Annotated in this window: 50 protein-coding genes and 4 tRNA genes (2 of these 54 cut by a window edge); 21 read left to right on the forward strand and 33 right to left on the reverse strand. The window is 41.2% G+C overall.

Annotation, left to right across the window (positions count from 1 at the left end):
* The 3 genes from ACRWP9_RS00145 to rimO all read left to right on the forward strand — a co-directional run.
* Positions 1–1,022 carry the final stretch of a TonB-dependent siderophore receptor gene (locus ACRWP9_RS00145; protein ID WP_434927331.1) on the forward strand. Its footprint begins 1,135 nt before the window's first position, so 1,022 of the gene's 2,157 nt are visible here — the last part of the coding sequence; its start codon lies off the left edge, out of view; the stop codon is at positions 1,020–1,022.
* A 111-nt stretch (positions 1,023–1,133) separates the two neighbouring features.
* Positions 1,134–2,249: a PepSY-associated TM helix domain-containing protein gene (locus ACRWP9_RS00150; RefSeq protein ID WP_434927332.1), complete on the forward strand. Its 1,116-nt coding sequence runs from the start codon at positions 1,134–1,136 to the stop codon at positions 2,247–2,249.
* Between the two features lie 187 nt (positions 2,250–2,436).
* Positions 2,437–3,864, forward strand: a complete 1,428-nt coding sequence (rimO, locus tag ACRWP9_RS00155; RefSeq protein ID WP_434927333.1) for a 30S ribosomal protein S12 methylthiotransferase RimO — start codon at positions 2,437–2,439, stop codon at positions 3,862–3,864.
* Between the two features lie 193 nt (positions 3,865–4,057).
* Here the strand turns inward: rimO and ACRWP9_RS00160 are convergent.
* From ACRWP9_RS00160 to ACRWP9_RS00175, 4 genes are all read right to left on the reverse strand, one after another.
* Positions 4,058–4,134 (reverse strand) — tRNA-Pro (locus ACRWP9_RS00160).
* Positions 4,135–4,207: 73 nt separating this feature from the next.
* Positions 4,208–4,284 (reverse strand) — tRNA-Pro (locus tag ACRWP9_RS00165).
* 26 nt (positions 4,285–4,310) lie between these two features.
* Positions 4,311–4,386, reverse strand: a tRNA-His gene (locus ACRWP9_RS00170).
* 49 nt (positions 4,387–4,435) lie between these two features.
* Positions 4,436–4,512 (reverse strand) — tRNA-Arg (locus tag ACRWP9_RS00175).
* Between the two features lie 219 nt (positions 4,513–4,731).
* On the opposite strand from ACRWP9_RS00175, the gene ACRWP9_RS00180 reads away from it, so the two are divergent.
* On the forward strand, positions 4,732–7,326 hold the full coding sequence (locus tag ACRWP9_RS00180; RefSeq protein WP_434927334.1) for a diguanylate cyclase domain-containing protein: 2,595 nt from the start codon (positions 4,732–4,734) through the stop codon (positions 7,324–7,326).
* 99 nt (positions 7,327–7,425) lie between these two features.
* Here ACRWP9_RS00180 and rep read toward each other — a convergent pair whose 3' ends face one another.
* A complete protein-coding gene (rep, locus tag ACRWP9_RS00185; protein WP_434927335.1) occupies positions 7,426–9,438 on the reverse strand; it encodes a DNA helicase Rep in 2,013 nt (670 codons plus the stop codon).
* A 142-nt stretch (positions 9,439–9,580) separates the two neighbouring features.
* Here rep and ubiK point away from each other — a divergent pair, with 142 nt between their 5' ends.
* A complete protein-coding gene (ubiK, locus tag ACRWP9_RS00190) occupies positions 9,581–9,829 on the forward strand; it encodes a ubiquinone biosynthesis accessory factor UbiK (protein ID WP_226412923.1) in 249 nt (82 codons plus the stop codon).
* A 90-nt stretch (positions 9,830–9,919) separates the two neighbouring features.
* On the opposite strand, the gene ACRWP9_RS00195 is transcribed toward ubiK, so the two are convergent.
* The 7 genes from ACRWP9_RS00195 to ACRWP9_RS00225 all read right to left on the reverse strand — a co-directional run bounded on the left by ACRWP9_RS00195 (position 9,920) and on the right by ACRWP9_RS00225 (position 20,016).
* The gene (locus ACRWP9_RS00195) at positions 9,920–11,578 is read right to left on the reverse strand and encodes an amidohydrolase (protein ID WP_434927336.1); all 1,659 of its coding nucleotides are present in this window, start codon (positions 11,576–11,578) and stop codon (positions 9,920–9,922) included.
* A gap of 184 nt (positions 11,579–11,762) precedes the next feature.
* Positions 11,763–13,382 carry a methyl-accepting chemotaxis protein gene (locus tag ACRWP9_RS00200; protein ID WP_434927337.1) on the reverse strand — a complete coding sequence of 540 codons (1,620 nt, stop codon included), beginning with the start codon at positions 13,380–13,382 and terminating at the stop codon, positions 11,763–11,765.
* Positions 13,383–13,707: 325 nt separating this feature from the next.
* Complete coding sequence (locus ACRWP9_RS00205) at positions 13,708–15,285, reverse strand: FG-GAP repeat domain-containing protein (protein ID WP_434927338.1); 1,578 nt, start codon at positions 15,283–15,285, stop codon at positions 13,708–13,710.
* Between the two features lie 123 nt (positions 15,286–15,408).
* Positions 15,409–16,200 carry an EcsC family protein gene (locus tag ACRWP9_RS00210; protein ID WP_434927339.1) on the reverse strand — a complete coding sequence of 264 codons (792 nt, stop codon included), beginning with the start codon at positions 16,198–16,200 and terminating at the stop codon, positions 15,409–15,411.
* Between the two features lie 296 nt (positions 16,201–16,496).
* A complete protein-coding gene (locus tag ACRWP9_RS00215) occupies positions 16,497–16,994 on the reverse strand; it encodes a peptidylprolyl isomerase (protein WP_434927340.1) in 498 nt (165 codons plus the stop codon).
* A gap of 99 nt (positions 16,995–17,093) precedes the next feature.
* On the reverse strand, positions 17,094–18,449 hold the full coding sequence (locus ACRWP9_RS00220) for a M20 metallopeptidase family protein (protein WP_434927341.1): 1,356 nt from the start codon (positions 18,447–18,449) through the stop codon (positions 17,094–17,096).
* 124 nt (positions 18,450–18,573) lie between these two features.
* Positions 18,574–20,016 (reverse strand): MBL fold metallo-hydrolase RNA specificity domain-containing protein, encoded by a 1,443-nt coding sequence (locus ACRWP9_RS00225; protein WP_434927342.1) that lies wholly within the window; start codon positions 20,014–20,016, stop codon positions 18,574–18,576.
* Between the two features lie 128 nt (positions 20,017–20,144).
* Here ACRWP9_RS00225 and ACRWP9_RS00230 point away from each other — a divergent pair, with 128 nt between their 5' ends.
* A complete protein-coding gene (locus ACRWP9_RS00230; RefSeq protein ID WP_226412907.1) occupies positions 20,145–20,780 on the forward strand; it encodes a flavin reductase family protein in 636 nt (211 codons plus the stop codon).
* 1 nt (position 20,781) lies between these two features.
* On the forward strand, positions 20,782–21,789 hold the full coding sequence (locus tag ACRWP9_RS00235; protein ID WP_434927343.1) for a phosphotransferase: 1,008 nt from the start codon (positions 20,782–20,784) through the stop codon (positions 21,787–21,789).
* A 26-nt stretch (positions 21,790–21,815) separates the two neighbouring features.
* Here the strand turns inward: ACRWP9_RS00235 and ACRWP9_RS00240 are convergent, their stop codons facing one another.
* Positions 21,816–22,724: an AraC family transcriptional regulator gene (locus tag ACRWP9_RS00240; RefSeq protein WP_434927344.1), complete on the reverse strand. Its 909-nt coding sequence runs from the start codon at positions 22,722–22,724 to the stop codon at positions 21,816–21,818.
* A gap of 229 nt (positions 22,725–22,953) precedes the next feature.
* Between ACRWP9_RS00240 and exaC the strand changes: the two genes are divergently transcribed.
* From exaC to ACRWP9_RS00255, 3 genes are all read left to right on the forward strand, one after another.
* The gene (gene exaC / locus ACRWP9_RS00245) at positions 22,954–24,474 is read left to right on the forward strand and encodes an acetaldehyde dehydrogenase ExaC (RefSeq protein WP_434927345.1); all 1,521 of its coding nucleotides are present in this window, start codon (positions 22,954–22,956) and stop codon (positions 24,472–24,474) included.
* Between the two features lie 248 nt (positions 24,475–24,722).
* Entirely contained in the window at positions 24,723–25,286 is a 564-nt protein-coding gene (locus ACRWP9_RS00250) for a DJ-1/PfpI family protein (protein ID WP_434927346.1), read from the forward strand.
* Between the two features lie 91 nt (positions 25,287–25,377).
* Entirely contained in the window at positions 25,378–25,695 is a 318-nt protein-coding gene (locus tag ACRWP9_RS00255) for a ribbon-helix-helix domain-containing protein (protein WP_434927347.1), read from the forward strand.
* A gap of 30 nt (positions 25,696–25,725) precedes the next feature.
* On the opposite strand, the gene ACRWP9_RS00260 is transcribed toward ACRWP9_RS00255, so the two are convergent.
* From ACRWP9_RS00260 to ACRWP9_RS00270, 3 genes are all read right to left on the reverse strand, one after another.
* Complete coding sequence (locus ACRWP9_RS00260; RefSeq protein ID WP_434927348.1) at positions 25,726–26,403, reverse strand: SDR family NAD(P)-dependent oxidoreductase; 678 nt, start codon at positions 26,401–26,403, stop codon at positions 25,726–25,728.
* A 298-nt stretch (positions 26,404–26,701) separates the two neighbouring features.
* Complete coding sequence (locus tag ACRWP9_RS00265; RefSeq protein ID WP_434927349.1) at positions 26,702–27,793, reverse strand: branched-chain amino acid aminotransferase; 1,092 nt, start codon at positions 27,791–27,793, stop codon at positions 26,702–26,704.
* 159 nt (positions 27,794–27,952) lie between these two features.
* On the reverse strand, positions 27,953–28,303 hold the full coding sequence (locus tag ACRWP9_RS00270; protein WP_434927350.1) for a RidA family protein: 351 nt from the start codon (positions 28,301–28,303) through the stop codon (positions 27,953–27,955).
* 253 nt (positions 28,304–28,556) lie between these two features.
* Between ACRWP9_RS00270 and ACRWP9_RS00275 the strand changes: the two genes are divergently transcribed.
* Positions 28,557–28,757, forward strand: coding sequence for a cell division protein ZapB (locus tag ACRWP9_RS00275; protein WP_434927351.1), 201 nt, complete (start codon positions 28,557–28,559; stop codon positions 28,755–28,757).
* Between the two features lie 14 nt (positions 28,758–28,771).
* Here ACRWP9_RS00275 and ACRWP9_RS00280 read toward each other — a convergent pair whose 3' ends face one another.
* The 7 genes from ACRWP9_RS00280 to ACRWP9_RS00310 all read right to left on the reverse strand — a co-directional run bounded on the left by ACRWP9_RS00280 (position 28,772) and on the right by ACRWP9_RS00310 (position 34,572).
* Complete coding sequence (locus ACRWP9_RS00280) at positions 28,772–28,978, reverse strand: DUF1107 domain-containing protein (RefSeq protein WP_434927352.1); 207 nt, start codon at positions 28,976–28,978, stop codon at positions 28,772–28,774.
* A gap of 641 nt (positions 28,979–29,619) precedes the next feature.
* The gene (locus ACRWP9_RS00285; protein ID WP_434927353.1) at positions 29,620–30,237 is read right to left on the reverse strand and encodes a thiol:disulfide interchange protein DsbA/DsbL; all 618 of its coding nucleotides are present in this window, start codon (positions 30,235–30,237) and stop codon (positions 29,620–29,622) included.
* A gap of 176 nt (positions 30,238–30,413) precedes the next feature.
* Positions 30,414–31,403, reverse strand: a complete 990-nt coding sequence (locus ACRWP9_RS00290) for a serine/threonine protein kinase (RefSeq protein ID WP_434927354.1) — start codon at positions 31,401–31,403, stop codon at positions 30,414–30,416.
* Positions 31,404–31,446: 43 nt separating this feature from the next.
* A complete protein-coding gene (locus ACRWP9_RS00295) occupies positions 31,447–31,746 on the reverse strand; it encodes a DUF3630 family protein (RefSeq protein WP_434927355.1) in 300 nt (99 codons plus the stop codon).
* 12 nt (positions 31,747–31,758) lie between these two features.
* Positions 31,759–33,240, reverse strand: coding sequence for a protein adenylyltransferase SelO (locus tag ACRWP9_RS00300; protein ID WP_434927356.1), 1,482 nt, complete (start codon positions 33,238–33,240; stop codon positions 31,759–31,761).
* A 61-nt stretch (positions 33,241–33,301) separates the two neighbouring features.
* Positions 33,302–33,637, reverse strand: coding sequence for a hypothetical protein (locus ACRWP9_RS00305; protein WP_434927357.1), 336 nt, complete (start codon positions 33,635–33,637; stop codon positions 33,302–33,304).
* A 221-nt stretch (positions 33,638–33,858) separates the two neighbouring features.
* Positions 33,859–34,572 (reverse strand): hypothetical protein, encoded by a 714-nt coding sequence (locus tag ACRWP9_RS00310; RefSeq protein ID WP_434927358.1) that lies wholly within the window; start codon positions 34,570–34,572, stop codon positions 33,859–33,861.
* A gap of 322 nt (positions 34,573–34,894) precedes the next feature.
* On the opposite strand from ACRWP9_RS00310, the gene ACRWP9_RS00315 reads away from it, so the two are divergent.
* The 5 genes from ACRWP9_RS00315 to ACRWP9_RS00335 all read left to right on the forward strand — a co-directional run bounded on the left by ACRWP9_RS00315 (position 34,895) and on the right by ACRWP9_RS00335 (position 42,545).
* Positions 34,895–35,281, forward strand: coding sequence for a nitrous oxide-stimulated promoter family protein (locus tag ACRWP9_RS00315; protein WP_434927359.1), 387 nt, complete (start codon positions 34,895–34,897; stop codon positions 35,279–35,281).
* A gap of 68 nt (positions 35,282–35,349) precedes the next feature.
* Positions 35,350–36,258 (forward strand): hypothetical protein, encoded by a 909-nt coding sequence (locus ACRWP9_RS00320; protein ID WP_434927360.1) that lies wholly within the window; start codon positions 35,350–35,352, stop codon positions 36,256–36,258.
* Positions 36,259–36,267: 9 nt separating this feature from the next.
* On the forward strand, positions 36,268–38,331 hold the full coding sequence (locus ACRWP9_RS00325) for a S9 family peptidase (protein ID WP_434927361.1): 2,064 nt from the start codon (positions 36,268–36,270) through the stop codon (positions 38,329–38,331).
* A 138-nt stretch (positions 38,332–38,469) separates the two neighbouring features.
* On the forward strand, positions 38,470–39,048 hold the full coding sequence (locus tag ACRWP9_RS00330) for a YSC84-related protein (protein WP_434927362.1): 579 nt from the start codon (positions 38,470–38,472) through the stop codon (positions 39,046–39,048).
* A gap of 653 nt (positions 39,049–39,701) precedes the next feature.
* Positions 39,702–42,545 (forward strand): aryl-sulfate sulfotransferase, encoded by a 2,844-nt coding sequence (locus ACRWP9_RS00335; RefSeq protein WP_434927363.1) that lies wholly within the window; start codon positions 39,702–39,704, stop codon positions 42,543–42,545.
* Between the two features lie 1,218 nt (positions 42,546–43,763).
* Here ACRWP9_RS00335 and ACRWP9_RS00340 read toward each other — a convergent pair.
* Entirely contained in the window at positions 43,764–44,468 is a 705-nt protein-coding gene (locus ACRWP9_RS00340) for a hypothetical protein (RefSeq protein WP_434927364.1), read from the reverse strand.
* Positions 44,462–45,367 (reverse strand): patatin-like phospholipase family protein, encoded by a 906-nt coding sequence (locus ACRWP9_RS00345; protein ID WP_434927365.1) that lies wholly within the window; start codon positions 45,365–45,367, stop codon positions 44,462–44,464. Before ACRWP9_RS00345 ends, ACRWP9_RS00340 begins: the two co-directional genes overlap by 7 nt.
* An 86-nt stretch (positions 45,368–45,453) precedes the next feature.
* Between ACRWP9_RS00345 and ACRWP9_RS00350 the strand changes: the two genes are divergently transcribed.
* The 4 genes from ACRWP9_RS00350 to tnpB all read left to right on the forward strand — a co-directional run bounded on the left by ACRWP9_RS00350 (position 45,454) and on the right by tnpB (position 49,363).
* Positions 45,454–47,964, forward strand: coding sequence for a lipoxygenase family protein (locus tag ACRWP9_RS00350; RefSeq protein WP_434927366.1), 2,511 nt, complete (start codon positions 45,454–45,456; stop codon positions 47,962–47,964).
* Between the two features lie 206 nt (positions 47,965–48,170).
* Entirely contained in the window at positions 48,171–48,608 is a 438-nt protein-coding gene (locus ACRWP9_RS00355; RefSeq protein WP_434927367.1) for a hypothetical protein, read from the forward strand.
* 222 nt (positions 48,609–48,830) lie between these two features.
* Complete coding sequence (gene tnpA / locus ACRWP9_RS00360) at positions 48,831–49,121, forward strand: IS66 family insertion sequence element accessory protein TnpA (RefSeq protein ID WP_434927368.1); 291 nt, start codon at positions 48,831–48,833, stop codon at positions 49,119–49,121.
* The gene (gene tnpB, locus ACRWP9_RS00365) at positions 49,118–49,363 is read left to right on the forward strand and encodes an IS66 family insertion sequence element accessory protein TnpB (RefSeq protein ID WP_434927369.1); all 246 of its coding nucleotides are present in this window, start codon (positions 49,118–49,120) and stop codon (positions 49,361–49,363) included. The genes tnpA and tnpB overlap by 4 nt, the downstream gene beginning before the upstream one ends.
* Positions 49,364–50,000: 637 nt before the next feature.
* Here the strand turns inward: tnpB and ACRWP9_RS00370 are convergent.
* The 3 genes from ACRWP9_RS00370 to ACRWP9_RS00380 all read right to left on the reverse strand — a co-directional run bounded on the left by ACRWP9_RS00370 (position 50,001) and on the right by ACRWP9_RS00380 (position 52,013).
* Positions 50,001–50,570 carry an RHS repeat-associated core domain-containing protein gene (locus ACRWP9_RS00370; RefSeq protein WP_434927370.1) on the reverse strand — a complete coding sequence of 190 codons (570 nt, stop codon included), beginning with the start codon at positions 50,568–50,570 and terminating at the stop codon, positions 50,001–50,003.
* Between the two features lie 286 nt (positions 50,571–50,856).
* Positions 50,857–51,126, reverse strand: coding sequence for a hypothetical protein (locus ACRWP9_RS00375; RefSeq protein ID WP_434927371.1), 270 nt, complete (start codon positions 51,124–51,126; stop codon positions 50,857–50,859).
* Between the two features lie 389 nt (positions 51,127–51,515).
* Complete coding sequence (locus tag ACRWP9_RS00380) at positions 51,516–52,013, reverse strand: hypothetical protein (RefSeq protein WP_434927372.1); 498 nt, start codon at positions 52,011–52,013, stop codon at positions 51,516–51,518.
* A 350-nt stretch (positions 52,014–52,363) separates the two neighbouring features.
* Here ACRWP9_RS00380 and ACRWP9_RS00385 point away from each other — a divergent pair, with 350 nt between their 5' ends.
* Positions 52,364–52,795, forward strand: a complete 432-nt coding sequence (locus ACRWP9_RS00385; protein ID WP_434927373.1) for a hypothetical protein — start codon at positions 52,364–52,366, stop codon at positions 52,793–52,795.
* A gap of 294 nt (positions 52,796–53,089) precedes the next feature.
* Here the strand turns inward: ACRWP9_RS00385 and ACRWP9_RS00390 are convergent, their stop codons facing one another.
* From ACRWP9_RS00390 to csy3, 5 genes are all read right to left on the reverse strand, one after another.
* Positions 53,090–54,049, reverse strand: a complete 960-nt coding sequence (locus ACRWP9_RS00390; RefSeq protein ID WP_434927374.1) for a bacteriophage abortive infection AbiH family protein — start codon at positions 54,047–54,049, stop codon at positions 53,090–53,092.
* Position 54,050: 1 nt separating this feature from the next.
* On the reverse strand, positions 54,051–55,151 hold the full coding sequence (locus ACRWP9_RS00395; RefSeq protein ID WP_434927375.1) for a PIN domain-containing protein: 1,101 nt from the start codon (positions 55,149–55,151) through the stop codon (positions 54,051–54,053).
* Positions 55,152–55,608: 457 nt separating this feature from the next.
* Positions 55,609–55,896: a hypothetical protein gene (locus ACRWP9_RS00400; RefSeq protein WP_434927376.1), complete on the reverse strand. Its 288-nt coding sequence runs from the start codon at positions 55,894–55,896 to the stop codon at positions 55,609–55,611.
* Positions 55,897–56,511: 615 nt separating this feature from the next.
* Positions 56,512–57,105, reverse strand: a complete 594-nt coding sequence (gene cas6f, locus ACRWP9_RS00405) for a type I-F CRISPR-associated endoribonuclease Cas6/Csy4 (protein WP_434927377.1) — start codon at positions 57,103–57,105, stop codon at positions 56,512–56,514.
* A 19-nt stretch (positions 57,106–57,124) separates the two neighbouring features.
* A protein-coding gene (csy3, locus tag ACRWP9_RS00410; RefSeq protein WP_434927378.1) for a type I-F CRISPR-associated protein Csy3 crosses the window boundary here: on the reverse strand, positions 57,125–57,671 show its final stretch. It continues 560 nt past the right edge of the window; only the last 547 of its 1,107 coding nucleotides appear in the window; its start codon lies beyond the right edge, outside the window — the gene reads right to left on this strand; its stop codon occupies positions 57,125–57,127.

The raw sequence follows: 57,671 nt of genomic DNA on the forward strand, positions 1-57,671 counted from the left end.
TCAATTATGCCCAAATGGACTACACAGACACCTCACTATACGACTACAGCACGGGAAATGGCTTCCCTGCAATGCCAGATTTAAATACCTGGGACGGTAACACCCCAAAGCCCACCTTTAAAGACGATCTGCGTGGCAGCGATGTCAGCGCAACCCAAAAAGCAGCTTACTTTACCGGTCGGTTTAATCTGTTTGAAGATTTTTATGTCATTGCTGGAGGCCGCTATAACGACTGGCAGGCCGCGGGTGAATCATACGGTAATGTTCAAGATGTAGAAGATGCGCAATTTATTCCTTACCTTGGCATGACCTATCGCTTCATTCCTGAATTATTGGCCTACGCCAGCTATACCGAAACATTCACCGCACAGCGTGAATTAGATATTAATGACAACACATTAGCCCCAGTAACCGGCGAAAGCCAAGAGGTGGGTCTTAAAAGTGAGCTATTCAATGGCAATCTGATTACCACCTTAGCCTATTTTGATATTCAACAAACCAATCTTGCTATGGTAGACCCTCGTACAAGTCAGCTACCTCCGACAGAACGTCGCTATATCGGCTCAGATGGCATTAGCAGTAATGGTTTTGAACTGGATATTGCAGGCGAAATTTACCCAGGTCTAAACGCCAGTATTGGTTATACCGACTTTGATATTAAAGGTAATGACCAAGTTGCAGCTTACACTCCAAGTCAGTTATTTAAATTTGCCGCCACCTATGACTTAGCCTTAATTGAAGGACTCACATTTGGGCTTAATATGCGTTGGCAAGATGATATACAGCGCTCACAAGGCGTGGTTGGTGCTGACGTCATTAATGCAGGACAAGAAATTACGACTCATCAAAAAGCCTATGCCATTGTTGATTTAATGGCTAAATATCACTTTACCGACAGCCTTGACCTCACTGTTAATGCCAACAATGTTACCGATGAAAAATACCTTACCAGTCTTTATTGGGCACAGGGATTTTACGGTGCACCGGCTAATTACAGCGCCACAATGAGCTGGCGTTTGTAATCACTAATCAAACCATGCACAAACAATAGCGTAGAAAATTCTGCGCTATTACTTTGTCATGATAAGTGTCAAACCGAATCTAAAGCACAGACAACCTACACAGAGGTAAGCATGAGAAAAACCCTCTTTAAATGGCACTCCTATGGTGCACTAATTGCCATGTTGCCTATCTTAATTATGTCGATAACCGGCAGCATACTGGTTTTCAAGGTGGAAATAGATAGTCTACTGAGACCCGCGCACATGCTTGTCGATGCACTGCCCACAACGCCAAGAGTTAATTTAGACACCTTAATGCAAACCACATTAGGGGCTAATCCTGATTATGAGTTAGGTGGATGGGAGTTATTTGATGATAAGTCACGCTCAGATGCTGCCTACCTGATTAAACGCGGCACAGAAGATTGGAATAAAGTCTATATTAATCAATATACAGCGCAGCTTTTGTCACAACCTCAACCTATGGATCACTACATCACCGACTGGCTACTCGAACTACATTACTCATTTTTACTCCATGTAAAAGGGGCTTCAATAGCCTTTATTGCGGCACTCATCATGTTATTTTTAGGGATCAGCGGCATGATTATTTACCGTCGATTTTGGACAAAATTATTCACCCTACGTTTAGGTGCCGTAAAGCGTATTTTGTACAGCGACATTCATAAAATGATCGGTATCATTAGCTCGCCAGTAATGATTATATTGGCTTTTACTGGGGCTTATTGGAATATCAGCGGCATTATTCATGAAGTCACGGAACACGGCGACGGCGAGCATGTTTATATCACTAAACCTTTGCACGGCTTAGATATTTCCTTCGAGCAATTACGTCAACAGTCATCCACAGAAATAGACAGTTTCCAAGCTGGTTACCTTGCCATGCCGCACGAACCTGAGCGGAATATCGATTTTTACGGACAAGTCGACACCACAAACCCACTGAATAGTGAATACAGCAGCGTGGTCAGTTTTGATAAAACGAGCGGTAAATTACTGTCAAAGCAAGATATTCGCCAAGCAGGTTTTTTAATGGTGTTTATCGACAGTTTTCGTAAATTACACTTTGGTTATTTTGGTGGCTTAATCACACGTATCATTTGGTGTTTTTTAGGCTTGATGCTAGTATTTTTAGCCTTCACCGGATTTTATTTATATTGGCAACGACGCCAATCTAAAGTGCAGTCAAAACAAAAACGCCAACAAGTCTTAAACGAGGCTATTTAGTTAACAATAAGATGGTTTTAGCACACTCACTCACATAGAGGTTCAATCGAACCTCTATTGCCACACAATAAAAACTTCCCCGCGTTGCTTTCATTAGCTGTAATAGCAAAAAGACTGCTGTATAATTCCGCCACTCCAATTTTGGCTGTTATCTACTCGTTTTTTTATACCTATTTATAGAGGCACTATGACTGTTAATCACTATGACCCTAAACAAACCACTACCCTAGCGACACCCAAGAAGGTCATAGAGGAACAAGCAAAATCAGCATTAAGCCTAAATAGCCCAATACAAGCTAGCGCGGCTAAAATTGGTTTTGTCAGTCTTGGCTGTCCAAAAAACCTTGTCGATTCAGAACGTATTCTTACCCAGCTACGTACAGAAGGCTATGACGTAGTCTCTACTTATGCCGATGCTGACATGGTTATCGTTAATACCTGTGGCTTTATTGACAGTGCGGTACAAGAATCTTTAGACACAATTGGTGAGGCATTAGCAGCCAATGGTAAAGTACTGGTCACAGGTTGCTTAGGGGTTAAGAAAGATGAAATTATTGAGCTACACCCTAACGTACTAGGCGTAACCGGCCCACATGCGTATGACGAAGTACTTAAACAGGTTCATCAGCATGTTGAAAAACCAAAACACAATCCATTAATCGATTTAGTGCCAGATCACGGTATTAAACTGACCCCTAAGCATTATGCCTATTTAAAAATATCTGAAGGCTGTAACCACCGTTGTACTTTCTGCATTATTCCTTCTATGCGCGGTGATTTAGACTCTCGTCCCATTGGTGATGTGTTAGGTGAAGCGCAGCGTTTAGTCAAAGCTGGCGTTAAAGAATTATTGATTATTTCACAAGATACCTCAGCCTATGGTGTCGATGTAAAACATAAAACAGCATTTTGGGACGGCATGCCAATCAAAACTCACATGCAGCAGCTTTGTGAAGAGTTAGCAAAACAAGGTGTTTGGGTGCGTTTACATTATGTTTACCCTTATCCGCATGTGGATGACATTATTCCATTAATGGCGCAGGGCAGCATTTTACCGTATTTAGACATTCCGTTTCAGCATGCCAATAAACGCATCCTTAAATTGATGAAACGCCCAGGTAGCTCAGACAAAGTGTTAGAACGCATTGCTAAATGGCGCGAAATTTGCCCAGAATTGGTGATCCGTTCAACCTTTATTGTTGGTTTCCCAGGTGAAACCGAAGAAGAGTTTGAAGAGTTATTAGACTTTTTAGAAGAAGCACAATTAGATCGCGTAGGTTGTTTTAAATACTCGCCAGTAAAAGGCGCTAAAGCCAACGACTTACCGGACCATGTGCCTGACGATGTTATGGAGGACAGGTTACAACGCTTTATGGCTTTACAGGCGCAAATAAGCGCAGACAAGCTGCAAGCCCGTATTGGTCAAGAGTATTTAATCTTAATTGATGAAGTGAACACCGAAGGCGCTATTGGCCGCTCATACATGGACGCACCAGAAATTGACGGTAAAGTGTATTTAACCGACGAGTTTGACGTACAACCTGGCGATCAAATTTGGGTGCAAATTATTCATGCCGACGAGCACGATGTGTGGGGCGTACGCGTAGAAGACTAATCGGTCATTAATCAAGATCACTATGCCAGCTTAATCGCTGGCATTTTTATACCCAGCACAGCCAGCTAAGCTGCAATTAGTTAAGCAACTGCCGGTTAAATCACAATCAGTTAAAGTAGGTTATTAATCTTATTAAAAATATTTTATTTCAGATAGCAAAAAGCCACTCATAAGAGTGGCTTTTTGCTTTATGTGGTCGGTGATAGAGGATTCGAACCTCTGACCCTCTCGTCCCAAACGAGATGCGCTACCGGGCTGCGCTAATCACCGAGATTTTTACTTGAAAACAAGTCTGATATTTATTTAACGTTGAGGCTAAATTCGCTATAAGAAAGCGGGAATGTGGTCGGTGATAGAGGATTCGAACCTCTGACCCTCTCGTCCCAAACGAGATGCGCTACCGGGCTGCGCTAATCACCGAAATATACATAAAACAATAAATTGAATGGGGTGACTGATGGGGTTCGAACCCACGACAACCGGAATCACAATCCGGGACTCTACCAACTGAGCTACAATCACCACTGACTTTCAATCTTACTAACCAAATCCGACAAAACATACTACCGAATGGTGCGCCCAGAAGGATTCGAACCTTCGGCCTTACCCTCCGGAGGGGTACGCTCTATCCAGCTGAGCTATGGGCGCTCGCCTTGGTTAGCGACGCATATACTAAGGATAAATTGCCTCCACGTCTAGCCCTGATTTACTTTTTTTAACTGACTGATTAACTTTTGACTCATCAGCTGCAATTATCACCATTGTACGTGACGTAATATTACTTGGATCACGTATCAAACTATGCTAATTATAGGTGTTGAAATAACGGATTTCTTTTTGGTATTTAATGGGATAAAGCAACTGCTAATGATAGATAAGGAAGTTAATTATCCAAAGCTGACCAATAACGTTGAATCACTTCAACGCCGTGTTATGCGTTTAAAGCGTTTGGCCGCTAAATATAAACGGGCGGAAATCATTCAAAATGCTTTATTAGGTATCTCTAACATTGCTACTAAAGCGGCATCTTTAGATGATTTCTATATTGGAGTTCATCAACATTTACAACGCTTAATTCCTGCTGACAACTTTTTTATCGCGTCCCAGAACCCCAAAACTGGCATGATGAGTTTACCTTTTTTTGCCGATGAGAAAGATCCCCACCCAACTGAGCTATACCCTGATGAAGAAATCTCTGCCATTTTAAAGCGCGGTATAACGGGCTATGTGCTTCGAAAAGGTAAACCTTTACTCTGTGACGACGCTGGCTTTAATCAACTCATTGAGCAGGGAGAAATTGAAGGCTTAGGGTCACCATGCCATCAATGGCTTGGGGTACCCATTAAAAACCAAGATATTGTCAGCGGTGTACTGGTGGTTCAAAGTTACAATGAGCACATTAATTACGGTGAACTTGAACTCGAATTAATGGGCTTTATTAGCCACCATATTTCTGGTGTGATGGAGCGTCTGCAACATAACGAGCAACTTGAATTAGCGATCGAAGAGCGTACTCGAGAATTAAGCCAAGCGTATAACAGCCTTAAATCAGAAGTAAAAGAGCGAGTAAAAGCAGAAAACTTACAAAAGTCATTATTCGAAATAGCTGACTTATCTGCTTCCAATGTTGCCGAGCATGATTTTTATAATCGTATTCATCAAATTATTAACCAACTTTTACCCGCACAAAATTGTTTTATCTCTTTCATTGATAAAAATAATACTTTGTCATTTCCATTTTATGTATCGGAAATGGACAGTGAACATCCAGCCAGCCGCCCAATGCAAGATGGTTTAACCGAATATATTTTGCAACACAAGCAGCCAAGGCTACTCAGTGGTGATGATATTAAAACCTTGATTAAGCATGGTGACATTTATGCCCAATCACCGGCACTGAATAGAACTGAAATGATGCATCAATGGATAGGCATACCATTAGTGATTAAGGGCGAAGTTGTCGGTGCGCTAACCATTTACAGTTTAGATACAAAACAAAATTATCAAATCAGAGATCTTGAACTGCTGACTTTCGTTTCACAACATATTGCTAATGCGATTGAACGCAAAGATGCGGTTGATTCATTAAAGCGCAGCCATGAATTGCTCGAAGAAAAAGTGACTACGCGAACCCAAGCCCTGGCACAAATGAATATCAATCTACAGGAAGAAGTTAATCAGCGCCGTAAAATTGAAGCGCAGCTTGTTCACGATGCCCAGCATGATAATTTAACCGGTCTGCCTAACCGCAATTATCTTATGGAGCGATTATCACAAGCATTGAAACATGTTAGGCGCCATGGCTTAGACCAGTTTGCGTTACTGTTCATCGATTTAGACCGCTTTAAAGTAATAAATGATACTTTTGGTCATCTTGAAGGCGATCGGTTTTTAATTGAAACCGCAAAGCGATTAAACAATTGTATTCGTGAAAATGATACCTTAGCCAGAATGGGTGGAGATGAGTTCGTGGTATTACTTGATACTATTCATGGTACTCAAGATGCTGTAGAGGTGAGTGAACGGATTTTGCATCAAATCAGTCAGCCATATTTGTTAGCCAATCAAGACTTTGTTTCGGGAGCCAGTATTGGGATTGCGTTCAGTAGTACCAGCCAATTAGAAACCAGCGAGTCCATATTACGTGATGCTGACAAAGCCATGTATAAAGCTAAATCAAATGGTAAAGGCTGCTATATCATTTTCGACAGTAAACTAAGCTACCAGTCCGAACTACAATATGATTTAGACCAGCAGTTAAAGCAGGCTATCAATCAACAACAAATTAAAATAGATTACCATCCAATATACGACATCGATCAAACAACCGTGCTGGCGATTGAGCCCAAAACACACTGGCACCATGATAAACATGGAAAATGGGACCATGCTAAATTACTGCAGCTGGCCAATAGCTCACAACTCGAACTCGTACTGGATGATTATATTTTCAAACGATTAAACCAAGACTATCCTCAACTGAAGCAACAATTTGGTCAAGACATACAACTATATATGTCTATTTCAAGCCAGCATGTAAAGCATAAATACGCGCTGCGAAATTTGAAAAAAACCGTCAAAAGTAGCGAAATAGATTTATCTAAATTAACCCTATTCTTCAATGAAAAGTCCCTAGTTAAAGACACTGAGAATCATCTCAACGCATTTGATATTATTAAGCAACTTGGGGGGAATATTGGCGTTGATCACTTTGGGACGGGTTATAGCTCACTCAGTAGCTTGAGCTTTTTACCGATATCAACTTTGATGTTAGATAACGAAATCAGCAAACATTTACTCAACGAAAACCAATTGAAATTAGTTAAGGCTTACCGCTTATCGGCTGATGCATTAGATTTAAAGATTGTGGCAACAGGTGTTGATACCTTACAACAACGCCAACAATTTTTAGAATTGGGCTACCGCATAGGTCAAGGACGAGCGTTAAAGCACGCACACTGATTAATTTTAGCCTTGCTTACTCATTTAACAATCGCCTTCGCCCTTTAACTCAGGCGGCACACACGTTAAATATCACCTTTTAAACCTCACCTAGACTTATTACTTTTTAAACATATCCCGAAGATTGGCAATGTTACTTTTACCCGACTCTACTCTTTGCTGTTCTGTTTGTTGTGGTTTGCGATTTTCCCAAATTAAATCATCCTGTGGCAGTTCCATCAAAAAACGACTGGGTTCACAGCGCATAGTCTCACCAAACTGTCGGCGTTCGCGACAAATAACAAACCACAGCTCACGTTGCGCCCGCGTAATACCAACATAAGCTAAGCGCCGCTCTTCATCAACGTTATCTTCATCAATGCTAGATTGGTGCGGCAAAATACGCTCTTCTACGCCCACCATAAACACAAATGGGAACTCCAATCCTTTTGAAGCATGTAATGTCATTAATTGTACTTGATCGCCGCCTTCATCTTCACTATTACGCTCCATCATGTCTCGTAAAGTGAGTCGTGTTACCACCTCGGGTAAAGTCATCGGCTCATCTAACTCATCACCCTCGAGCATTTCGGTGACCCAGCGATACAGTTCTGAAATATTCTTCATCCGCATTTCAGCCGCTTTGGCGCTTGTACTGGTCTCGTACAAGTAATCTTCATAGTTAATACTGCGGATCAACTTTTTAATCGCATCGACAGATTCGCCCCGCTTGACTATCTCTCCAGTATCAACAATAAACTGGCCAAACTGATATAAAGATTTTATCGCGGCAGGTGCCAGTTCATGGTTTAAGCCAGCATCAAAAATAGCTTCAAACATTGAAATATGTTTTTGATTGGCAAAGTTGCCTAAGCGTTCTAAGGTTGCTGGACCAATACCACGCTTAGGTAAATTCACTACCCGCAGAAATGCATTATCATCATCGGGATTAACCACTAAACGCAGGTAAGCCATAATGTCTTTAATTTCAGCGCGGGAAAAAAACGACGTACCACCACTGAGCTTGTAAGGAATACGGTTGGTCATCAACGCCCGCTCAAGTAAGCGCGATTGATGGTTGCCACGGTATAAAATGGCGTATTGACCAAATTGGGTACGGCCAACAAACTTATGCCGAATAATTTCCGCAATCACTCGCTCAGCTTCTTGTTCTTCGTTCGCTGCAATCAATACCCGCAATGGTTCGCCATAGGCTAATTCACTGAATAGAGCCTTTTCATACACATGGGGGTTATTAGCAATCAAGATATTAGCCGCACGTAAAATACGCTGGCTGGAGCGATAGTTTTGCTCCAGTTTAATCAATTTAAGCCTGGGAAAATCAGTGCCTAATAGGACTAAATTTTGCGGTTTAGCCCCGCGCCATGAGTAAATAGATTGATCGTCATCGCCCACAACGGTAAATCTTGAACGCTCTCCCACCAACAACTTCACTAATTCATATTGGCTGGTATTGGTGTCTTGATACTCATCCACCAGCAAGTATTGAATGCGAGTTTGCCAACGGGTGCGCACTTCTTCATTCATGCGCAGTAATAATGTAGGAATAAGAATTAAATCATCAAAGTCTAATGCATTATACGCTTTCATGTGCTGCGCATAGCGCTGATACAACATGGCAAATAACTGCCCTTGCTCATCTTTAGCTAGCTTGCGCGCTTGCAGTGGAATGACCAACCCACCCTTCCAATTAGAAATGGCTGACGCCAAAGATTTAATTAAATCTTTATCCTCATCCAACTCGTCTTGGGTTAGCTCTTTTAATAGTGCAAATGTGTCTTGATCATCAAACAGTGAAAAGCCCGCTTTTAAGCCTAACACTTTGTGTTCACGCTTAATGATTTCTAGCCCCAGGGTGTGAAAAGTAGAAATCCATAACCCACGCGCTTCTTTACGGCCCATAGACTGAGCCACACGTTCTTTCATCTCACGAGCGGCTTTATTGGTAAAGGTTACCGCAGCGATATTGCGCGCTTTATAGCCACACTTTTCGACTAGGTAAGCTATTTTATTAATGATAACTCGCGTTTTACCACTGCCAGCGCCAGCTAAGACCAGACAAGGGCCTGAGACATAATGTACTGCTTCATTCTGTCCTGGATTGAGTTTCATTAAATAACTTTCCCACTATTAAACACGAAGGCGGATCATAGCAGATGGTAACTTGGTAGAGTTAACAATTTTGACGTCATATTTTGCTGCCAGCACCTCCCTAAGCTACAATGGCTGCAATATTGGCGTAGGAAGGCAAATCATGATTAATCCAAAGAAAATAGAAGAAGTGGCCAAACAGCTCAGCGAAAACTTACCCAGCGGTGTTAAGCAATTTGCAGCAGAGTTTGAAGAGCGCAGTAAACAGGTGTTACAGAACCAACTGATGAAATTAGATGTGGTGTCGCGCGAAGAATTTGAAGTACAACAACATGTGCTATTAAAAACCCGTGAAAAGTTAGAAGCTTTGCAAGCCCAAGTCACTGAGCTAGAAAAACGCTTAGCTGAGTGATATCTCAACTCAATGCATGATAAACACCAATAAAAGCCTCTTTTTGAGGCTTTTTTATTGGTAATTATTATGGCTATTTGAACTTGTCCATCACATATCAAATTGACTATTTTGATACACTAAACGACCATTAACCCAGGTACTTATCACTTTACTGCGCCAAATATCTTCAGGCTCAACCTCAAAGTAGTCATCACTGACTAAAATGAAATCAGCTTTTTTACCCACTTCAATTGAGCCTATTATAGTTTCTTGATGACCAGCGTAAGCAGCAGATAATGTGAAACTATCAAGCGCTTCTATACGGGTAAGCTTTTCTGCCGAGAGCCAACCGTCTAAAGGTTGATTATCTCGGTCTTGACGGGTTACCGAGGCATGCAAACCAAAGTAAGGGTTAGGTGATTCCACCGGAAAATCAGAGCCGTTAGCAATACGGGCATTGGCATTCAATAACTTGCGCCATGCATAAGCTCCGGCTAAGCGTGCTTTGCCTAAACGATTTTCAGCCATATTCTTATCACTAGTGGCATGGGTTGCTTGAATAGACGCTATTACTCCTAATTCGGCAAAACGATTAATATCACTCACCTCTAGTATTTGTGCGTGCTCGACTCTGTGTCTTAAGGTGGGCGATTTAGTTTTTGCTATCGCGGTTTGATAGTTATCTAGCACTACCTTATTGGCGTTATCGCCAATGGCATGGGTGTTAACCTGAAACCCTGCTGTCATCGACTCCAGAATTAACTCAGCTAACTTGTCATTGGAATACAGCATTAAGCCTTTATGGCCATGTTGATCACTATAATCTGCCAATAAAGAGGCACCGCGACTGCCCAAAGCTCCGTCTGCCGATATTTTAACGCTATCCATTTTGAACATATTGTCAGCGGTTTTGAACGGCCCTTTGGCAAGATAAGTAGCATACTGAGGATCTTCAACCGACAACATGGCGTTAATACGAATAGGCATAGCATTAGCTTTGGCCAATGCTTGATAGGTATTAATATTATCAATACTCACACCGGCATCGTGCACACTGGTTAAGCCGTAAGAGGCTAGCGACTCCATTGCCGTGACTAAAGTCGACTCAAGCTGCGCCGCTGTCATGCCAGGAATAACCTCATATACCAAGTTCATCGCGTTATCGATTAACACGCCCGTAGGTTGGCCTTGGCTATCTAGAATAATTTCACCACCTTCTGGTGCTTTAGTGGCTGCGGTAATACCGGCGAGCTGGAGAGTTTTACTATTAACCCACAATGCATGACCGTCTATTCGACCAAATGCGACTGGAGTATCGGCAAAGACTTTATCTAAGCTAGTTTTTGTGGGAAATGTTTTACTGTCCCATAGCTCTTGGTTCCAACCTCTGCCGAGTAACCAACCCTGTAAAGGTGTCTGTTTTACAAAAGATTGTGCACGGCTAATGGCATCAAGTTCACTTTGGGTGGCCACTAAGTCAACCCGCTGAAGACTTTGACCATAACCCAGCACATGACCATGGGCATCAATTAAACCCGGTAATAATGTTTTACCTCTGCCATCAATAATGGTCACGCCTTTTTCAAGCGCTAAATCAGGTTTATCTATATAAACTTGCTCGATTTTATCGTCAGTAAACTTAACTGCTGAAAATGTTTGTAATTGGCCATTATTAACGCTGTAGCCTTGTATATTATGAATTAGTGCGGTTTCCGCCCAACTTGGCGTACAACATAATGCAATCAAACCTATTGCCAGTCTTTTCATGTTTCGTCCCTATCAGAATATTAAAATCAGCTCCCTATTAAATGTTAATAATTCGTTATAAGCAAGTCGATTAACTCAACTAAAGAGTCACCATAAATTGAGTACTTTACTGCGAGTCACTTTTACAATAGACACAAATAAAAAGGCCGCTAATCAGCAGCCTTTTTATCACATAGATAATTGTTTATATTTCGAATTTCTCAATCTCAGCCTCTAAACTGTAGGTGAGCTGTTTGACATCTTCACTGACACTGTGAGCCTGTTCAGAAACCGTATTAGTTTTAGAAGCCATGTCTGCAATAACTACAATGCGCTGTGCAGAGTCTTCGCCGGCAGCTAACTGCTCGGTAGCCGCTTGAGATATTTGCTGGCTCATATGGGCAATATCAGATAATGACTGGGCAATATTTTTAAGCTCGTCGGTGACCCGTGCTGACTTGGTGACAGTTTCTTCACTGGTCGCAATACTTTCTACCACAGAAGCCTTGGCGTCTTGGGTCGCCTTTTGCAGCTTATCAATCATTTGCTTAATCTGTTCAGTACTAGTTTGGGTGCGCTGCGCTAGTTGTCTAACTTCATCTGCTACCACGGCAAACCCACGCCCTTGCTCGCCAGCTCTAGCAGCTTCAATAGCGGCGTTTAATGCTAATAAATTGGTTTGCTCAGCAATGCCTTGAATCACTAATAATACGCTGGCGATGTTATTCACTTCATCGTCTAACACTTGAATGTTTTTACCCGCGCTTTCAATCTGGTTTTCTAATAGCGAAATCGTTTTAGCTGATTCTTGGGTAAGTCTATGGGCATTAATACCTTGCTGCTCTGCGGCATTAACCGACTGTGCGGCCTGTCTAGCATGTTCAACAACATTGGCAGACGATGCGGTTAATTCAGTAATCGCTGAAGCCACCATTTGCGTTTCATCATGCATTGCCCGCGTCAGTTGATCTAGCTCATTAGAGCGTTTAGCTGAGCCATCTGCCTGCTGATGAAGCGTGTCAGTAACGCTTTTAATTCCTTTCACTACGCCCTGCAAGCCAACTTGCATATAATTCATTGCGCCCACCACACTATCACGTTGTGCGGCAGAGAAGGCTTGATGCTGGCGTAAATTACCCCGAGATACACTTAACACAAATTGATGTACTTGCTCAATTTCTGCCCCTAGCGAGTGACGTAATTTAAAACCAAATCGAGCCAAGCTAAGCGATAAAATAATTGCCACAACAATCGCAAAACTTAATAAGCCACTGGCGACAGACCAATATCTTGCGTCCGCTTCAGCATAGCTGATGCCAGTCCCCACATACCAATGCCATAAGTCTGATTGTTGAACAACAGAGGTTAATGCAACGACTTCACCTTCTCTCTCTGACGTCCATTCATAGGTCAAAATCTTGCTAGTTTGGTTACCTACGAGTTGTTGTACCATTTGACCAATGCTTTTGCCATCTGCATCAACAAAGTCATTAAAGCTAGTTCCATGCAATTGCGGATCATGCGGTGTGGCAACAAAGTCCATATTATTATCAACCACATAAACATATTCAGAGTCGTGATATTTGTTCTCACGCAGCACTTGGATGGCTAATGCCTTAGCTTGCGTTTCGCTGAGTTCACCCGATAGTTGAAATTGCTCAAATTGAGCCACAATATTTGCAGTACTTTTCATTAATTGATTAATACGGGCAATATTATCACTGTGACTAGAGTCTGATAATGCACGTAAACCGCCCAGAGCAATCCCTAGATTAGACACAAATAGCAAGGTAGCAAACAAGATTATTTTTGTTTTCAATGTCATAGGGAAACCTCATGTTTATCGTAATACTGGAGTCGTATTTTGTAAATTTATTGCACTACTAGACCACAAAAATGACAGCGGTGTCATTATTTATTTAACTAAAATACAACATATTAAGATGACAGCGAAATAGTTAACAAACCAGTAAAACTGCTTGATATTGTGAACCTGTGAACAGACTCAGTTTTGATTTGGTGAGACGGGAAACAAGATCAATAAATTTCAAATTTTGGACTGTATTTACAAAAATAGGCTAATTAGATTCAATCTTTTGGAGATGATTTAATCAGCCTACAACTAACATTTAACACATTTTCGCTAAATATTACTCGGCGATAAATACCAATATTTTGCGCTGCAAGGCCTTATCATCCTGGCGGCCATAATGAACCAATAGATCATCTTTACCATCGTGATTAATGTCGGTCACAGACACGAGCGAGCCTTTTTGAGGTAAGGTAAATTCCAACTCATCACTGCGGCTAGAAAATGGTGACTCACCACTTTGGCCTTGAAATATTTTTAAACGTTTTTCGGTATCCGATAATAGTAACTCTTGAAAACCATCACCATTTAAGTCGCCTAGGGTAATAACAGGCTCACCGGTTTGGCCTGAGGTTAAACTAAAACTTAATTCAACTTCTTTAGCCACATTAGCCTGTTTGGGAAATTGAAACTCACTGTTCATTTTGAACACATACACATCTTGGTCAATGCTACCAGATAACAATGCGCCAACAATTTGTGACACGCCAATATCAAAACCCGACACCAATACTTCATCTATGTTGTCTTTGTCTAAATCAACAAAACTGAGTCCAGATAATGTGCCTTCAGCCCGAATAACGCTGGTAGGTTTACGGCCAAAACTGAGGGTATTGTCCTTGTTACGGCCAAGATACACCTCGTAATCGTTACTTTTATCAAATACACCGCTGCTTTTGGTATAGCGCACCACTAAATCTGTTATTCCGTCACCGTTAATATCGTCGAGTTTTTCAACTTTACGGTGCATCAAATTACTTTGATCTAATTGTCCGCCATAAATGTCACGCTTATTCCACCAGTTCACTCCGCTGATAGGCTGACTCACAGGAATAAATGTCGCCGATAACAAAAACTGACCGTTATCTTGCTGAAAATAGACTTCTAATAATCCCTCGCCCACTTTAATAATATCGTCTCGGTTATCAAAATTAGCGTCGGAAAAATACAAGGTTGGTTGACTATATTGTGCGCCATTATCGGTTAATTCAATATTGGGTAATAAAGGTAAAGACTGTGTGATAAAGGTCTGTATTTCAGTGGCGGGATCATTATTAGCTAGCAGTATATGCATGGCTTTAAAGTCACTTAAAACAATATCGGCAATGCCATCATTATTGATGTCTTTAACAAATTCTCCACGGGAGATGAAATCAGCTTGGGGAGTTAAGGTTATTGAACTAATACTGGCAGCTTTACTGATTTGGCTTTGCGTAGCCTGCTCAGATATTGACGCTAACGCAGGATGGCCAACTTGGTATTGCCACAAAGTGTCGGCACTTAAAAAGTACAGTTTTTGTAATTGTAATTGCTGACTGTCATCTTCAGGCTGATAAACATCGTAGCGAAACAGTGCTTGGCTTAATGGTTGTTTGTCTAATAAGCTTAATTTTTCTTGCTTAAAACCATAAATATATAGCCAACGTTGGGCATTATCATCGACACCAATGACAATAAGTTCATTGCCTTCATTGTCCATAATATTGGCTGATATAGCAGGCTGAACCAGTTCTATATCGGCATCAATGGTGTATTCTAAAAAGCTTAATTTATCTTTCGCGACGGTTACATTAGCATGTAAACCGACTAAAGCTAACGCACTGTACACTATCCCTTTTATGGCTGAGTTCAATCTCATTATTATGGCTATCCTTGGTTGAAACAAAGCGTACCGCTTTGATCTTGATTATTAGGTTATTGACTAAAGTAATGCTGCTTACTGCTACTTGTATTGTTATAGCACCTGCCTGGCCATAATCGTTTAGAGCTTTAGTTCAATGTCGTCATACCATTTACGCACAAGTGCTACGCCATATTTGCGCTCTAAACGCCTAACAACAAAGTGCCCTCGAGCCATGTCTTGAAAATGACTAATAAACAGAGTGTTAATGACCGCCCCACCGGCAGCGCCAATAGCAGGCACAGCCTGAGCAGCCATCTTTTGAGTCACTTGTATGCCAAAACGTTCCGCAATCAAGGCAACTAATTTAACTAACATAGGAGCCGCTTCTTTTGAAATCCCTTTACTGGCAACATACTCGGCGGCTTCCGCAATAGAGTTCGCTAATACGGTGCGCACAGCAAAGTAGCCTTGCTCAGATTGATCATCGTCAACTGTGTTTCCACCTAAAGCAAATACAGACAAGCAGGCAAGTTGTGTTTCAGGTTCAGTGATGATTTCACCTTCACTTCTAGCAATATCGGCAATTGAACGTAGCATAATGGTGGTTGAAATTGGCAGTTCAATAGCTATCGCGCTCAAGCCAAAAAAACCACCTGCGCCACCACTTATTGCTACGCCCAGTTTATGTAACTTATTAGATGAGTGCGTCCCTGGCTGATTTTTTAAGGTATACAAGGCAGCTTGACTTGCCTTCATCAAGGCAGCTTGAGTGACTTTAGTCACTGTTGAACTAATACTTTTTGGCAGCAAGGCAAAGCCTTTTTCAATAGGCGCGCCGATGTAATCGGTTAACTTAGCCGCCAGCCCAGGGTTTTCAAGCAACTGTTTAGCTTGCTGTAAAGATTTAAATTCTGTATCTGTAAGCGGCATAGTATTCTCGATAAACCTTCTTTCTCGATAAACCAGCTATTAGCACATACTTATCTACACCTAAATTAGTATGATGTATTAGTTTTATCATCAATAGATAACGGAATGAAGCTGTGAGTAAAAGTTAGTGGTAATAGTGACAAGGTTTTTGGTAACAGCCTGTAACAATCTGTCGTAACATTCTGCCTATATTAGGTAATTATGGTCTATCTCAATAACGCCAACCCACTACCGAATCGAGTCCCCTCAATCGGTAATGAATTTTATTTAGCCGCTGTGATGCTCACTCGTTATGCTTAGTTGGTTATCGTCACCGACTCAATAATAATTGGCTCTTTGGGTACATCTTCATGGCCAGCAATCGTTGCCGTTTTAACCTTTTCAATCTGTTTCACCACCTCAATACCTGCACTGACCTTGCCAAACACAGCATAACCCCAACCATTGTTAGTGGTGGCGGTATGATCTAGAAAGCTGTTGTTAGCAGTGTTGATAAAAAACTGCCCAGTAGCTGAATGCGGTGCATCTGTGCGTGCCATTGCAATGGTACCTAATACATTACTTAAACCACGATTCGCTTCATTGGCTATCGGATCATGAGTGGGTTTTTCAGCCATGTCGGCGGTAAATCCACCCCCTTGGATCATAAATCCTTTAATCACACGGTGAAAAATAGTCTGATCATAAAATCCTTCCTGGCAGTATCTGATGAAGTTTTTCGCGCTAACTGGGGCTTTTTCCATATCGAGTTCGATGTGAATATCGCCGACATTGGTGGTAAAAATAATGGTCATGGGAGCTCGATAATGAATGAGTGATTTCGTGGCATTATAACCACTTATTATAAAAAATAGCTGAAATAAAAATGCCTGCATATGCAGGCATTGTTAGATTTACTGATTAAACAAATCTATCGCAGCTCGGGTCATTGATCTCACCCCTGTGCTGATAGTTAACCGATAATCTGGGGCAAATTGGCTTGAATGCAGTGACGGTAAAGTGTCTCCTTTAGCCACGCTATCGGCATATATTTGAGGCTCAACTGCGCCTAACCAGAATAAAGTGATAGGTACTTTTTCGGCAGTCCTGCCGTATAAGCCAAAATCTTCACCGGCCATAACTTGTGGCGCAACGAGCACATTGTCTGCACCAATTTCAGCTTCAATACTGGCTTTCACTTTTGCCGCTAACATCGGGTCGTTATAGGTAGAGGGGATGGTTTCATCATCATGCACATTCACTTCAGGCATCAGCTCTTCTGGCAAACCCGCGCTAATGGCTATGCCTTTAGTTATCCTTTTTATCGCCGCGATTTGTTGCTCACGGACATCAGGATTATATGAGCGTAACGTTAGCTGTAACATCACTTCATTAGAAATAATATTATGCTTTGATCCGCCGTGAATAGACCCCACTGTGACCACATTGGGCTCAAGTGGAGATATCTCACGGCTCGGAATGGTTTGCAGTGCCATCACAGTGCGCGCGGCTAAGACAATAGGGTCTATTGTGGTGTGTGGGTATGCGCCATGGCCACCTTTACCTTTGATTTTGATATCGACAGAATCGACATTTGCCAGGGCATAACCACTAATGGCACCGACTTTACCTGCGGGAATTGTCGCACTAACATGCAGACCTAATACGGCATCTGGGGTTGAAAACTGGCTAAACAAGCCTTGCTTTAACATGGCTTTAGCACCACCGCCCACTTCCTCAGCAGGTTGAGCGACCATCATAAGCGTGCCTTTCCAATCGGCTTTATGTTGCATTAACTGCTGCGCCGTACCAATTAAGCTAGTCATGTGAATATCATGGCCACAGCCATGCATTACACCCACTTTATTATTGCTGGCATCAAGTGTGGTTACCTTAGAGGCATAGGATTTGCCTGTTTGTTCAATAATGGGTAAACCGTCGGCATCGGCGCGGATCATAATAGTCGGTCCTTTACCATTTTTGAGTATCCCAACCACGCCGTAACCGCCAAAATTTTCGGTCACGGTAAATCCTAGACGGGTTAATTCCTGCGCCATTCGAGCGCTGGAATTTTTTTCATGGTACGACAACTCAGGGTTCTGGTGTAAGTGAATATAAAGCGATTCTAATTGTGGTAAGGCTTTGTTAACGCTGCTAGATAATGGCACATTTGCGTTAGCAAACGCAGGATTAAGAATAATAGGTAACGCAAGCAATGACCCCTGCAAACAAGCCATTGCAGAGGACGGTAATAACTTATATATCAGCATTTGATTTCAACATGTCAGTAAAGGTTATTTAACAAGCTAACACATTAAAATCCATTTACAGAGTCATAAAATCTCCGCTTTTTAAGTGTAAAGGCCTAAGACTATCTGGACATAACTGACCTCATTAACTAGGTACCCATACTAATTCAGGTAAGGCATTCAAGTCTAAACAGTTGCCCTTTTCAACAATTACCCCTTTTTTGGGAGCTAATTGCGGGTCCTGACTTAACATCTCAAGCAATGTTTTTTGTGAATCAGGCTCTCCGTGAACTAAGACCACAGGAGGATTGCCAACAAAATGACGATACCAACTTAAGAGTTCGGCCTGATCAGCATGGGCAGAAAGCCCACCAATAGTATGAATTTTGGCATCCACTTTTATACTTTGACCGTGAATAGTTAGCTCTTTAGCCCCATCGACGAGCAGACGCCCTGGAGTACCTAAAGCTTGATAGCCACAGATAATAATATCGGTGCCCTTGCGCGCAAGGTTATGGGCTAGATGGTTACGAATGCGACCGCCATTACACATGCCACTACCGGCAATAATAATTAGCCCTTCATGTATATCATTAAGCTCGATTGACTCTTCTGTGCTGCTAGTAAATTCGGCGGTAGATAATAAGGGATGTTGCCCAGGCGATAAACGAGTAAAACGCTTAAAGTCTTCATCCATCAATGGATAGTTATTCACATAAACCTGGGTTGCTTTAATTGCCATCGGACTATCAAGACAAATTCGCCAGCGCGATAAATCCCATTCTTTGGCATAAATATGGAATAAATACAGTAATTCTTGCGCCCGTCCCACTGAAAAAGCTGGCAGTAAAATATTGCCACGGCTTTTATGAATGGTAGTGGCAAAGATGCCTTTAAGCTCTGTCAGGGTATCTTGCCAGCTTCGATGCTGACGGTTGCCGTAGGTGCTTTCCATCATAACTAAGTCTGCATGTTCTATCATGGTGGGGTCTGACAGAATTGGCATGCCTTCACGGCCAAGATCCCCGCTGAACACCAGCTTTTTTTGCTCAGGTTGCTGCCCCAACCAAAGCTCGACTACCGCAGAACCTAAAATATGACCCGCATCGGATAGCGTCGCTTCGATATCGTCTGTTACCGCAAAACGTTGGCCGTATTCTAGGGCAACAAACTGGGTTAAGACCTGTTCAACATCGTCCTGGGTGAACAAAGGCTCAAGCGGTGTTAAGTCATTTTTGGCACGTTTTTTATTTTGCCGCTCGGTGTCTCGCTCTTGCAGCATAGCGGCATCTTTTAACATAATAGCGCACAGCTCTGCCGAGGCTTTATGGGTATAAATTGGGCCAGTAAACCCTTGCTTTGCTAATAGCGGTAAGCGACCTGAATGATCAATATGGGCATGACTTAATACCACGGCACTAATAAGATCAGGCCGAAAATCAAATGGATCACGGTTACGCAGCTCATCCGCCTTGCCACCTTGAATTAATCCACAATCAAGTAATATAGATTGCTGGTTAACTGTAATTAGATGACAAGATCCAGTAACCTCTTGTGTCGCGCCTAAAAATCGCAATGTCATTTGCATGCTAATCTCCAATTTGTATGCTAGATATCACTCTGATGATTTAATATTAGGCTGTTCGCAACAAAAAGGCGGGAGCTGGATCATAAATGTTCAAAAAACAAACATTCATCACAATAAGGAACTGACTAATGGCTCAAGACGATCGCTATTTTTATCAACCGAGTGAAGGCCATGGGTTAGCCCACGATCCGCTTAATGCCATTATCAGTCCACGCCCAATAGGCTGGATTTCATCACGCAATGGCAAAGGCCAACGCAATCTTGCGCCCTATAGCTTTTTTAACTGTTTCAATTACACCCCGCCCATTATCGGTTTTGCCAGCACAGCTTGGAAAGACAGCGTGGCCAATATTGTAGAAACCGGCGAATTTGTGTGGAACTTAACCACCCGTGAATTAGCTGAAAAAATGAATCAAACATCGGCGGCTTTACCCCACGGTGAAGATGAGTTTGCCTTTGCGGGCTTAACCCCTGCACCGAGTAAATTGATTGGGGTAGACAGAGTGGCGGAAAGTCCGGTGAACTTTGAATGCAAGTTAACCCAATGCATTCAATTAAAAGATGCCAATGGCCAAGATATTGATACCTGGCTAGTGCTTGGTGAAGTCATTGCGGTGCATATCGCCAATCACCTGATTGATGACAATGGTATCTATCAAACCACACTCGCTGAACCCGTTATGAGAGCAGGCGGCCCAACCGCGTATTACACAGTTACCGAAGATAATCGGTTTGATTTATCCCGCCCGGTTATGCCAAAGTAATATGCAATCACAACAGTTAGCAAAAATCGTTAACACCCTTGGCGCGCAAAGCGTCTCCCATGTTGACACGATTCAATCACTTTGGGGCGGTTATGGTGAGCTTGTTAGAGTCTATTTGACGGGTTATCACTGTGCATCGGTCATTGTTAAACATATTCAATTCCCACAGCCCAAAACTCATCCCAGAGGCTGGGCCACTGATTTATCACACCAGCGGAAACTCCAATCGTATCAAATAGAAAGTTATTGGTATCTGCATTACGCCAATCTCTGTACGGCTGATTCTTGTCTACCAAAATGTCTATGGATTGAAACAACTGACCACGAGACACTGCTCATTTTAGAAGATTTAGCCGTACTCGGTTTCAATCGTGTTAACCCCCAACCAACACAATCGGTTATTCAGGCCTGTTTAACCTGGCTGGCTCATTTTCATGGCCGATTTATGCAGCATACTGGCGAGGGATTATGGCCGATTGGCACATACTGGCACTTAGCGACAAGGCCAGATGAACTTGAGGTATTACAAGATGATAAACTCAAAAATGCGGCTGCTTCGTTAGATAGCATCCTTAATAATTGCCCGTTTAAAACCTTAGTACACGGAGATGCAAAGCTAGCCAACTTTTGTTTTACCCCTGACTCAACTAAGGCGGCTGCGGTCGATTTTCAATACATTGGCAAAGGCTGCGGCATGAAAGATGTGGCCTATTTACTCAGTAGTGTGATGGTATTTAATCAACCCACAGCGAGCATAGAGCAAGCCGTAGATCAGTATCTTGATTTTTATTTCAAGCAATTAACCACCAGCGTTGCGCACTACCACCCTGCTATCAATTCAGCACAACTCGAAAGCACATGGCGACCGCTATACGCCATTGCCTGGGCTGACTTTCATCGTTTTATTAAAGGCTGGAGCCCAGAGCATCCTAAAATAAATGCCTACTCTGAAACCTTAACCTTAAAAGCACTGGCGCTGTTAGCCGCTGAAAACGATTACAACAGCTAAGCAACCATACACAAGAGATGATTTGGTTAACTGTTTAAGTGACGCAGCTTGTAGTCACTGGGGCTTATGCCATAACACTGTTTAAACAAGCGGCTGAAATGACTTGCACTGTGATACCCCAGCGAAAAACACACCTGAGTAATTTGCTGCCCCTGGGCAATTAATTTGGCCGCCTGTTTCATGCGTATCTGTTGCTGAAACGCCATTGGCGTGCAGCCAAAATGGATTTTAAATTGATGAAAAAATTTGCTCCGGCTCATACAAGCCTGGCGACATAAGGCATCGATATTAAGTGCTTCATTTAAGTGACTTTTAATATACTGCAACGCCGAGTTAAGCCCATTAAACTCAGGGTCTTTCTCACTGTGGCACAACAAAAAATCCCGAGTTTGAAAACGTAACAAACGAATCACCAATTCTGAAATGGCTAAATCAATTAAACAATTTCTGTCGACTTCGTTTTCAGTAAAAATATGCACCATGCGCTCAAGCAAAGCTTGGGTTTGCTCGTTATGATGGGTGTGTACTAAGGATTGCTGATATTGCCAATCACCATAACTTTTATTAATAGGTGTACGCATTTGCAGTTGATTGGCAATTGTTTGCACACGGTCAGTCGAAATTTCTATTGCTAAACAGGTTGTCGGTTGATGAATTTTAGCCTCAGGAAAGTCTATTTCTACCGCCTGATTTGGCGCCATAATAAAAGACTCATGGGGATAAAAAGCCGCCTCATAATCATCAACCGAATGCATCACTTTTTTGCCAGTTACCATGCCGCAAAACAATAATTGATCTGACTTCAACGCTACGCGGGACGCTTGCTCAAACGTATCATAAATACTCAGCTCTACCTCTGGCCCTGCAAAGCTAATTTTATTCTCAACCAGCACTTGAGGCGCTGCGCGCTTTTGCTGTAAAAATCCATTTATCATGTCTGCCACCTATTGCAGGGTTACATCTATTCGATATAACAATCCCGCTTATCAACCCCATACGACAATTCCGTACAACAATCCTTACTATTGGCGCAACGCATAAAACACAGGTCAGATAATTATTTGTACTGTGAGTCAACAGCTATGGATTTTCAGAATAGTAAACTTTCCTATAACTGTTCTAGGTTAATTAGTAATCCAACAAATACAATTAGAGGAAAGTATTATGATTTACGCAGCACCCGGTGAAACAGGCTCAGTGATAACCTTCAAATCGATTTATCAAAACTATATTGGTGGCCAATGGGTCGAACCGGTAAATGGCAAATACTTTGATAACATCAGCCCAGTTAATGGCCAAGTTTTCTGCCAAATTCCGCGCTCTGATCAACACGATATCGATTTGGCTTTAGATGCTGCTCACAGAGCAAAAGCGTCGTGGGGAGCTACCTCAGCCGCTGAGCGTTCGAATATATTACTCAAAATAGCTGACCGTATGGAAGCTAACTTAACCTTATTATCTGTTGCTGAAACCTGGGACAACGGCAAAGCTGTGCGTGAAACATTAAATGCAGATATTCCCCTCGCGGTTGACCATTTTCGCTACTTTGCAGGTTGTTTAAGAGCACAAGAAGGCAGTGCGGCTGAAATTGACGCCAATACTGTGTCTTACCATATTCATGAACCTTTAGGGGTTGTGGGCCAGATTATTCCGTGGAATTTCCCGATATTAATGGCCGCCTGGAAATTAGCTCCCGCATTAGCAGCAGGAAATTGCGTGGTGTTAAAACCAGCAGAGCAAACCCCAGCGTCTATTTTAGTGTTAATGGAACTGGTGGGTGACTTATTGCCTGCTGGTGTACTCAATATTGTCAATGGTTATGGCGCTGAGGCAGGCCAAGCGCTGGCCACCAGCAAACGTATTGCTAAGATAGCCTTTACCGGCTCAACGCCTATTGGCTCACATATTATGAAGTGCGCCGCAGAAAATATTATCCCCTCAACCGTTGAGCTAGGCGGTAAATCCCCCAATGTCTTCTTTAAAGATGTATTTGATTTTGAAGATGCGTACCTAAGCAAATGCATTGAAGGCGCGGTACTGGCATTTTTCAATCAAGGTGAAGTGTGTACTTGCCCGTCAAGATTGTTGATCCAAGAAGATATTTACCCGCAATTTATTGCCAAAATCATTGAACGTTCCAAAGCGATTAAACGCGGTAATCCACTCGATACTGAAACCATGGTTGGTGCTCAGGCCTCCCAAGAACAGTTCGATAAGATTATGAGCTATATTGCTATTGGCAAAGATGAAGGTGCAGAAGTCTTGCTGGGCGGTGACATAGAAGCGATTGATGGCGACTACCAAAAAGGGTTTTATATTCAGCCAACCTTGCTAAAAGGCACTAATAATATGCGGGTGTTCCAAGAAGAAATTTTTGGCCCGGTGATTTCGGTAACCACGTTTAAAGATGAAGCTGAAGCATTGGCACTGGCGAATAACTCTGAATACGGTTTAGGCGCAGGCGTGTGGACCCGTGATATGAATTTAGCTTATCGCATGGGACGTAAGATTGAAGCAGGCCGAGTATGGACCAATTGTTATCATATGTACCCTGCCCACGCTGCATTTGGGGGTTACAAAAAATCGGGTGTTGGTCGAGAAACCCATAAAGTGGCGTTAAATCACTATCAACAAACTAAGAATTTATTGGTCAGTTACGATATTAATCCGTTAGGGTTTTTCTAACGCGCGTCGATGTCACTGTAACTAATATTGATTAAATATGCTGCTGGTTAAAAATAATGTTGAGAGAAAAGTAGCACTGACATAGCTCAGTGCTACTTTTTTTTATTCTTTTCGGCAAAAAGACTGCTGAATTAAACAATATCCACTCTGCAAACCTTCCCTCTCACCTTGTAGTATTGGGTTACTACCACCCTGATTTTTAACCGAGTAAAGTTGCAAAGGAATATCAATTTAACAGGAGGTTTATTATGGCTAAAGTACTTATTATTGCAGGCGATTTTGTTGAAGATTACGAGCTAATGGTGCCGTTTCAAGCATTACAAATGGTGGGGCATCAAGTCACTGTTGTGTGCCCAAATAAATCTGCAGGTGACACCATTAAAACCGCTATCCATGATTTTGAAGGCGATCAAACCTACACCGAAAAACCTGGGCATTTATTCGCATTAAATGGCGATTTCAATGACATTTTCGAACCTCAATTCGATGCCTTGCTTATCCCAGGTGGCCGCGCGCCGGAATACCTTCGTCTTGATAAAAAAGTCATTGCGTTAGTACAAGCTTTTGCAGCAAGTCATAAACCGATTGCGGCTGTGTGTCATGGTGCCCAGCTATTAACGGCCGCCAATGTAGTTCAAGGTAAAAAGATATCAGCTTACCCAGCTTGCGCCCCTGAAGTAACACAGGCCGGTGGTGAATACTGTGAGATAGCCGTTACCGAAGCCATTACTGATGGTAACTTTGTCACCGCGCCAGCTTGGCCGGCACATCCAGATTGGTTAGCACAATTTAATCTATTGTTAACTCGCTAATAATCAGCGCTTAAAGTGTAAAGTTTGGATTGCATTAGCAAATATAATCCGTCACGATGGGCACTAATAAGCCAACGTGACGGATCATCATATGTGTGAAATCTACTCTGGAGCAGAACCTGAACTCTTTGAATCACAAACCCGCTCTATTCGCATTGACGGTGTGGTGACCAGTATTCGACTTGAAGCGGTATTTTGGCAGATTGTGCAGCAAATCGCTGAAGAAGCCGATTTGTCTATCGCCGAATTTCTCACCCGCATTTATCGTGAAGTCATTATTAAACGCGGCGAAATCAATAATTTTAGCTCTCTTTTACGCGTTGCCTGTACCACTTATTTGAATAGAGGCACTAGAATCACGTTAACGCCTTCGCGTACTGAAAACGATTTTTGGTCGCCGAAAAACTAACGATTACTCTAAACAAATTATTATCTCCGGCTAACCTCGATTAATGGTAATATCGGCAACATAACCATGCTGAGTACTCACTAACGCGTGTTTTAGCATACTGGCGGCTTCATCCGCACTCATAAAGCTAGAGGTATCTAGGGTTTTACCACTTGTCGGCCAAAAGCCGGTATCCATTCCCCCAGGATATACCGCAATAATTTTCATTGGGTAATCCTTTAGCTCTAATCTAACTGACTCAATAAAACCGCGTACGGCCCATTTAGCTGCACAATAAGTGGATTCGCCAGCCTTAGCAGCTAATGCTGCTGTAGACATCACTATCACCACATTGACGGCTTGATGACGGTAGCGTTTAACTAATTCACGCACCAGTAAAATGGCCGATGTAACATTGTTTTGAATAAGGCTAAATATCGAATCCGCATCTTGGGTATCAATGTTGCCAAAGTAGCCGCTGCCAGCACAATGAATAACCGTGTTTAATCTAAATTGAGTTTGTTGAGCCTGATCAAGCTGATCAAAAAGGGCTGAAACACTGGTATCAGAGGTTAAATCGGCACTGATAACGGAGATGTTTGTCCCTTGTGCTAAGGCATTCAAGCGCGTTTTATTACGCCCAGAAATAATCACCTGTTCGTTATCATCAAGGTAACATTTAGCTAATGCCGCCCCTAACCCACTGCTTGCACCGGTAATCAAAATCATAATTGCCTCTTAAATCACACTAAAATAAGCCTAATTCATTCTATGGTAAGTCCCAAAAAACAAGCCTAACAGACTCTGACTAAACCGAAAACTCAGAGAATAAATAGAGTGCCACTATGCCTTATAAAAAGCATCACTATCGTGATGCTAATTCACAAATGCGATTGTTAGCTCGTCGATTTTGCAACTTTGGCCAAAGCGGTATTGACGCAGTGAAACGTGAATAAATAAAAAATCCGACATCATCACTGATATCGGATTTTATTATTTAACTCAGGTAGCGCGTAATCATCAAGCCCTAAGGCGCAACCTTTTCAACACGCTTCACCCAGCCTTGTGGGCCTTGTATATTACCTTTTTGAATATCGGTAAAGACTTGATAAATCTTTTTAATATTCGGGCCCACTTTGCCATCACCAACCGTCACAATTCGGTGATCTTCAAAAATATATGAGGTCACTGGCGACACCACAGCAGCCGTGCCAAAACCACCGGCTTCAACAATTTCACCCGACTCTATATCGGCAATGAATTTATCTAACATCACGGTTTCCTGACGTACTTCACAACCCAGTAACGCACCCAATTCAAGAATCGATTGCGAGGTAATCGATTTTAAAATGGTGTCAGTAAACTGAGGAATAATCACGGTGCCATCTTTTAAAATATGGAAGTGGTTCATTGCACCCACTTCTTCGATTTGCTTATTACTCGCATCCAGATACAGCACTTGTGCTGCACCATATTCAGCTGCCGCTTTACCTGCACGTAATGATGCAGCGTAGTTACCAGAGGCTTTCGATGCCCCAGTACCACCTGATACCGCACGGTGGAACTTAGTGGTAATAAGTAAGCGAATGCCTTCATTTACACCTGAGGCATAATAAGCACCTGATGGACTTAAAATAACGCAGAAGGTGTATTGCTGACTCGGACTAACTGATAAACGGTCTTCTGTAGCAAAAATAAACGGACGAATGTATAAACATGCGCCGTCTTGCATCGGAAACCACTTCCTATCAACATCAATTAAGCTATTAATGGCATTTAATTGAGTTTGCTCATCAATATTAGGAATACACACTATATCCGCTGAACGATTCATTCGCTCGGCATTTTTGTTTAAACGGAAAGTGTAAATTTCACCATCTTGATGCATAAAGGCTTTAGCGCCCTCAAAAATAGACTGCCCATAATGCAAGGTCATCGCACCTGGCGCCATTTCAAAAGGACCATAAGGTACAATGCGAGGATCACACCACTGGCCGTCACGATAATCCATCATAAACATATGGTCGGTACGTAGCTTACCAAAGCCAACATTACCTTCGGGAGTAAACTGCTCAGTGCGGCGCTCTGACGCGGGTTTTAAATTATATTTTATATCCATTGCATACCACCTTAAAAACTGAGCTTGAAGACTATTGAGAGCGGTAAATAAAGTCAAGTTTACCGTCTCTATTGTTGCGCAGATTACGTCAATTCAACGTAACAAGCATCAGTACTTTGTTTCAAATAAGCTTTTTACAGCTAAAACAGATCCCATCTTTTACGCCATCACAGCGGCAATCACTGACACTTCAACCAGGTATTCGGGTTCTGCTATTGCCGCCTGAACGCAGGCTCTAGCCGGTGCATGGCCCTTGGGTAGCCAATTGTCCCAAACATGATTCATGGCGTCATAATCTTGCATATCTTTAAGGTAGATTGTGGCTGACAGAATATGATCACGTTGACTGCCGGCTTGAATAAGCAAGGCGTCAACCTCAGCTAACATAGTGTGAGTTTGAGTGGTGATATCAGCAAATTTATCGGTTGCAACTTGGCCGCATAAATAAACGGTTTTATTGTGTATAACAATACTGCTCATACGTTGATTGACATCGATTCGGTTGATCATCGTGCTGTTGTCGCCATCATGATTTAATTGAATATAAAAAGTATCATGAACATTGGCTTTTTTGCTAGCAACAATGGGTCTATCTAAGTTGAATTTATCGAGTGATATGAACAGGTTTGACCTAAGATAGGCTTAAACGTAAAAATAGTATTAAATTTAGTTTATTTTTTGCCCACTTAGCGATTAAGACTATTCCACAGGGGGCTGTCACTGCTAGAATGAGGTTTACATCCAGAAACCATTAGGACTCCCCATGAGCCTTGAATTATTGTCCCAACTGGAAACCAAAATCCAGGCAACTCTTGAAAACATTGAGCTACTAAAAATGGAGCTTGAAGAAGAGAAGCAAAAGAATGTAACACTATCAGAAAAAAACCAACAGTTAGAACAAGACCTAAACTCATGGAGTGATAAGGTCAACGGTCTTGTTGGTTTATTAAATAGCGAAATTTAATTAAATATTAAAATTTACGCGGGTTGATCATGTTGTGATTCAATTAGCGCATTTAATTCTAAAATAGCCTGCCTCACCTGTGGTAGGCTTTTTTTCGGCAATAAAAACCTTCCGCAGCTAAATTCTAAACGACCTAAATCTTTGACCCAAATCACGCCACTGAAAAAAATTCTTGCGTGTTTAACAATAAGTTTAGGGGCATAAACAGGGAACATTCTCATATCGCCTCCTTGTCGGTACTATTAACGAGTAACTCTATAGCTAACCAATAGTTATGTAGCAATTGGTTATCAGCTAGTTACTCTGGAATACTCTTTATTGAAGTTAATCGCTTTTCGAAGCCTACTGTTTATCAAGATTAATGCTTTATCTAGATACACTCCGAACCATAACCAGTATAAATAATGCACCCTTAATTGATGCTTAAATTAGGTTCAAGCCACTTAACACCATCAATAACTGTCAAACCAGATAATTTCATTACAGATGTTTTAATTCTCTGATGCTTGATTTAATAAACATCTTCCTAAATAAACAACCCTAGAGCATGACTTAACATGCTTATAAATCCTATAAGCATGTTATTTGACCGCAATGCATCTGCAAAGTTGCATCCGAACACACTTTTTTGATGAAACTTTATTCACATGGCAGAAAAACACAAGTGACAAAAAAATGTCACTTGCCAATATTTTGACGTGCTGGTATTATCTTTCACGTTACTCAGGGTATACAGAGCTATTTAGCTCTGCACCGTACAGCTTTTAAAGCGTACGGTTTTTTTTTGCCTGTTATTTATGTTTTACATGACCCAACAAAAAAGGAGCCTAAGCTCCCTTTTTTATTTTAGGATAATGAATAACTATTTTTTATTCATTTGCGCTAAGTAATAAGCGATATCTAACAGCTCATCGTAAGATTTGATTGAACCAGTCTCAACACGGTATTTACCGTTAACCACTAATGACGGTACACCAGATATTTTAGCATTAGTCGCATCACGTTTCATTTTAGACATTTGCGCATTAACCATAAATGAATTGGCTGCTGCATCAAAATCTTTACCTTCAACACCATTGGCAATAAACAATAAACGAATATCATTTAAGCTGGCGAAGCTTTGCTTCTTTTCATGGATAGCGGCAAACAAAGCAGGCTCAACTTTGTCTTCTACTTTTAATTGGTGAGCTACCGCAAAAGCACGCGACATTTCTACGCCCATTTCACTGCCAATAAATTCGACATGGGACTGATTAAACGCGACCCCTTCAGGTAACGTCTTTTTAATGTTTGGAATAACGGTTTTAGAGAAGTTATAACAATGACCACAGAAAAATGAGAAAAACTCGGTAATTTCTGGCTTAGCAGAACCAGGACCTTCATTAATCACAGTGTAATGCACACCTTCTTGGTAATCTGCTGCTGTTGCAGCCAATGGTGTAAACAGTAATGCTGCAGCCATTAATAATGCTTTTTTCATTTTAGTTCCTTTTGCGTAGCGCATATATTGGTAATGTATTGGGTTGACCATAAATCAATGCTGACATCTTACCTTCAGTATTGATTAAATTCATAATCATAGCTCGATTGTATTTGTAACAATTTACACCAACCAGTAAAAATGAAGTTTATTTAACCTTCACCACTGTAGGGTGTTTAAAATAAGCTCAATGGCGCTTCATCTAATGCGGCCAATTGCTCTTTAAATGCCAGTGTTTGTTGCTCCCAGTATTTGAGATCCCCAAACCATGGAAAGTTCATTGGAAATGCCGGATCTTTCCAACGTTTAGCCAGCCAAGCGTTGTAATTGATCATTCTCAGTGCCCGTAAAGGCTCAATTAAACTTAACTGGCGTGTATCAAAATCAGCAAACTCTTGGTATCCCTCAAGTAAAATATCCAGCTGCAATGTTTGTTGTTGGCGATCACCGGTTAACATCATCCAAATATCTTGCACCGCGGGGCCTTGTTTTGCATCATCTAAATCAACAAATCCTGGGCCACTGGGTGTCCATAGAATATTACTTGGGTGTAAATCACCGTGTAAACGCATATGGCTAAACGACTGACGTTGCCAAATAGTCATCGTCTTGTCCAGCACTTGCTCTACTACAGTAAAAAATGCGTTGGCCATCGAAGGGGCTACCATACCGCTTTCACGTAAATAATTTAACGGCTCAACCCCTAAAATTTGCGGATTTAGCACTTCACGGTGCACAAATGGCTGCCTAGTAGCATATTGATGAATGCGGCCAATAAAGCGCCCTACAGCCTCTAACTGTTCAAGATTATCGACCTCAAATGCACGCCCACCAATGGAGTCAAATAACGCCATGCGAAAGCCTTTATAATGGTGTAGCGACTGGCCATTTATGATCAGTGGCGCAGCAACAGGCACTTCGTTTTCAGCCAGTTCGAGTGAGTAGTCATGTTCTTCTTGAATTTGTTCATCGGTCCAACGATTAGGGCGATAAAACTTCACCACATAACGTTTGGCGTCATCACAACGGAACTGATATACCCGATTTTCATAACTGTTTAATGCTAGTAAGCCTGTTTCAGGATAAATGCCGATACTTTCAATGGCATCAAGAATTAAATCAGGTGTTAACGCTTGGTAATGAAATTCTGTAGCTTGTTCACTCATATTATTCGCTTATTGTTGTTTTCTGATCGCATTAGGTTAGTCATTAAGACTGAATATAGGGCTGTAGTAAGCGATGTAAATACACTAGCACGTCGAACTCATCTTGGCGTTCGGTGCTTAGCCAGCAAATGTCACCATAAAACTCATAATGCAGCCATAACTGACTGCCTTCAAAATCCAATAGCCATTGATGACGATCAGCGCCCCACTGACGCTCACGGATCTGGCAATCTAATGCCGCTGCTAATGGTTCGGCAAAATCGGCAAATTGCTCAAAATTAATGTTAGCACTAATTAATAAACTTAAATTTTCGTGGTCTAACGTGGCTGACTCTATGTTCATTTCACTTCTCAATTAACTACTGCACGACATAATTAAGCCCTGTCCCCAGTCGGGTGGACGTTTAGCAAAGTCTGCCATTTCTGGTTGCTCGGCAAAGGGCTGACGTAATAACTGATGTAATTGCACTAGCTTAGTGTTATCGCCATTTTCTTCAATGGCAATAATGGCTTCTTGGGCTAGGTAGTTACGCAAAATATACTTTGGATTAGCGGCGTTTCTCGCCTGCTGCCAATTGACGACATCATCCACTTTACCAACACGTTGCTGGTAAGCTGCAAACCATTGATCAAACTTAGCTAAATCAATCATATCATCACGTAAACTGGCATGTTGACTGTTTAAGTCTAACTCACCAAAGCGACGTAAACTGTTAGTGTAATCTAATTGATTGGCTTCAAGTAAAGAGGTGAACTTATCCACTAACTGCAAGTCTTGTTGTTGCTGCTCAGTTTTAGCGGCATCACTTGACTGCCCCTGAGTGAACTCAAATATAGGTAAGCCTAATTTATTACCCATCAGTAATAAATAATGATCGATTAAATGGCGCTGGTATTGATTCAATGCCTGGACTAAATCATCAGACGCTATCAGCGGTGTCAGTGCCTGGGCAAGCCGTTGTAAATTCCAGAAACACACACCTGGTTGTTGACCAAATGCATAACGACCTTCATGATCCGAATGATTACAGACAAAATCTTCTTTGAACGTGTCTAAAAATGAAAAGGGGCCAAAATCGAAACTGTCGCCTAAAATCGACATATTGTCGGTGTTGAGAACACCATGGGCAAAACCAACACTTTGCCAATGGGCAACCATTTTAGCGGTCGCGGCAACCACCTCACTGAACCACTGCACATAGCCGGCGTTGTCTGTCGATAAATGGGGGAAATGCTGCTTAATAGTAAAGTCCACCAGCTGTGTTAGCTTGGTGTTATCGCCTTTACCGGTATAACTGAAATACTCAAAATGACCAAAGCGAATATGAGTTTTAGCCAGCCTAACTGTAATTGCAGCGGTTTCTTGACCTTCGCGCCACACTGGTAAATCAGAGCCAATAACAGCTAAAGCACGAGATGTCGGCACATTCAATGCCGCTAAAGATTCAGACACAAGAAACTCTCGCACCGCTGATCGCATTACCGCACGGCCATCACCCATGCGTGAATAAGGTGTTGGCCCGCCGCCTTTTAATGCCACGTCCCAGGCATGATCTGGGCCAATAGCCTCACCTAAAATAATCGAGCGCCCGTCACCTAGTTGCGACGTGTAACCACCAAATTGATGGCCACTATACACTTGAGCATAATAAGTGGCGCCTTCTGCGGCATGATTAGCCGAAAGCTGCATCAATAATTCATCATTGGGTTTATCTAAACCAATTAATGCGGCGGCGTCATCGCTCCACCCTAACCAATGCGGGTTAGAAATGGCTTGCGGATATACCTGACTATAAAAACCTTCTAATTGTTCAAAAAAATCCTGCTTAAAGCGCATGATGAAACCCTTATTACAATCTCTGTTAACAACAATTGCTGCACCTGACAATGGTGCCTAACTACAACTGCTTCAAAAAGTCTTTGTCACTAACAGATTGCTGACAATCTACTTGATTATCATCTAACGTTTGGCATTGTTGACCACAAATAAAATCAACATTTTCTGTCATCGATATGCCTTGAATACGCAGCAGACCTGAACCTTTCGCTTGGCATTGCTCAAGCGTGTCGTAATAACCATTAATAACATCATGCTTTAAGGTAAGATCGGTTTTATCGGTGGCATCCGCAAAATAAAATAACGTCCATTCAGGGGTTCGAATACAACCACCCAGTAAAAACATACTGAGCATAAGCGTTAACGCGGTAAGTTTATTCAGTAGATTGATGGTCATATAAATCCCTAGGGTCACTTTATGGAGTAAATTAATCAGTGAAGTGATTGAATCCATAATGATAATGAAAATGCATAAAAAAAGCGGACTGATGTCCGCTTTTTACTTCAGTGAGCAACATGATACTCGAAATTACCAGAGTCTGTTTGCCTTTTGCGAGCTGGCCGCAAAAGCTCAAGCCAACTTTGTGCACCGCTGTAACCGCAACCGTTTTATTGCGGCTAAGTTTTTAATTTGGCTTTCTCAATGCGCACTAGTCGCCCTTCAAAACCCGTTATGGTGCCATCTGATAATTGATGCGTAAGTGCATGCTGGCAAATTGATATGGCTTGGTCAAACTGACCTACATCATTAAGCAATGTTGCTAGATGCAAATGGCCTGCGGCTTTTTCATCAACAAATGGTGACTTGTCCTGCTGATATAGTTTATCAAATAACCCCAAATAGTCCTGTTGCAACTTAGCACCATACTGACAGTAATCGGCTTGTTTACGCATTTTATAACTATGCCCTATGACATTGGTTATTGCGTCAAATTGCCCCTGTTTACCCTCGGTATTATTAGCTAGGTCAACTAACTGTTTAAATGTATCACTTGCCCAGGCTCCGGTTTTAGGCAACAAAAGCCCTTTAACTGGCTCTGGCTCTGGCTCTGGCTCTGGCTCTGGCTCTGGCTCTGGCTCTGGCTCTGGCTCTGGCTCTGGCTCTGGCTCTGGCTCTGGCTCTGGCAGCGAATCAACCACCTCCACCACTGTAAGGTCAACAGCTTTAGATTCGACTATGTCGGCCTCATCAAGCGCACTAATTTCAGCTTCAGTACGGTTCAACGGCTTTGATGATTCATTCTCAGATGTTTCTTGTTGCGCTGTCGCCTTGGCACGATTAAATAAATACACCCCAATCGCCACAAGAATAATGACTATGATCACTTTCATTCAATATCATCCTGTTTAAACGCGCTTTACCGCGTATGGTTTGTTGTACTCACTACAATATGGCTAATGCCTATCGAAAAACAACGCTGTTTTTTTGAGCACACAGTGTTATTAATAATCTAATCACTATCAACAAATCAAGTATTTAAGCGATTTAACTGTAACAAAGCGTTGAGTTTGTGCTGAACAACGCACTTTTTGTGATTAGCCAGGCAATTTTGCCATTTATTTGCCACATGTCACGGCTTGCACTTGTAGACTTGTGTCACCTTATTGAGCGCCCTACACTGTCAATGGTTGAGCAAAACACTAAGGTATAGCGATGGCCGTTTCTGAGTTACTCTCAGGCAAGTTACTGTATGAATTTCGCACCATGACCGCGATGGTCGAGATATACTGTAAAGCACATCACCCTTTAAAACCAAGCGAAGGGGTCTGCCAGTCTTGTGGCGACTTTTTAGCGTATGCAGAAATCCGCCTTGACCGCTGCCCATATGGTCAAGCCAAACCCACCTGCAATAAATGCCCGGTGCATTGTTACAAGCCTCATATGAAACAAAAAGCACGTGAAATAATGATATTTGCCGGCCCTAGAATGTTAATCCCACACCCAATAATGGCAATAAAACATTTACTGGCTGAACGTAAGCCTGGGCCAGGTAAACCACCTGAAGGTGTTAGTAATCGCCACCAACGAAAATTGGGCTAACCAACGAGGTTTATTACCCCCTATGGGATATTTTGGGGTAACATTCACTTTCAACTCTGAGAGTGATAATGACAGACTATCAAACTTTTTTTATCCAGGCCTATTGGTGGCTATCTTTACTAGGCGGTGTTCATTGCTTAGGGGTAGCGTTGTTTATTCGTTATAGTTATCAAGGTCAAACAACGGATAACCAATCACTTGCGGGTATCTTAGGGTTAATTGGGTTCTATTTTCTTACCGGATTATTCACTCAAGAGTCCAGTCCAATACCCATCCACCTATTGCTGACACTGTGTTACCCGATTTATTTTCTATTGATGCCTTTGCTGTATATTTACAGTAAACAAAGTTTACATGGCGATAATTACCAGGCTAATTTTTTCAAACATTTTATGGCTGCAATGTTAGCGGCGATACTAACCTGCTCGGCGATATTTTTTGGCTTAGGCATTAATCTACAAGCCAGTAATACGGCAATACATTCGCTAGCAGAATTAAGCCATATCAATGCTTTTGTGCTTATTCTGCCGGGTTTGATGATAATTCAAACTGGTTTTTATTTTACAATGATTTATCGCCTGTTGCGGCAAACAAACCAACAAAACAACAACAGCAACAACAGCGACCCATTACTCAATGACATACGCCTTCGTTGGATTACTATTTTGGCTCTTGGCATGCTAATAAATTGGTTAGTGCGGTTAACTATTGTCTATTTACCTTTTTACTCAGGCAGTATGGTTTCTATTTTACCCCAAGCCATAACCCGCTTAAGTTTATTAGTGACTATGTATATTCTGGCTTTTTATGGCTTGCATCAAGTCACTCGCACCGCCTACTTCAGCCGCCGCGCGATACAATCAGATTCAAACAATACAGTGAATAACCAACAAGTTTTAGATGCTGATGAACTCAGTTATCTGCAAGATGTCATCGCTGACGATGGTACCGATAAACACAAAGACTCGACAACTTAAAGGAATACCATGCGTATTTATTCTTACATCAGCGTGATGGCAATAATGCTTTCAAGCCCTTTGGCTATTGATGCACAGGCTGCACCCGCAACCACTCCTCGCACTCACGCGATTACCATTGATGATTTTTTCGACATTGGTCAAATGCAAGATGTGGCGATTAGCCCTAATGCCAAGCAAGCCGTTTGGTTGGAAAGCCGTTGGGACGAAGCGCTAGATAAAGCCCAATCTGATCTATGGCTGATTAACACCCAAGATAAAAAAAGCCAACGCCTAACCTTTACCCACGACAATGAATCAAGCCCAGTATGGAGCCATGATGGCGAGTTTATTTACTTTATCTCTGCCGATAAAAAAGACAATGCCAAAGCGCCGTTTAACGGCAAAAACCAAGTTTTTCGCATCACATTAGCTAACCTAGCTATTCAGCCTATGACCAAAGAAGAATTGGGGGTCAACGCATTCCAATTAAGTGCTGACAGTAAATCTCTTTATTTTTTAGCCAATAAAAAATCCACAGATACTGATCAATGGGCAGAGATGCGCGCCAATTATTCTGCGCCTAAGTATGCCCATGGTAAACGCGACACTAATCCATTGAAGGTGCTTGATCTCACTAACTTCAAACAGAAAACAGTGCTAGATGATGACAAAGTGGTTTGGCAATTCAATGTTAATGATAGCGGCAGTAAAATCGCCCGTATTACCACCAGCGACAATGAACTGGTTTATTATGAAGGTTGGTCTAACATTGAAATTTTTGATGTTAAAACCGCCAGTAATAAAGTCATAGATGATAAACAATGGCGCCAACAAGCACCTTCGCCTTATGGTTGGTTATTGGGTTTAGATTGGCATCAAGATAACCAGCAACTGGCTTTTAGAATCGATTTTGATGGTTATCCTGGCAAATTATTTGTGGTCAATACCCAAGCAAATACGCCAACCATTGAGCTTAAGCCAATAGGCAAAACTACCTTTCAAGGTGGCGATATTCAATGGCGCCCCAAAAGTAATGAGTTATGTTATCTCGGCGCACAATCGGCACGCACGCAATTATTCTGCAGCCAAATAAACCAAGGAAAAGTAGGCGATACACGTAGCGTGTTAGCCGGTGATACTGTGGTAGGCAGCTACAGTTTTGGCGTATCAGGTAAACAAGTGGTATTTAGCCATAATAGCCTGACCCATTTCCATGACTTATTTATCGCCGACGCCGACTATAAGCGCAGCCAATTTAAACGCTTAACCAATATCAATCCGCAAGTCGATAGCTGGCAGTTACCGCAAATATCAGTAGTCACCTGGCAAGCACCCGATGGGGCAACTGTTGAAGGTATTTTAGAACTGCCCTACGGCTATAAAAAATCCCAGGGGAAATTACCTTTAGTGGTACAAATTCATGGCGGCCCTACCGCTGCCACATCTTATTCATTGCAGCATCGCTCATATGGGCGTGCAACATTTCCAGCTAGTGGTTGGGCTCTGCTATCGCCTAATTATCGCGGCTCTACTGGCTATGGCGATAAGTTTTTAACCGATCTTGTCGGTAAAGAGCATCAAATCGAGGTGGCAGATATTATGGCCGGTGTCGATAAGTTAATTACTGATGGCATTGTTGATGGCGAGAAAATGGCGGTAATGGGTTGGAGTAATGGCGGCTACCTGACTAATGCGTTAATCAGTACCACTAATCGCTTCAAAGCGGCTAGTTCAGGTGCTGGTGTGTTCGACCAGCGTTTACAGTGGATGCAAGAAGACACTCCAGGTCATGTGATTAACTTTATGCAAGGACTGCCTTGGGCGCAGCCAGACGCTTATGATAAAGCCTCATCTTTAACTTATGCAGATAAAATTAACACCCCTACGCTTATTCATATCGGCGAACACGACCAACGTGTTCCGGTTGGCCATGCCCAAGGGCTTTATCGCAGTTTAAAACACTACTTAAATGTCCCTGTAGAGATGATTGTTTATCCTGACGAGGGGCACGGACTTAACCTTTATAAGCACCGCAAAGCCAAAATGGAGTGGGACAAAAAGTGGTTTGAATATTATGTACTGGATAAATAATAAGTCGATAAAGCGGGTAAATAGTTAAAATAAGAGTAGCTTGGCTTAATTAATATTCATTTTTCACGGTATTGAGTATGCTCAGTATGTTAGCTTACTCATATTATTACGACACAAATGCACCCTATTGAGGTATTTATGACACGTTTACTCACCCTGTTCAGTGCAACTATGGTTAGCTTATCTTTGTTATTAAGCCCTGTAAGTTATGCTGATGAATCAAGTTATACCGATGCTATTACTAATTTCAAAAAAGCGACTGAAACCCAAGCATTTTTTAATACCGCATATGGTTACGCGCTTTTCCCCACGGTAGGAAAAGGTGGCATTGGTATCGGCGCTGCATATGGTAAAGGCCGCGTTTATAAAGGAGGCATGCACACTGGCGACTCAAGCTTAACGCAAATATCGATTGGTTTTCAATTAGGTGGTCAAGCCTATAGCGAAATCATCTTCTTCAAAAATGCCCAAGCCTATAATGACTTCACCAGCGGCAGTTTTGAGTTTAGCGCCCAGGCCTCTGCGGTAGCAATTAACGTCGGTGCCAGCGCTCAAGTCGGTACTACAGGTAACTCAGCAAGCGCAGGACAAGCTGGCAGTAACCATGCGGCAAATGCTGTTTACATCAATAATATGGCTATCTTCACCGCAGCAAAAGGTGGCTTAATGTACGAAGCCGCATTAGCGGGGCAGTCGTTCACTTTTGACGCTAAGTAACTCAAGTTAAACTGCGATGATTTAGCTTCATCCAGTAAGTTTTACCCAATAAAAATGGCTACCTGAGGTAGCCATTTTTGTTTGTTTCTTTACCCATTTTATGTACAGCTATAATTCAATGAATGAGTTAAAGATAACACCGTAACCTGCGGAAATAACCAGAAGCAGAATGGCACTACAATCATCTGCGATAAATGTTTACCCTGACTCGACAATACCTTAATTCACGTTTGGTTGATTCACTTAGCCCAATACTTCATTGGTACTTATTGCCTACCGCAGGCCTTAGTGCAGATAATCCAGCGAGACGCCGCAAGCACCTCCATGTGGGCTTAACAAAAACGTCCCTGTTTTTGATACTCGCTGGCTCATCTGCACCTGAATTTTTGTTTCTTCGATTTAGTTTCATTGATGGCTATGGGAAAGCTGTACCAAACAAGATAAAAGATAATGGGTTAACTTATCTTTTACACTGACCCCACTAAATTCACCCCACTAAATTCCGACATCACTCGGGTCAGTATCGCAATCGCTGAGTTCATCATTATTCAGACATCTTAAAGGAGTAAAGGTGAGTAAAGATAAATAAAGCTGAGTAAAGGTAAATGCAGAACTAGGTGGACTATGTACTAATGATAAAAAAGGAGTGTCAAATGAACGTTAATCATCGAATATTAGTACCCATTTTAGTTACTAGTTTGAGTTTACTATCTGGTTGCGGAGGAGGCGCTGAGACTACCAATGATCCTAGCCCTGATACGGGGAGCACAAATCGTGCGCCTATCGCAGACGCTGGGGACAACCTAAATATCACTACGGGTAGCCTTGTCTCCCTCAATGGAAACCGTAGTTCAGATCCTGATAACGACTCACTGACTTACCAATGGATGCTAACGAGTATACCAAGCGGTAGCGGCGCAACATTGAGTAGTTCCAGTAGCGTGAGTCCAAGTTTCACTAGCGATCTTGATGGTAGCTATAATATTTCACTGGTTGTGAATGATGGCAAGGTTAATAGTCCTGCCGATGTGGTGACAATCACTGCTACGAAGGCTAATAGTGATGGAACTACTGTTGATTTTGACTTTAGTATCAGTGCTCACGACAGCAATGTGCTAATGGTTAATGCAAATGTGACTACAAGTGAAGTCACTGAGGTGTCCATTCAATTTGAGTCGGTAGATACACCAAGCCGAGCAACCTCAAAGTCTGCAGCTGCACTAACCCATGATTTAACCGTGGTTGGGTTAAGGCCTGAAACCAACTACCAATTCACCGCGGTGATCACCAGTCAATCCGGCAAAGTAACAACCAGCGAACCAAAAGCTTACACCACGCCCAGCCTCCCCTTTAGCTTGCCTGATATTCAATTAAAAACTAGCAGTGATAATAGCTATCCAGGCGTTACCTTTTTTTCAGTTGCTGATACAGATGCCCGTTTTATTGGCGTAGATGAAGCAGGTCAAGTTGTTTGGTATTTACACAACACTGATGTTCCTATGTTAGCGAGTTCTCCTGCCATCAAATACCTTGGCGATGGCAAAATAATGTTAATGCTGAGGCGCGAAGTGTGGGTAATAGACATAGAAGGTAATATTTTATCCTCTTACCCACTCCCTACCTACCATCACGAAGCAACCATTTTAGATAATGGCAATATTGTGGTGTTGGTTAACGAATTTGAAGATGTTAATGGCAACTCACTAAAAGGTGATCGTATCGAGGAATATAACCCTTCAGGAACCTTAGTATGGCAATGGTCGAGCTTCGACCATCTCGATACCGAACGTTTCACCGGAGCATTATCGACACGTGTCGTTGATGGTGCAATGGAGTGGACACATTCCAATGCAATACAGCAGCAAGACGATGGTTCGCTGTTACTCTCCTTACGATCTCAAAGCTGGGTCGTCAATATTAATCACGAGAGTGGCGATATTAACTGGATCCTTGGCAGCGCTGAAGGCACTCAAAAACAGTCGTTACAGGACAAATTTATCAGTCTAGAACAAGGCAGTTGGATGTCAGCGCAACACGCGCCGATGCAAACCGCCAACGGAGAATATCTGATTTTTGATAATCGTAACGAAGCTGAGTTAGCGGGTTCGCAGAATAACAGCCGTGCCGTTAAGTACCGGGTTAATGCTGATACCAAGACAGCAACCCAAGTTTGGGAGCATATTGTTGATAAGTATACTCAATCTTTAGGGGATGTTGATGAACTGCCCAATGGTAATATTCTGATCACGGCTGGAGGACCAGGCAGTAATGACAATGCTTATTTGGTTGAAGTGACCGCCGCTAATCCATCGCAAGTTGTTTGGGAATTACATGTTAACAATAACAAGATCTACCGCGCTGAACGCGTTGGCTGGGAAGAGTTGTTATCTTCAAACAAGGATGCAACTGGTGAATTGATATTAGCGGGCGAAATTTCAGGGCTTCACGCCGATGGCTTGAGCCTTTTTAATGGTAATGAAACCTTAGCAATTTCTGCTGGTGCAACAAGATTTGCATTCACAGAAACCGTGAGCGAAAGCGCTGCGTATAATATCCAGTTAATTACCCTACCCGAAAATCACACCTGTAACATTAATAATGGCTCCGGCACCATGAGTTCCAATATCGCCGATGTTACCGTCACTTGTAACGACAGCAAGGTGAATGCCGACTTAACCCATCTTCCCATTGGTGACCCGCTTATTCTGCAGCGGATAAATGGCGATGATACGCCTGAAGTCGGTAAACTCTGGCTTTGTCGGCTTCCTGCAGATGGTGCTGGAGCAGCGCCTTCCGACGACTGGACCAATGCAGATGGTACCTGGAACTATATTCTTAAACCGCAAGTTGAGGGTGAAAGTTATTTTTCCAGTGAGTTCAGCGTGACGCTTGATGGCCAAGGAAAACGCCTCATCACCGGAAACAACCTGCCAACAACAGCGACCGGCACCTTCCCTATTGAGCGTGGCACAGTCGCCTATGGATATGATAAAAACCCCAATTTCATTCGGTCACACAATATCCAAATAAGCTTTGATGCTATTCCAAGCGTCAATGCCCAGCCTAACTGTGTTGGGTTTGGGGCCAATGGCATTTCACTTACTGGCTCTGCTATTTATCAAGGCGCTTCAACCGTTGGAACCGATGCCTCTGCCTATGAAATGCTAGACAGCAGTGGTGGGCATACTGACGGCACTGAAACATACCACTACCACTATCTTGCTGAAAATGTATTAGCAAAGCTAGATCCAGATAATGGCGGACACTCTAAACTGATGGGATATATCCAAGATGGCTTTGGTATTTTTGGTCCAAGAGGAGAAGATGGAAAGGTGTTAACATCAGCAGATCTGGATGAATGCCATGGTCATACCCATGAAATAGAATGGGATGGTGAAACTCGTAATATGTTCCACTACCACTGGACATATGATTTCCCTTATAACGTAGGGTGTTTTAGGGGTACGCCTCAAGACCTAAACATAAATAATAACTAGCCGCTACCTTTGGGGTGCTCTGAAATGAGTACCCCATTTTTGAATAAATCGAAATAACCTCAACTCGGGATAATAAATGCATATCAAACAGCCCTTTGTACCGCTAACTGCGTTGAATTCACTTGCAATAGACTAGCTATTGACGCGTAAATTCGCCTTGTTATCAGCGCAAAGTTCAAGTTTGAATGTAAGTTATTGAATTTAGGCTATCTCAATGCCATTTATTCATCTCTTAACCCGAGTTGAGGTTAAATAATACAATCAACAAAAAACTGATAGGAAGCGCTAGTGCGAAAATACCTACTGCAATAACTGCAATAACTGCAATAACTGGGTCAGAGTGAACTCTATAAATCAGTCGATTGGCACATCACTGCTGAATGGCTTCTTCTTCCCTAAATGGCGTGCTCGATGATTGTTTCGAGCTAAGCCTACGCTGTCCTTAAGTGGCTATACTTTAATCTGATTTGTGGGTTTAATTCAAGATTTTTGTCACACTTACAACTAAATTTTTCATTAAAAATAACTACTTGTATCAGTATATCACTATCAGACTTCATTTGAATTGAGGTCATCGAGACAATTCCGTGAGCTTGGCATGGATGCCACGCTAGCTTACGTTGGGCCAGGGACGGCCCGTCGGAAGCGTTAGGGATTGTCGACAATGGCCGAAGCGGACGACAAACGTGGGTAAAAGCTGGATCGATACCCATCGAAAAGATGCGCTTTTCAGCATTTTTCGTCTGGGGCGGCAGGGTGTTCCAAGAGGGTATTGCTGTAGATACCCTTTTGGCCGGTGCAGGATGGAATCCTGCGATTTTGCTGTTATCTTTTAAGCAATCTGTGACGTACCGCAGAAAGTTTACACGTTAAGTATTTCTAGAACCTGCATGCTTTCAGCAAAAACTTACTTGTCGCTGGAAGCAAAGTCTGACATAGGCAGCTTTCAGCTTTCAATAACTTACCGAAAAGATATAACCATACTCTGACATAAAATGTACCCATAGTCTGACAAATCGGAACTGCACCTAGATACTATAATTATGAATTGTCATTTTATTACAACTGAAAGCGTATCTCTTAGTAACTCACTTTTGGACATAAATGGGTTAGTGTTTAGACTCTAATACCTATAGTTCGTATTAGTCTAGGGTGAGCGGCACAATTATAGAAGACGGTGTGATCATAAAACGGCCAAACTGATCAATATTAAATCACTCAACTTTCTTTTGAGCACTTATCAGACTCTGATCTAAACAGGATTTTTGCTCCTCGAATTATATTTTTGAGTGTTACAACAATATACCAAGTGATCACACTTCGATGTACGGGGCTTCCTTCGAACTCCTCAAAAAAATACATTTCTTCATAAATACCAACAGCTACTATGAATATACCCACAATAAGTTTGAGCAATAAGATTCTTGGGTTTTTGAGAAACCGTTGGTTTTTAAACATATTATCTTTTAAATATTCTTCGCTTTCAAATATAGCGAGGAAGACATAGGCCAGCATAGATAAACCAATGACAACTAACATCAGTCCACTGGATGCGCCACTGTAATCAGATTCAAGAAAAAATTCAGATGCGTCTGTGATACCAGAAAGAGTAATGAAAATTGCCACTATAACAATAAAATATCTGCTATAGATTATGTTTCGGAAATAAAGCAGGGGCGCGCTATCTCTGAACTTTTCTAACTCTCCGACTCCCTCTTGAAGATTGACGATTAGTTCAGTCAATGATCGCAAGATAATAAGTACGCCAATTGCAAAAATACCATGTACTGCACTGGGTAAATAAACCGCCTCTTCTTGAGGTAAATCCATCAAAATATCACCAAAGGCAGTCACCACAAAATATATGCCTAGCAATAAGTTAACAATTGGATGGTCTAAAAATTTATGCAGGCGATCTAACATTTGATATCTTTCAAAAATGCCTTCATCGCATTTGCGCCAGACTCTTCAAGTTTTAAAATTTCACTTTCACTTGTTTTAAAATTAGCTCCTGAAACACCCAGATCATCAATAAATACAGTGCGGGTTTGGTCACGTTGATGAATGTGTCCTGAATTAGCTTTTTCATACATGAAAACGCTCACAGCATTGATATAAGACTTTAAAGAATCAATGTTTTCATGACTCGTTTTCAGCTCTTTAATTTCTTGGTATTTATTGTGAGCTTCTAAAAAAAAACCAAGTGTTTGATCAAAATCGCATCCTTCCCTATCAAAGATATCGATAGGATAATTCCATGATAAACCGCCATCCACAAAAAGCTCACCATTGATCTCAAACGGTTCAAATACAAATGGAATACTGATAGATGCTCTTACAGCTTTCCATATTGGTAAATCGGGTGAGTTTTTGTATGAAAAAATTTGAGCAGTTTGACTACTCAAATTAGTGGCAACAACATAAAGATCTTTAAATTTAGAATGTTGTTTAGACAGTTTATTTAGAGATGAAAATGTCAAGTTTTCATCTCCGGATGTCTGCCCTATTTGCTGCTTAATAATCTTGGTAAACCCATCTCCCGTATGAATTCCATAATGTGAAGCCAAACGAGCAAAATCTCCGAGCACCCCACCACGGTCAGAAATAAAATCAGCAAAGTGCGTACTTTTAACGCAAGCTATAAGTTCTTCAGGAGACGCCCCACATGCTAGTATGCTAGCAGTAATCGATCCAGCAGATGTGCCCGCAAGGGATGATACGTTATCATATAACCCCAACTCGCCAAGCACTCTCATTGCGCCTGCGTAGGCAGCCCCTTTTACGCCACCACCTTCGAAGACCAAATTCTTATAATTTTTCATTTATTACCGAATAGATAAAGAAGTTAAAATTAATATATAGTATAACTATAGCTTACTAATAAACAACGATAATAAAGGGTAATTTTATGTCTGGTGCAAAAGTAACTGGAATAATTAATGCAAATATTGATGAAGTCTGGAAGGTATTTCGTGCCTATGGCGAACCCGTTATGGAATGGTGGCCGATATACAAAGACCTGAAAATTGAAGGTGACGGAGAAGACAAGCAGGGTTGCATTCGAGTATTTAATACAACAACTGGACATTTTTATCGGGAAAGTTTGGAGCAAAGGGATGATGATAAAAAATTAATGGTCTACAAGTTATTGGAAATAAAGCCCTCTGTACCAACCCTAAAAACTATTTTGACGACGGTACAATTCACCAAAAAAAGTGACACAGAAACGATTGTAGATTGGTCTTCTGAAATAGACGCCAACTCAATGGTACTCGGTAAAGTTTGTGCTGTTCAAGAAGACGTCTATAAGGCTGCCATCAAGTCGCTGGACCGCTATTTCAATCCAAGCTTTGGCACTTTGCAAGTGAAAATAATTGGCGCTAAAAACCTGGTAAACAAAAGTCGTTTTGCACCTAATCCTTTTGTGGCAATAGATATTGACAGTACCAATCCGGTGTTATCAAAAACCAAACTGCATACCACCTCTCCAAAATGGAATGAAACAATAAAGCTAGATGTTTTAAAGAAAGAAGGCCAAGTCAATATTTCCCTATGGGACGAAAACATATTTGGTCATGACGAGTTTTTAGGCAGCGCCACTCTTAACCTACACCAACTTAAATCGAACACACCTTTATTCCAAAAGTTCACATTATCAGAAGCTGACAAGGGCGAGATATCGTTAGCGTTTACTCTACAGTTGAAAAACGGCGAGGTGCTTGAGGAAACCGATGATAAAAAGGAATTTGATAGCCTTGAAGAAGCTAAAAGCATCCTTAATGAACTGAAAGATCAAGCGCTACAAACCATACAAGAGTTAGAAGGTGGCGATCCAATTACCTACGGGTACACTCGCTATCCTCGAATGACAATTTATCCCGAAGTAGATTATGAAAACTTACCTCGATGCGTCGACCAACTACATATAGCCCAAGCATTGAAGCCACACAAAATAGGCCGAGTAACCGAGCGTATTACACAATATGCGATGTCACAAATCAATTTTCTAGATAGAAGCGAGAAATCGGGAAACATGTATAGCGCCCTATATGGCGAATGGATGAATCAGAACGATTTTGTAATTCAACACTATGATGATGACAAAGAGTTTTGCCGCCAATTAATTCAAGGGGTAAACCCTATGATGATTGAAGCGTGTAGTTCAATCGAACGAATACCCGACAGTCTAAAGAGCCTAAGCAGCGATGGAGCTGATGTCGCGACGCTAATTAAAAACAAGTCCTTGTATATACTAGATTATAAACACCTCACAGATATTCCTCAGTATCGAGATATGTGTTTTTATGCACCGATTGCGTTAATTTGTCAGAAAGAAGGTGAGCTCGATATATTAGGATTTCAGCTAACGCGAAAATCTGATGGAAAAGACGAAATTTTCACTCCGTCAATGAAGCAAACGAAACCTAATCGTTATCGTTTTGCTAGAATGCATTTATGCTGCGCTGACAATCAATACCATCAATTTGTTGAGCATTTGGGTTTCGCCCATTTGGCTATGGAACCGTTTGCTATTGCATATCATAATTGTTTTTCAGATGACCACCCTATCGGCAAAGTACTAAAACCGCACTTTAAAGATACTATAGGTATTAATTATCTTGCTAGGCAAACACTCGTTTCACCCATCATTCCATTTACCGATCGTACATTTTCTCCAGGTACAGCTGGGGGACTTAGGTTATTTTTAACTGCCCATAAGGAGTGGGATTTTTCAAAGCTTAGCTTTAAAAAACGCATGGAAAGCCGAGGCTTTGATGAGAAAAAATCAGATGGCCTTAAAAATTATTTTTATCGTGACGATGGTTTCCTAATATGGAATGCGCTCAGCAATTACTTCAATGATATTATCGACGAGTGCTATATGAGCGATACAGATATAGTGTCGGATAGCATCATCCAGCAATGGGCAGAAGAACTAAGCTCACCAGACAAAGGTGCTGTAGCTGGTTTCCCAAGTGAAATAACGACAAAGTCTTTATTAAAGGAAATATTAACCGCCATCGTATTCAATTGTAGCGCACAGCATTCTGCGGTTAACTTCTCTCAATATGACTACGTGTCCTATGTGCCTAACAGACCCGATTCGTTATTTGCCTATATGCCTGAAGATGAATCTGAAATCACAGAGGCATTTATACAAAAGGCACTCCCTGATGTCACCGTTATGCATTTTCAAGCGCTATTTGCTTGGTTGCTTAGCATCCCTTCTGAAACTCCACTATCAATTTTAGAGGGTAGTAATAATGCGCAATTTAAAGCGATACATAAAAAACACATTGCAGCATTTAAAGATATATCTGAGTCTATTCAAGCGAGAAATGACCAGCTCACAAATTCAGGGGCAAAAGCTTACCCTTATTTAGATCCCCAAAATATTGCTGCTAGCATAGATATATAATGGAGTTGGGAAGAAAGATGGCTAATGCTGTTGACATTTTATTCGAGAATTATTTTTTAGGAATAGAAAGATGCAGCGAATCAGTCATAGGTATACATGGTGTTTTCTCAGTGTATAAACTTTCTAAACAATAATAGTTAGTAATTTATGAGTTTTAGTCATTAGAATACATTCGCAATATCACGAAATAATTATTGGAGAAAAGTATGGCCGATGAAACGCCAATTGTTCACGAAGTCGAAGCCGCTAAAAATCGGGTTAAATCACTTGTATATCACTGGATGAGTATATGGGATGCCAATACCGGAAACGCTGCGCCATTAATAGACGCCCTCTCTCCTGAGGGCTTTCAAATTAATTTAGTGGAAGAGAAAGAAACCTTAGAAACCATTGCTGAAGTTAAATCGTGGTTTGCAAAGTTTCCAACCTTAGTTAAACAGGATAATCATATTGTTGAATCAATCGAAATTACTGCTCTAGACAGAGATCGATGGAGAGCAGTAACAAAAATCCGCGGCCCAGGTATCGCCGTAAATGGTCAGCCTTTTCTAGTTCATTCTTTTCATGATTGGGAAGTGGTGGATTACGGTGGTGCCATGCCTCGTATTTCAAAAATGTCTATCCGTTTAATTCAGCAGGCTTAGTTTTTTAAAAAACGTCTAACAAGTGTGGAAGTACTACTTGGATTCAAATAATAAGTGCATAACTTGAACCGGTAGAAAAAACGGTCAGCTGAATATATGCTAATTGCTTTTTCTCCGGCAAGAGATGCAACAATGAAAACATATAAAGGTAAGCGGTTAATTAACCCCACATACCAATAAAAATCAGGCTTTGGCATAGTGCTTCTTTACAAAGGAGATGCTATGAATCAATCGCAAAAACATGACCACTGGACTAAAATACTGACTGAGTTCAAACAAAGCCAGTTACCGATTAAACAATTTTGTACTGAGCGGTCAATCCACTATCAAACACTTTACTATTGGGTCAAAAAACTCAACAGTAAAGAGGCCAAGCAACAAGTTCAGCCAATTGTCTTTGACCAGGAAAGCGCTGATGTCGTGGTGCTATTATTACCTAACGGTATTCGCGCTGAACTCCCTTCGATGCTCAGTCAAACACAAATCAAACATTGGGTTGCAGCACTACAATGACTCCCACTGGTAACGTGTATTTAGTGTCGGGTGTCACCGACATGAGAAAGTCGATTGATGGATTATCATTAATCGTTGCAGATACGCTTGAGATGGACCCCTTTAGCCAGGCTTGGTTTATCTTTTGTAATCGACACCGCGATAAGCTCAAAATATTATTTTGGGATACTAATGGATTTTGGCTTTATTATCGTCGCCTCAAAAAAGGTCACTGTTCTGGTCTAATTCCATCGGACACTTAATTTTGAGACAGTATGGTCAATAAATTAAGAGGTCGATATGTAGTGGCTAATTAATACTGGCCACCGTTTTAGATTCATTCTTGCAGATCATGTGAAGTTAGAAAATATATGGCAAACCGAAATAAATATTTTAGATTGATCAACAGCACTAACTCATAAAGAGGCAGAAACGAGTCAATACAGATCACAAACTTGCGGTTAAACCAATACAAGTGATGAACTTTAATCGTATTAATGCTTGTGGTTTTTGTTGAATTTGTCAACGTATGGGTTAACAAACTGAGTAACAAGCTGATATTAAACAAAATAGTTTTTGTCATAAAACTACAAAAGCCATTTTTATGTCACACTATGGGTTAAATTTGTCAAACTATGGGTGCATTATGTCAATGTATGGGCTCAGCGACATTACTTGTCGCTAAAAGCATAAGTCGACATAAGCGTGGCTCTACTTTCAATCGCTTATCTCAAAGATAAAGCCATAAGCTGACATAAAATATAATCATAAGCTGACAAATTTTGAAAACTAATAAAACTACACGCATCTAACATCTAGTTTTATTACAAATAAGGGTTAGCGTTATTTCCAAATTATCAAAGCAAATTTGAGTTATAGAGGGCTAGACATCACCTCTAACTAGGTGGCCAATTTTACTTGACCACTACACCATGCGGCGGCATCGTCTCTACGTTCAAATCCACCGTTTTTATTTGCAACCCTAGCTTTAATGTTTATAGAGCTCAACTTATCTTCAAGTTCTTTACGCTCTTTAGGGGTAGTATTAGATTCTTTAGGACTATGAGTTCCTTGATCATTCTTTTCTTGCTTATTGGTACCACTATCTCCTTGAGCCCCCTTAGCCGCATTCCCCTCCAAGCTCCCCACTGCCGCTAATTCGGGCGTTGTGACTTTCGGTGTCGCTGCTCTCTCTGAATTACCATTGCTACGACTGCCACCACTTTTACTGCCGCCAAAGAAAGCGCTGTCTGCCTTACCATTACCGCCCCAATTACTCAGCGTCGTATCGCAAACGCTCTTAATTCGTGATGCAGCACAACCCGCATACCCTGTCGGATCTGTCCCCGCCAGCGGGTTGTTCATGATGTAGGAATACGGATTCACACTCTGGGTCGAGGTTGGCGCTTGTATAAGCGGGTCAACCGACATAAACCGCCCAAGGTTGTAATCGGACACCCGACCGTTCATGTGAATCAGCTGCTGCTCGTTCAGATGCTCATGGTCGGTAAAACCGCGGCGGTTTTTATTGGTAATATCCAAATCTTGCAGCTGATATATATATGCATTTTTGCATGAGAAAATATAGGTTAAAGGTACTCACTATTGCGAACTTGAAATATCAGTTCTAACAAGAAAAGGGGCAGAAATGAGCTGGGACAAATGACTTCCAACATACATCTCGGATTATAAAATTTATGGATTTAACGCCGTTAGCAACGGCGATGCTAGCTTAGCTTGTTAAGTGTTTTTATTATCAAGAAACAATTTCATACTTCCATCTTGGGTGACTATATAAATACTCTCCACCACTTTCTCTATCTGTAAGCTTTGCTTGAAGTAAAAATTTAGTACCTACTGGAAACCTCTTTGGATCACTTAAAGTCTTTGAGCAAGCAACTTGCAAATCAACGGGATACTTGTGACCGGCAACTGGACGAATATGGATTTTGCCATGCTTGCCTGAAGTATCATTAGCAAAAAAGCTTTCTACTAATACCATCTCATAATCATTAAGTTGTGGCACTAAAACCTCCTGTACAAATCAATAGTGCGTAGCTCACATTAGGACATAAATGACACATGTACATGATTCAGTCAATATTTTTAATGGCTTCAATAGCTTTCTGTTCTGGGCTTTCTGACATGAAAGAAAATAACAGAAATCTTATTTTTAATAGCACTCTACTTCTCTAAAAAAAGAGTCCTGAAATATTATTTTTTTTTAACTATTGAATATAAGCTATTATCTGCATCAGTAGTGTAATAAAAAAGACCAGTTTCGCGTACTCTAAATAGGTTCGGGTTAGTTACACAACTCTTGTTAAATACCATGCATAGATCGTACCTAAACCAAAAGTGATGGAACATAATAGTCGAAAAATTGAAACACTATCCATGACTTGAAAACCCTTGTCATGCTGCAATCCGGAGAATAACTTTTTTCCAAAACGATTCATCGTAATCAAGACTGCTATATTTACAAACAGCTTTAATTTGTTCGATAATGTCATATTCACCAAATATAAAGTTGCTATTTTCCTCATTAAATTTTGATGTATAGAAAATAATTTCAACAACTTCTCTCAATATTTGTGCAGTCCAAAACTCTATATTTTGACTTGTTTTTATTTCTTCTGATTTTTCAAATTGATGACCTCTAATGTTCCAGTCGTTTATGTATACATCTCGTTTATTATCGTTGACGGCTAAAGCTTGATTCTTATCATTTAAACCAACCAATAAGCGCCGTTGGTTTTTAGACAACATTTCATCAGTACTTGATAGCTCAACTACTAAGTTATTTATTAATTCTGTATGTATAAATGGCGCGCCAGTGTAAGACGTTTTTAACGGAACGCTGAACTCATCAACTAACCTTTTTAACCAGTTGATATAGTTTTCATTGGCCACTACACCTACTTAAACGTAAACTGGATAGCATGGTTCAGTGCTAAAACTATCAAGGATAAACCATGAACTACAACAAACACTCCCAAGGTTACATCAGCAATGGTCACTAATGGGTTAACATAGATGGAGAGAGTTGAATATATGACTTTTTGGACATTCAAGAACAAGCATGGGTTAGGTAACAATACTAACTCTATCAACTATACCGAGAGAACTAACCTAGTCAACAAGAGTAAGAAGAGTATCACTACTACTCCTGACTTCGGTAACTATTGAGATATCAAAGCATTCAGAGTACTAAACCTAAAAGGCGAGTACGGACTAATTACTACAACTTACGGGGCATAACAATGAAAACATCTAAGTTGATAGGAATAGCCTGTACTCCAGTATTACTCCTAATCACCTATGTAGGTCTATGTAATTGGGCTGAAGAAGAGATGGATAGCTACTACCTATCAAGCAAATATGTCAGTGACTTCTACGATGTTCAACGTGAACTAACTACTAACTGCAAAGCAAGGCACGTAAAGTTATTAAATACGATAACTCAGGAGCAATACAAAGAGCCTGATATCAAAGCAGCTCTAGCCCAAGAATCTAAAGACTACAATACCTGCTTACTTAAAGGGTATGACTCTAAGTTATTTTATGTTCTAACTGCTGATACTCCTGAAGGAAGAAGTAAGCAACTAACTAAGTTCATGAAGGATACTATTACGAAGAGAGATTCACATTTCTATCGCACTGCATCAGTCATTCAAGCCATCAGCTTTAAGTAGGAATCCATGAAGTATTTAATGCCTCTAACTCTATTTATGTCATTTTGTAGTGGTTGAATTTGGCCACTATATTGAAAGTTATAATAGATAGCTTAGGTCAAGTACAAACAGCTAAACTTCAATATATATCTATTTCAAACACACTTTGGGATAAAAACGGCTTAAGGCGTCAACCCTCTTTTGGGCAATTTCGAGTTAGAGCTGATGTTCAAAATTGAATGCTTCACATAAGAAAAATTTAGAAAAAGCAATGCTAGAATCCACCGCAATCGCTAATGACATTTCAGTTTTTGCTTAGATCTGTTCCATTCTGACAACTGAAACGTTGGCTATTCCAAGTCCAGTTAGAGTGTCACAGTGCACTTCCTCATCATCAGAGTCATAAAAAGTCGCAACCCATTTGGCATCAGGTCTGACTGATTGCTCCAACTTCTGGAAGTAGGGTAAATCTACGTCAGCTAATGAGTGGCCGAGAACATATACTTCATCAATATTGCCGAGCTTTGCAAAGAAATCTTCGTTGTTTTTTATGATCTGGTCTGTTCCCTTGAAAGTTGCTGAGAAATACTGATTGATGGCATCCTTGCCACGCTCGAATGAATAGTCATATTGATCAGATTGATATTCCATCCATCGTTCTAAATCTTCATCACTCAATCCTAATGGTGGTTCGGCAGGTCTCTCTTTGAAATTTTCAGGATCAACACCATGACCGAGAATTAATTTATCAACATGCTCATCGGCTTTCCCATGAATGAATAGCAGGTTTTCATCGGGGATTGCGTAGTATTTAGAAAGCGTATCTGTGTAGTTGAATGTGAGGTAAACAGCGTCTCTATCAATGTTTACTGATCGGCTGTGATCAAACTGAGGAAACTGCACAGACAAAATGAACTCTTTGAATGCCTTATACAGATCAGTGGTTAGAAGCCCAAGTATTCGCTCCATCTCAATTTCAAGCGTGTATCGGTCTCTGTCTCGAAAGTCATCTGAAGAATAGCTTGGCATTGCATCCATGTTTGCTTCCAAAACTGAATCTTTATCAAGCAGTGACATACTCGTTTCAAATTCAGACCATAAAAGGTCTGACATTGATGTAGGGTAATCTGGATTGAGATCACCGAAACCATAATGCTCGATCAATAAGTCATAGGTTTCCCAATAGTTGTTTTTAAGATATAACCCAAATGATGTGTATTTTGTGTCGAGGCCATGATGAACATCAAAGCCATTACCAATTACATATAACTTCATGTTATTCCCCATTGATATCTAGTTCTTTGAAGTGAATGATTTCAGAGTCATTATCAGTCAGTTCGAAGTACGCATCTTGGAAATACAGCTCTTCAATATATGCTTTAGCCTTTAATCCGTCGTCGTAAGCAAGAGTTAAGTGGGCAGTGTAAGTTTCTTTATGTTTTACTGTTAATTCATTACTCAAGACAAAGACATACTGCTTATCTTCAGGATCCCAAGGTGAGCGGTCATAATCTGAGACGCGATAGTTTGCGGTAACAACCACCTCAAATTCTACTTCGTATTCAGCCCACTCAGCATCGACATTCTGTAAGTTTTTCTTCTCAACATTCACCGAGTTGATTTCTATAGAATTTATAATTTCATCGAAAGGATCTGCGTCTTCATAGTTGAACTCACCATCTTCGAGAGCTTGTAGGGCATCTGCTTTGATTTGTTCTAGGAGTTGTTCGAATACTTCATCAGCAAATTTTGCTGGTTCTTCGTACGCTTTGTCGCTTCGAACAATCAAGTCAATTAAGTCATCGACGTTTTCAAGATGAATGAAGTTATCTTCTTGATCACAGAATGATTTCATATCGCCATCGTCACTAACTATGTAGGCTGAATGTCCTCTAGCCAAGCTCACCTTTTTAATAGCTTCTAGCGCAAATGCATCAGGAAACTCGTGCTTTTTTGATTCTTTGCCAAAGGGAGGGAGGTTGTTGAAGTAAGCATGAAATACAACTTGAGGGTTAACAGTACTTACATCAATAGTTTCCACATAGCCGTTTTCGACGAAATCATCAAATTTTTCACTGATAACAGCATAAATATCATCACCTTTAACCTTGGTGAAGATGCCATGACAATCAAGGTCGGGGGTGTTTCTTAGGAACATCGCATCTCTTTGCATCTTCTTTATCATAGAAGCTGCTTCTTCAGATTTGCGTTTGAGATGGGCATTGATCTCTTTCTTTGTCACATCAGTAATGAGCAAGTGGATTTTCTTATCTTCAATTAGTTCTTGAAGACGACCAAGAGCGTGTTGTCCAAATTGATAGTTTTTCTCTTCAAAAGCGCTTGTATCGATAAACACTAGCCTTGTCTGTAATTCCATAATCAATACCTTGAACACATGGTGTAAATTGTTATCAAATAAATTGATAAAATAATCGAGTGGTTAACCAACTAATGGCATATTGATTCATTACAAAAATTCGGGCAAGTAATGAGTTAGCAAGGTGTGATGAGAAATAGCTATAAATGATTTATGGGCAGAAGTAAGCTTGCCACATAAGGTTCTTAGCTTTAAGCTAACGTTGAGTGCCCCGGGTATTTCTGCTTTTTCATTGAACTGCTATTTACTGTCTGGCCAGAAGTAATTGCATCAATCTGAACTTGGCGTAATTGCAAAGCAGCCCACCGAGGACGTACGATAGCCCTGTTCTCTTCCGCTCATAGAGTATTGACCATAGGTAGCGCGTAATAGAGCCACTAATTTTAGTGGTTCTTGTCGTTTCTAGCATTCGAAAAAGAAAAAGCTCTGCAAACGCAGAGCTTTATCATCGTGAGATTTACTTGTAGTACTGATAAAGTCGTTTGGAATTATATTTCCAACTTTTTGCTAGATCATACACATACGCTGGATAGTCATCCCATGGGTTAGCCAAAGATCTTCCTCGTGCAGCTCGCAGCTTGATCGGGTACCCTCTGCACTCAATCATGTGAAGGAAGTAATAGCCCTTTTCCTGTTTTGTTGAAAAATGCTTGTGGGTTCCACTGCGAACGCTGGGATAAAAATCCCAAAGATATTGACGCTGGCATTTAATACGTTTTCGGTACTGCTGTTTTAGTTTTTTCATTTACCCTCCAGGTTTACATTACCTAGAAGGGGTCCTCTGCAAAGTAGTTCATTCGTCCACCTTTATGTGATGTCTAACTTAGTCCAGTAAATCAGCAGTAGTATGATCACAGTTAGTGGTAGAGCATGAAATCATTACCAAAGCTTATCAATAAAAACATGCTTCCTCAAACACCTTGGGGCAGGAGTGTGTTAGAACTCAACTAATTTCAACCCTAAAGTAGCTAAAAAGCCTAATACATTAAAAATAAAAACCTCCCCTTGAACTATAGCAATGAGAGGTTTCACTGCCTTTTCGGCAGATATGTCTAAATCAACTCTAAAGTCACGATCTGCGCGATTTGTAGCTGCCTATCCGGCAGGTCACGATGCCTTGTCAATCAAGACAAATGATGTGTTATTTGTAGCTGCCTATCCGGCAGGTCACAAACCTTCGGTTTAATAAAAAGATAGCAAAAAATTTGTAGCTGCCTATCCGGCAGGTCACAATCAACATACCAAAAATAACTGTATAAAATCAATACTTAAAAATGAAATGCCACAAAATACCATCACCAAACAGACAAAATCATTAAGCCTATATTTCAATAACTTACTAAGCGTTTAAAAAATATGGTTAAACACTATCGAGCAAATTAGATAAATCAGGAACTGTTCCATTAAACTTGTGGTTTGTCGCAAAACCATAACTATTAAACTCTGGTTCGGTTTGCTTCTCTGGCACATTTTTTTGAATATGCAGCAAATAATCTTGCTGGCTACTGAGACTGCTTATTGCAATCCTATGGAATACATCAACTTCTTTTGCTTCACTCTTCTTTAAAGGATTAAAGGTCTCCCCCCTCTCCGATGCACGCTTTTCTAAACGCCTTAACCGACGTCTAGCGTCACCAACGAATAACTTTGCAATGGCTTGATTACGCTTAAACCTAACCTCACCACAACTTTCTGGCACAGCCTCTACATTAGTTACTTTAAAAAAACCGCAGTCCTTCATGTCTTGAAAATAAGACTGACTCTGTAATCCTTTAAGATAATTAGCATTAGAGTGAACAAAGGCAATTACATTCCCAATTGATTTATCAGACCAAGCAGGAAAACTAACCCCAAGACCTGTAATATCATGCTTGCCCATATAACCATGCATGATAGATATACAACGTCCACTCAACAAAGCTAAATTGGCTTCTTTTGGTACATACCTAACCATGAAGTAATACCTCTGCATTTTAAGCTTTCTCCTTGGTATCAGCTTTCTTTGTAGTACCCGCCTTTTTCTTCGTTTCAGTCTCGGTGTTTTTAGATTCAGCTTTTTTCTGGAACATTCCACCTTTAATCAAAACTGCAAACACATAATAAACATCTGAAGGTATTGAGACTTTCGAATCCGCTAACTGCCTTTTTAACTCGTTCAGATAACGTTCTGACTTTATGAATAAAGAATAAAAACTACGCATAGATTCAGGATTGCGACGCGCAATTATACATTCTTGGTCTGCTCCATACTCATGAACCCGCAATCGATGTTGAGCATCATCATCCCACCAATCATCGATCAATTGTAAGGCTGCACCAATTTTTACAGTGTTAAAACTGACAGCTTTAAGTCCATCAAGGCACTTCACTTTAGCAAATTGTTTTGAAGGCTTATCCTTATCCTTATCCTTCAGGAGTTGGCTTGGAAATACTTCCTGACAAAAAACAGTTTCTATCTTGGCAATAATATCGGCACTCCAAAATACCTTAGGATCAGTTAAAGCAATATGGAACTCATGA

The sequence above is a fragment of the Shewanella sp. HL-SH2 genome, from assembly GCF_051164935.1.
Taxonomy (GTDB): Bacteria; Pseudomonadota; Gammaproteobacteria; order Enterobacterales; family Shewanellaceae; genus Shewanella; species Shewanella glacialimarina.

Coding starts and splice junctions, on each gene's coding strand:
- rimO (WP_434927333.1), top strand. CDS start 2,437: ATGACTGTTAATCACTATGACCCTAAACAAACCACTACCCTAGCGACA.
- ACRWP9_RS00275 (WP_434927351.1), top strand. CDS start 28,557: ATGAGCCTTGAATTATTGTCCCAACTGGAAACCAAAATCCAGGCAACT.
- ACRWP9_RS00265 (WP_434927349.1), bottom strand. CDS start 27,793: ATGGATATAAAATATAATTTAAAACCCGCGTCAGAGCGCCGCACTGAG.
- ACRWP9_RS00285 (WP_434927353.1), bottom strand. CDS start 30,237: ATGAAAAAAGCATTATTAATGGCTGCAGCATTACTGTTTACACCATTG.
- ACRWP9_RS00255 (WP_434927347.1), top strand. CDS start 25,378: ATGTGTGAAATCTACTCTGGAGCAGAACCTGAACTCTTTGAATCACAA.
- ACRWP9_RS00150 (WP_434927332.1), top strand. CDS start 1,134: ATGAGAAAAACCCTCTTTAAATGGCACTCCTATGGTGCACTAATTGCC.
- ACRWP9_RS00355 (WP_434927367.1), top strand. CDS start 48,171: ATGGCCGATGAAACGCCAATTGTTCACGAAGTCGAAGCCGCTAAAAAT.
- ACRWP9_RS00205 (WP_434927338.1), bottom strand. CDS start 15,285: ATGAGATTGAACTCAGCCATAAAAGGGATAGTGTACAGTGCGTTAGCT.
- ACRWP9_RS00240 (WP_434927344.1), bottom strand. CDS start 22,724: ATGATAAATGGATTTTTACAGCAAAAGCGCGCAGCGCCTCAAGTGCTG.
- ACRWP9_RS00220 (WP_434927341.1), bottom strand. CDS start 18,449: ATGCTGATATATAAGTTATTACCGTCCTCTGCAATGGCTTGTTTGCAG.
- cas6f (WP_434927377.1), bottom strand. CDS start 57,105: ATGGTTAGGTATGTACCAAAAGAAGCCAATTTAGCTTTGTTGAGTGGA.
- tnpA (WP_434927368.1), top strand. CDS start 48,831: ATGAATCAATCGCAAAAACATGACCACTGGACTAAAATACTGACTGAG.
- ACRWP9_RS00295 (WP_434927355.1), bottom strand. CDS start 31,746: ATGAACATAGAGTCAGCCACGTTAGACCACGAAAATTTAAGTTTATTA.
- ACRWP9_RS00370 (WP_434927370.1), bottom strand. CDS start 50,570: ATGAACGGTCGGGTGTCCGATTACAACCTTGGGCGGTTTATGTCGGTT.
- ACRWP9_RS00200 (WP_434927337.1), bottom strand. CDS start 13,382: ATGACATTGAAAACAAAAATAATCTTGTTTGCTACCTTGCTATTTGTG.
- ACRWP9_RS00180 (WP_434927334.1), top strand. CDS start 4,732: ATGATAGATAAGGAAGTTAATTATCCAAAGCTGACCAATAACGTTGAA.
- ACRWP9_RS00195 (WP_434927336.1), bottom strand. CDS start 11,578: ATGAAAAGACTGGCAATAGGTTTGATTGCATTATGTTGTACGCCAAGT.
- rep (WP_434927335.1), bottom strand. CDS start 9,438: ATGAAACTCAATCCAGGACAGAATGAAGCAGTACATTATGTCTCAGGC.
- ACRWP9_RS00325 (WP_434927361.1), top strand. CDS start 36,268: ATGCGTATTTATTCTTACATCAGCGTGATGGCAATAATGCTTTCAAGC.
- ACRWP9_RS00345 (WP_434927365.1), bottom strand. CDS start 45,367: ATGAAAAATTATAAGAATTTGGTCTTCGAAGGTGGTGGCGTAAAAGGG.
- ACRWP9_RS00315 (WP_434927359.1), top strand. CDS start 34,895: ATGGCCGTTTCTGAGTTACTCTCAGGCAAGTTACTGTATGAATTTCGC.
- ACRWP9_RS00260 (WP_434927348.1), bottom strand. CDS start 26,403: ATGATTTTGATTACCGGTGCAAGCAGTGGGTTAGGGGCGGCATTAGCT.
- ACRWP9_RS00340 (WP_434927364.1), bottom strand. CDS start 44,468: ATGTTAGATCGCCTGCATAAATTTTTAGACCATCCAATTGTTAACTTA.
- ACRWP9_RS00400 (WP_434927376.1), bottom strand. CDS start 55,896: ATGAAAAAACTAAAACAGCAGTACCGAAAACGTATTAAATGCCAGCGT.
- ACRWP9_RS00215 (WP_434927340.1), bottom strand. CDS start 16,994: ATGACCATTATTTTTACCACCAATGTCGGCGATATTCACATCGAACTC.
- ACRWP9_RS00280 (WP_434927352.1), bottom strand. CDS start 28,978: ATGAGAATGTTCCCTGTTTATGCCCCTAAACTTATTGTTAAACACGCA.
- ACRWP9_RS00230 (WP_226412907.1), top strand. CDS start 20,145: ATGGCTCAAGACGATCGCTATTTTTATCAACCGAGTGAAGGCCATGGG.
- exaC (WP_434927345.1), top strand. CDS start 22,954: ATGATTTACGCAGCACCCGGTGAAACAGGCTCAGTGATAACCTTCAAA.
- ACRWP9_RS00310 (WP_434927358.1), bottom strand. CDS start 34,572: ATGAAAGTGATCATAGTCATTATTCTTGTGGCGATTGGGGTGTATTTA.
- ACRWP9_RS00305 (WP_434927357.1), bottom strand. CDS start 33,637: ATGACCATCAATCTACTGAATAAACTTACCGCGTTAACGCTTATGCTC.
- ACRWP9_RS00320 (WP_434927360.1), top strand. CDS start 35,350: ATGACAGACTATCAAACTTTTTTTATCCAGGCCTATTGGTGGCTATCT.
- ACRWP9_RS00335 (WP_434927363.1), top strand. CDS start 39,702: ATGAACGTTAATCATCGAATATTAGTACCCATTTTAGTTACTAGTTTG.
- ACRWP9_RS00235 (WP_434927343.1), top strand. CDS start 20,782: ATGCAATCACAACAGTTAGCAAAAATCGTTAACACCCTTGGCGCGCAA.
- ACRWP9_RS00300 (WP_434927356.1), bottom strand. CDS start 33,240: ATGCGCTTTAAGCAGGATTTTTTTGAACAATTAGAAGGTTTTTATAGT.
- ACRWP9_RS00290 (WP_434927354.1), bottom strand. CDS start 31,403: ATGAGTGAACAAGCTACAGAATTTCATTACCAAGCGTTAACACCTGAT.
- tnpB (WP_434927369.1), top strand. CDS start 49,118: ATGACTCCCACTGGTAACGTGTATTTAGTGTCGGGTGTCACCGACATG.
- ACRWP9_RS00210 (WP_434927339.1), bottom strand. CDS start 16,200: ATGCCGCTTACAGATACAGAATTTAAATCTTTACAGCAAGCTAAACAG.
- ACRWP9_RS00270 (WP_434927350.1), bottom strand. CDS start 28,303: ATGATCAACCGAATCGATGTCAATCAACGTATGAGCAGTATTGTTATA.
- ACRWP9_RS00385 (WP_434927373.1), top strand. CDS start 52,364: ATGAAAACATCTAAGTTGATAGGAATAGCCTGTACTCCAGTATTACTC.
- ACRWP9_RS00225 (WP_434927342.1), bottom strand. CDS start 20,016: ATGCAAATGACATTGCGATTTTTAGGCGCGACACAAGAGGTTACTGGA.
- ACRWP9_RS00250 (WP_434927346.1), top strand. CDS start 24,723: ATGGCTAAAGTACTTATTATTGCAGGCGATTTTGTTGAAGATTACGAG.
- ACRWP9_RS00350 (WP_434927366.1), top strand. CDS start 45,454: ATGTCTGGTGCAAAAGTAACTGGAATAATTAATGCAAATATTGATGAA.
- ACRWP9_RS00330 (WP_434927362.1), top strand. CDS start 38,470: ATGACACGTTTACTCACCCTGTTCAGTGCAACTATGGTTAGCTTATCT.
- ubiK (WP_226412923.1), top strand. CDS start 9,581: ATGATTAATCCAAAGAAAATAGAAGAAGTGGCCAAACAGCTCAGCGAA.
- ACRWP9_RS00390 (WP_434927374.1), bottom strand. CDS start 54,049: ATGAAGTTATATGTAATTGGTAATGGCTTTGATGTTCATCATGGCCTC.
- ACRWP9_RS00395 (WP_434927375.1), bottom strand. CDS start 55,151: ATGGAATTACAGACAAGGCTAGTGTTTATCGATACAAGCGCTTTTGAA.